The organism is Anabaena sp. UHCC 0399 (assembly GCF_034931465.1).
In the GTDB taxonomy this organism is placed as follows: Bacteria; Cyanobacteriota; Cyanobacteriia; order Cyanobacteriales; family Nostocaceae; genus Trichormus; species Trichormus minutissimus.
In genome coordinates, this window is the sequence record NZ_JAYGGZ010000060.1 from 1 (window position 1) to 41611 (window position 41611).

The 41611-nt window shown below is 41.4% G+C and carries 34 protein-coding genes and 1 tRNA gene; 18 read left to right on the forward strand and 17 right to left on the reverse strand.

Going from position 1 to position 41611, the window contains the following annotated elements; all coding sequences use genetic code 11:
- Positions 1-46 precede the first annotated feature (46 nt).
- From VB693_RS24760 to VB693_RS24775, 4 genes are all read right to left on the reverse strand, one after another.
- Positions 47-970 (reverse strand): ABC transporter substrate-binding protein, encoded by a 924-nt coding sequence (locus tag VB693_RS24760; protein WP_323268573.1) that lies wholly within the window; start codon positions 968-970, stop codon positions 47-49.
- 286 nt (positions 971-1256) lie between these two features.
- Positions 1257-1847, reverse strand: coding sequence for a molybdenum cofactor guanylyltransferase (locus VB693_RS24765; RefSeq protein ID WP_323268574.1), 591 nt, complete (start codon positions 1845-1847; stop codon positions 1257-1259).
- A 110-nt stretch (positions 1848-1957) separates the two neighbouring features.
- Positions 1958-4024: a thioredoxin domain-containing protein gene (locus VB693_RS24770; protein WP_323268575.1), complete on the reverse strand. Its 2067-nt coding sequence runs from the start codon at positions 4022-4024 to the stop codon at positions 1958-1960.
- A 160-nt stretch (positions 4025-4184) separates the two neighbouring features.
- A complete protein-coding gene (locus VB693_RS24775) occupies positions 4185-4340 on the reverse strand; it encodes a hypothetical protein (protein WP_190702475.1) in 156 nt (51 codons plus the stop codon).
- Positions 4341-4716: 376 nt separating this feature from the next.
- Between VB693_RS24775 and VB693_RS24780 the strand changes: the two genes are divergently transcribed.
- Positions 4717-6402: a serine/threonine-protein kinase gene (locus VB693_RS24780; protein WP_323268576.1), complete on the forward strand. Its 1686-nt coding sequence runs from the start codon at positions 4717-4719 to the stop codon at positions 6400-6402.
- A gap of 33 nt (positions 6403-6435) precedes the next feature.
- On the opposite strand, the gene VB693_RS24785 is transcribed toward VB693_RS24780, so the two are convergent.
- Positions 6436-7071: a hypothetical protein gene (locus VB693_RS24785; RefSeq protein WP_323268577.1), complete on the reverse strand. Its 636-nt coding sequence runs from the start codon at positions 7069-7071 to the stop codon at positions 6436-6438.
- Positions 7072-7522: 451 nt separating this feature from the next.
- Here VB693_RS24785 and VB693_RS24790 point away from each other — a divergent pair, with 451 nt between their 5' ends.
- Positions 7523-8827 (forward strand): Tudor-knot domain-containing protein, encoded by a 1305-nt coding sequence (locus VB693_RS24790; protein WP_323268578.1) that lies wholly within the window; start codon positions 7523-7525, stop codon positions 8825-8827.
- 197 nt (positions 8828-9024) lie between these two features.
- Here the strand turns inward: VB693_RS24790 and VB693_RS24795 are convergent, their stop codons facing one another.
- The 5 genes from VB693_RS24795 to VB693_RS24815 all read right to left on the reverse strand — a co-directional run bounded on the left by VB693_RS24795 (position 9025) and on the right by VB693_RS24815 (position 13680).
- On the reverse strand, positions 9025-9639 hold the full coding sequence (locus VB693_RS24795) for a heme-copper oxidase subunit III (protein WP_323268579.1): 615 nt from the start codon (positions 9637-9639) through the stop codon (positions 9025-9027).
- Between the two features lie 102 nt (positions 9640-9741).
- Positions 9742-11412, reverse strand: a complete 1671-nt coding sequence (gene ctaD / locus VB693_RS24800) for a cytochrome c oxidase subunit I (protein ID WP_323268580.1) — start codon at positions 11410-11412, stop codon at positions 9742-9744.
- A 122-nt stretch (positions 11413-11534) separates the two neighbouring features.
- A complete protein-coding gene (locus VB693_RS24805) occupies positions 11535-12461 on the reverse strand; it encodes a cytochrome c oxidase subunit II (protein ID WP_323268581.1) in 927 nt (308 codons plus the stop codon).
- A 116-nt stretch (positions 12462-12577) separates the two neighbouring features.
- On the reverse strand, positions 12578-13183 hold the full coding sequence (locus VB693_RS24810; protein ID WP_190702492.1) for a DUF2231 domain-containing protein: 606 nt from the start codon (positions 13181-13183) through the stop codon (positions 12578-12580).
- A complete protein-coding gene (locus VB693_RS24815; protein ID WP_323268582.1) occupies positions 13180-13680 on the reverse strand; it encodes a DUF2231 domain-containing protein in 501 nt (166 codons plus the stop codon). The genes VB693_RS24810 and VB693_RS24815 overlap by 4 nt, the downstream gene beginning before the upstream one ends.
- Positions 13681-14878: 1198 nt before the next feature.
- On the opposite strand from VB693_RS24815, the gene VB693_RS24820 reads away from it, so the two are divergent.
- Positions 14879-16750 (forward strand): ABC transporter ATP-binding protein, encoded by a 1872-nt coding sequence (locus VB693_RS24820; protein WP_323268583.1) that lies wholly within the window; start codon positions 14879-14881, stop codon positions 16748-16750.
- A gap of 174 nt (positions 16751-16924) precedes the next feature.
- The gene (locus VB693_RS24825; protein WP_323268584.1) at positions 16925-17701 is read left to right on the forward strand and encodes a class II aldolase/adducin family protein; all 777 of its coding nucleotides are present in this window, start codon (positions 16925-16927) and stop codon (positions 17699-17701) included.
- Positions 17702-17755: 54 nt separating this feature from the next.
- Here VB693_RS24825 and VB693_RS24830 read toward each other — a convergent pair whose 3' ends face one another.
- Both VB693_RS24830 and VB693_RS24835 read right to left on the reverse strand, forming a co-directional pair.
- Positions 17756-18901 (reverse strand): glycosyltransferase family 4 protein, encoded by a 1146-nt coding sequence (locus VB693_RS24830; protein WP_323268585.1) that lies wholly within the window; start codon positions 18899-18901, stop codon positions 17756-17758.
- 109 nt (positions 18902-19010) lie between these two features.
- Entirely contained in the window at positions 19011-20180 is a 1170-nt protein-coding gene (locus VB693_RS24835; RefSeq protein ID WP_323268586.1) for a glycosyltransferase family 4 protein, read from the reverse strand.
- Between the two features lie 277 nt (positions 20181-20457).
- Between VB693_RS24835 and VB693_RS24840 the strand changes: the two genes are divergently transcribed.
- From VB693_RS24840 to VB693_RS24855, 4 genes are all read left to right on the forward strand, one after another.
- Positions 20458-20949 (forward strand): hypothetical protein, encoded by a 492-nt coding sequence (locus VB693_RS24840; protein WP_323268587.1) that lies wholly within the window; start codon positions 20458-20460, stop codon positions 20947-20949.
- Positions 20950-20975: 26 nt separating this feature from the next.
- Complete coding sequence (locus VB693_RS24845; RefSeq protein WP_323268588.1) at positions 20976-21395, forward strand: hypothetical protein; 420 nt, start codon at positions 20976-20978, stop codon at positions 21393-21395.
- A 269-nt stretch (positions 21396-21664) separates the two neighbouring features.
- On the forward strand, positions 21665-22831 hold the full coding sequence (locus tag VB693_RS24850; RefSeq protein ID WP_323268589.1) for an AGE family epimerase/isomerase: 1167 nt from the start codon (positions 21665-21667) through the stop codon (positions 22829-22831).
- A 103-nt stretch (positions 22832-22934) separates the two neighbouring features.
- Positions 22935-23522 (forward strand): Uma2 family endonuclease, encoded by a 588-nt coding sequence (locus tag VB693_RS24855; RefSeq protein ID WP_323268590.1) that lies wholly within the window; start codon positions 22935-22937, stop codon positions 23520-23522.
- Positions 23523-23582: 60 nt separating this feature from the next.
- Here VB693_RS24855 and VB693_RS24860 read toward each other — a convergent pair whose 3' ends face one another.
- Positions 23583-23948, reverse strand: coding sequence for a zinc ribbon domain-containing protein (locus VB693_RS24860; protein WP_323268591.1), 366 nt, complete (start codon positions 23946-23948; stop codon positions 23583-23585).
- Positions 23949-24083: 135 nt separating this feature from the next.
- Here VB693_RS24860 and dprA point away from each other — a divergent pair, with 135 nt between their 5' ends.
- The gene (dprA, locus tag VB693_RS24865) at positions 24084-25202 is read left to right on the forward strand and encodes a DNA-processing protein DprA (RefSeq protein ID WP_323268592.1); all 1119 of its coding nucleotides are present in this window, start codon (positions 24084-24086) and stop codon (positions 25200-25202) included.
- 69 nt (positions 25203-25271) lie between these two features.
- Here dprA and psb28 read toward each other — a convergent pair whose 3' ends face one another.
- The 4 genes from psb28 to VB693_RS24885 all read right to left on the reverse strand — a co-directional run bounded on the left by psb28 (position 25272) and on the right by VB693_RS24885 (position 28385).
- A complete protein-coding gene (psb28, locus tag VB693_RS24870) occupies positions 25272-25643 on the reverse strand; it encodes a photosystem II reaction center protein Psb28 (protein WP_190702527.1) in 372 nt (123 codons plus the stop codon).
- Between the two features lie 100 nt (positions 25644-25743).
- Positions 25744-27234 carry a serine hydrolase gene (locus tag VB693_RS24875; protein WP_323268593.1) on the reverse strand — a complete coding sequence of 497 codons (1491 nt, stop codon included), beginning with the start codon at positions 27232-27234 and terminating at the stop codon, positions 25744-25746.
- Positions 27235-27550: 316 nt separating this feature from the next.
- Positions 27551-28288 carry an RNA methyltransferase gene (locus VB693_RS24880; protein WP_323268594.1) on the reverse strand — a complete coding sequence of 246 codons (738 nt, stop codon included), beginning with the start codon at positions 28286-28288 and terminating at the stop codon, positions 27551-27553.
- 25 nt (positions 28289-28313) lie between these two features.
- Positions 28314-28385, reverse strand: a tRNA-Thr gene (locus VB693_RS24885).
- 246 nt (positions 28386-28631) lie between these two features.
- On the opposite strand from VB693_RS24885, the gene argF reads away from it, so the two are divergent.
- The 9 genes from argF to VB693_RS24930 form a co-directional block, all read left to right on the forward strand.
- Entirely contained in the window at positions 28632-29552 is a 921-nt protein-coding gene (argF, locus tag VB693_RS24890; RefSeq protein ID WP_323268595.1) for an ornithine carbamoyltransferase, read from the forward strand.
- A 364-nt stretch (positions 29553-29916) separates the two neighbouring features.
- Positions 29917-30522 (forward strand): transcriptional repressor LexA, encoded by a 606-nt coding sequence (gene lexA / locus VB693_RS24895; RefSeq protein ID WP_323268596.1) that lies wholly within the window; start codon positions 29917-29919, stop codon positions 30520-30522.
- Between the two features lie 117 nt (positions 30523-30639).
- Complete coding sequence (locus VB693_RS24900; protein WP_323268597.1) at positions 30640-32118, forward strand: DNA phosphorothioation system restriction enzyme; 1479 nt, start codon at positions 30640-30642, stop codon at positions 32116-32118.
- A 269-nt stretch (positions 32119-32387) separates the two neighbouring features.
- Positions 32388-35357 (forward strand): CBS domain-containing protein, encoded by a 2970-nt coding sequence (locus tag VB693_RS24905; RefSeq protein ID WP_323268598.1) that lies wholly within the window; start codon positions 32388-32390, stop codon positions 35355-35357.
- Positions 35358-35744: 387 nt separating this feature from the next.
- On the forward strand, positions 35745-35918 hold the full coding sequence (locus VB693_RS24910) for a hypothetical protein (protein WP_323268599.1): 174 nt from the start codon (positions 35745-35747) through the stop codon (positions 35916-35918).
- On the forward strand, positions 35915-37987 hold the full coding sequence (locus VB693_RS24915; RefSeq protein ID WP_323268600.1) for an AAA family ATPase: 2073 nt from the start codon (positions 35915-35917) through the stop codon (positions 37985-37987). The genes VB693_RS24910 and VB693_RS24915 overlap by 4 nt, the downstream gene beginning before the upstream one ends.
- Positions 37988-38034: 47 nt before the next feature.
- Positions 38035-38973, forward strand: a complete 939-nt coding sequence (locus VB693_RS24920; RefSeq protein ID WP_323268601.1) for a nucleotidyl transferase AbiEii/AbiGii toxin family protein — start codon at positions 38035-38037, stop codon at positions 38971-38973.
- A 104-nt stretch (positions 38974-39077) separates the two neighbouring features.
- Positions 39078-40976, forward strand: a complete 1899-nt coding sequence (locus VB693_RS24925) for a DUF3370 family protein (protein WP_323268602.1) — start codon at positions 39078-39080, stop codon at positions 40974-40976.
- 83 nt (positions 40977-41059) lie between these two features.
- A partial coding sequence (locus VB693_RS24930) for a Uma2 family endonuclease (protein WP_323268603.1) occupies positions 41060-41611 on the forward strand: 552 nt, incomplete at its 3' end.

Below are 41611 nucleotides of genomic sequence, written 5' to 3' on the forward strand. Positions count from 1 at the left end.
CTTACTTATAAACTAGGTACGATTAGAATCGTAAGTTTTAAAGCAATTATGAATTATTAAATAAGTCTTTTTTAAGCTGACCACAAGCTTGTTCAATAGCATCTATACTACCTGGATTGACTAATCCGTAATAATTAAAGACATAGACGCGATTATTTTTAGTCGCCTGTAATTTTTGCCAAAAAGCTTCTTTTTTAAAAGCATCTAACACAGATGTTGGAGAAATTCCCGGCGGACTAACTACAAGAATTACTTCGGGATTTGCTTCGATAACTTTCTCAGCCGAGAGTGTTACATAACCAGCAATGGGGCTTTTTCCCTGTAGTGTTGTCGCCAAGTTTTTAGCTTGGAATTTTTCTAGCAAATCACCAGCCCAACTGTTTTTATTTGGTGATAAAATTGGTTGAATACTTACCAGCAATAAAGTAGTAGGACTCTGATTAACTTTATCTGGTAGAAAACCTTGATAACGGTCTAACAAAGGCTGAGGATTGACATCAATTAATTGGGCAAGTTTTTTAGTTAGTTCTTCTAAAGATTCCCAACTATTCACTTGTGTCAACAAAGTGCGAATTCCTAATTGTTCAAGTCGTTGAATTACTTGGTTAGAAAAGCCTGCTGTACCAATGACTAAATCTGGCTTGAGAGCCACAATTTTTTCTAAATTTGGCGGACTTTGACCCTCACTCACACGAGGAAAATTTTGGAAGCTTGGGTCATTTTTAAATAGAGTGCTACCAGTAATACCGACAAGTTTAGTTTTATCGAGTTGATAGATAATATCAGTGGTCAAAGAGGAAAGAGTAACAACTCTTTTGGCTCTGACTGTTGCTAAGTGTGGAGAATTATTAGATATTGCAGTATTATTTGTGATCTGTGCTTGTGGTTGTTGATTAGTTGCAGTGGTACAAGCACTTAGAGTGATGCTCAATAGAATTGCTAAAACAGATGATATCCAAGGACGAAGCATATTAAAAAGGGAAGGAAGTAACTAAATCATCCCACGGTTCATTATTCAGAATAACTTAAATGCAAAAAAAGGGCGAGATACACATCAGCTAAAATCCCCTAAAATGTTCAGATGATTGTGCTACTCGCCTGGAGGTATACAAGGTTTTTGAGAAAAGCTGTACTTAATATACAGGAATAAACCGAGAAAGTAATGTTGTATAGATCACAAATAATAACTTGCCCAACGATTATTGAAAACGGTGCAAGATAGCAGTATATTCAATAATTAATTAAGACCTTGAGCCTCAACCTTTCAGCAAAGCCCAATCTTCTGGTGTATTGCAGTTAAAAAATATATCTGGATTTGGTAAGGGTAAAATTTCTACGGGATAATTTTGCAGCCACTGTTGGAACGATCGCCCGCCTTGATTGATAAACTCTGATAGTTGCGGTAAACAACGACGGCGGTAAAAACCACACAACACTTCCCAGCCTTTTGAGTGATGAGCTAAAGCTGCGATCGCATCATCATCCACACTATCAAGTCTTGCTATCCAATCTTGCAATACCTGAAGCTGCAACTTTGGTAAATCACAAGCAAGTAACAAAACCCACTCGGTTTGTACTTGTTTCAAACCTTGAGCAAAACCTACTAAAGGCCCTTGGGTATGGGGGGATTCTCTAATAAACTGGCAATGAGGTAAATCTAAATGTTGATAGCGTTCTGGCCAAGGAGTCACCACGTAAACAGTATCAGCACAACTTGCAGCAATACCACAAACTTTTTGCAACAATGGCACACCTTGAACGGGAATCAAAGCTTTGTCCTCACCCATCCGAGAACTTTGACCACCAGCTAAGACAATAGTAGTGATGAGTGATGAGTGATGAGTCATGAGTCATGAGTAGTGAGTGCTGAGTGCTGAGTGTTGAGTGCTGAGTGCTGAGTTGTGAGTGTTGAGTTTTGAGTGCTGAGAAAATTCTAGTTTGTCTACTTTGTCACCTCTTACGCCCTAATCTGACTTTGCTGTACTTGCTGTAATAACTGTTCAAAATTCCCGGCTGAGGGGAGACATTTTAAACCTTGGCAAACTAAACCAACACTATCTGCGGGTAAATTAGATACGACAGTCAAGACAGCAGTGGGTAAGTATCTGGGCAGCAATAAGTTAATTTTATCACTAGTGCTGCGAATCAAGGTGCAGTTACGATACCAATCGAAAGCGATAAATAAACTGGGACAAGCTTGGGGTGCTTGCTGCATCACACTATTAAAAGCTTGTAAACCTTGCTCAGCTAAATCTAGATAATGGAGATCATCGGTGAGTAATGTTAGACGGACTAAGTTAGCGATCGCAATTCCGTTAGCTGATGGTGTAGCATTATCAGCATAACTGCGTTCACGCACAATTAAATCTTGACTAGCATCACTGGCTGTATTGAAGTAGCCACCTAATTCTACACTCCAGAGAAACTCATTAAATTCTTTTTGGAGAGCGATCGCTTTTTCTAACCACAAAGATTGCTGTGGGTTCTGAGTTTGGTGTAAGTCCAGCAATGCTTTAATAAACAAAGCATAATCTTCAGACTGCGCCATTACAGTCGCTTCACCTTCATAGTTCAGTCTGTGAAAACGCCCGTCTACAAACTGATGCTCCAAAATGAAGTTTGCTGCTTGTGCTGCTATTTCCCAATACTCCGGTTCATGGAATGCAGCCGCAGCCCTGGCTAAACCAGAAATCATCAGGCTATTCCAAGCCACAATCATCTTTGTATCTGTGACTGGAGGAATGCGTCCTGGCCAATTTACAGTTCTGGCTTCCTGGTTGTCCCGTGCTGGGAGAAAAGTCTGGAGTGCATCAGCCGGAGTCCCATAACGAGCCGTAAACAGTTTACCTAATGCCACTTCTAAACTTATACTCAACTGCCCTGCATTGCGCCTTTGTAATACATTTTTACCTTCAAAGTTGCCGTTAGGGGTGACTGTAAACTGTTGTTGTAACTCTGTTAGTTCTGTTGGTGTTAACAATTGTGCTAGTTCAGCATCACTCCAAACGTAAAAAGCCCCTTCCTCTGGTTCTTTTTCTCCAGGATTGATAAAATTATCAGCATCTTGAGCCGCGTAGAAATAACCAGTCGGTGCAGTCATTTCTCTTTGCAGCCATTCAATAGTACCAGATACAGCCCTAGCAAACGCTGGCTCTTGGCTACCTGCACTCCATAAATTAGCTAGATACTCCACAATTTGACCATTGTCATAGAGCATCTTTTCAAAGTGGGGTACTGTCCACGTGGGATCAACAGTGTAGCGATGAAAGCCGCCAGCCACATGGTCATAAATCCCACCCAAAGCTAAATCTAGTCCTCGCTGAAGACAAACTTTTTGACCATCATAGCGAGACTCAAAATTAAATCGAGTTCCCTGCAATGCTAATTCTGCATAGGGAATCATCGGGAAACTATTACCGTTACCATGCTGATTTGGCGTAATAATGCCTGTGCTAGTTTCGCACCCTCGCCGCAGCAATTCCTGTGCTTCAGCTTCCTGTGTAACCTCCCCTTGTAAAACCGCAGAGGTTAAAAGCGATTCTACAATTAAAGCTTTACGTTGGCGCAAATCCTCTTTTTCTGTATCATAGTAGCGGCGAAGTGCTTGCAGAACTTGCAAAAAACCAGGACGGTTATAGCGCGGTTCTAAAGGAAAGTAAGTTCCAGCATAAAACGGGACTAAATCTTCTGGTGACAAAAATACATTTAAAGGCCAACCTCCTTGACCGCTCATCATCTGCAAGGTCTGCATATAAATGCTATCGATGTCTGGTCTTTCTTCCCGGTCTACTTTGATAGGCAAGAAATTAGCATTCATATACTCAGCTACAGCTTGGTCAGAAAAAGCCTCACCTTCCATGACAGTACACCAGTGGCAACTGGAGTAACCAATCGACAGAAAAATTGGTTTATCTTCTGCCCTAGCTGCTGCAAGAGCATCATCACACCAAGACCACCAATCAATAGGGTTTTCGGCGTGTTTGCGGAGGTAAAGACTCTGGGCTTGGGCCAGGCGATTAGTCATGGTTTAGGTGCAGATAGTTGCCTTATTTGCCCAGTCTATCTGCTACTAGTCTTGATCTCAATGCCTAAATATATATCTTTTAAGAAATATAGGGGATAGGTGATAGGTGACAAGAGACAGCTAATCGGTAAATTACCCTAATTAGATTTGTGAAATATTGTTAATGGCGAGAACGCAATAACATACTAATCATTTGCACAGGTGTTTCTGTTGAAGGTAAAATCGTCCTTGATTGAAGTCGAGTATTGGGGCTAAGTCCTGCAATCACATGGAGTAAGAAAGTGATGATGGCGGCTTGCACAAGTCTTTTTGGCATGGCAGGTCTCCCTCAGTTGATAACATTTATTTAGTAAGATTTGCGAGTCTAACTACACCCTGTACTTTTGGTTTACCGGATTGGCTAGAAATAAACGGTATCATTGCTGATACGCTAAATAAATTAACAAATGACTGTCTAGAAATTGGTATACCAGCAGCGTTATCTTTCTAGACGTACTCCCACTATAAAAAGTGCCTGTAGGGATTTTTGCCATCTGTCTCAACACAGAAGAAATCAATTCGTCTTGGATTTAGGAGAAGCATTGGACTACTGATGATAAAATCTATGCCCTACTGATTTATATTGAAGTCATTCCGGAAACACTAGGCAAGTAAGAGAAACTTAATATAATGACTAACTCAGTAACCAGCTCATGAGCCACCACATGATCGGTAAAGTACTGCAAGCACGCTACCAAATTATCCAAAGCCTGGGTGCAGGGGTATTCGGACAAACATACCTAGCTGTAGATATCAACTACCCACACACACCTAAATGTGTAGTTAAACAACTTAAGGTTAACAGTTTGCACCCTAGCTACCTCGACACCATCAGATTACGTTTTCTGACGGAAACCTCAACCCTCAAACGCCTAGGAACTAACGCCCAAATTCCCGAATTTATCGCTTGTTTTGAGGAAAATGAGCGGTTTTATTTGGTACAAGAATATATTGCAGGTCATTCCTTAACGGCGGAACTCCCCATTAGTCAACAGTGGGGATGTCTGTGGAGTGAGGAGGAAGTCAGGGCATTTTTAGAGGATGCTTTAGGAATTTTAGAATTTGTTCACTCTCAAGGTGTCATCCATTGCGATATTAAACCAGAAAATATTATTAGGCGTGCTATTAACGGCAAGTTAGTCCTGATTGACTTTGGTTCTATCCAATCAATCAATTTTGGCATGGATGGCGACTTATCGATTTATCAAGCTCCTACTACTTCCTTGGGTTACATCCCGCCTGAGCAATTTATCGGTCAAACTCAGCCCAATAGTGATATTTATGCTTTGGGGATGATTGCAATTCAAGCTTTAACTGGCTTAGAACCACTGCAATTAAAAGTAGATGCTCAAACTAATGAGATGATTTGGCGTTCTCCTCATACGCCAGTTAGTGATTATCTAGCGGCTATCCTGAGCCAGATGATCCGCTATAATCATCAAGAGCGTTTCGAGTCTGCGGCTGACGTGTTGCGTGTGCTGAGACAAATGGTGTGGGAAAATACACTTGCACATTGTCCTCCAACACCAGAGAGTGAAGAGACTCAAGCAGAACCAACTTCAGCATCATCGCCACTATTGACAGGAATTAAAGTCGGATTGGCGGTAAATTCCTTATTAATGGGAGTTGGCACTTATTCTTTATTACATAGTGCGCCGACCCATAGCGAAACAGATATTTTATATAAAGCCACAAAACAATATCAAGCTGGGGATTTACAAGAGGCGATCGCACTTGCTAAATCGATTCCATCTTATAGTAATGTTTATCCAGACGCTCAAGCCACTATCGAAACCTGGCAACAGCAATGGCGAGTAGCAGCACAACAATATTCTGTAGCTGAACAGGCTTTGGTTGATGGGAAATGGTCGGATGTGATCAAAGTAGCTAACGAAGTCCCTGATATTTTATATTGGCAAGTCAAAGTTAATCAGTTAACACAACAAGCCAAGGGTAATATCGAAGCGCAAACACAAAAATTATTAGCTAAAGCCTACGCCAAAGCTGAAGCCAGAGATTTTTCCACCGCATTAGAATATCTGCGCCAAATTCCCCAGGAAAGTACAGCTGGGGCCTTGGTACAAAAAAAATTAGTCGAATACAATCAAAAACGCCAAGTTAGAGCCGCCTACTTTTTACATCAAGCTCGTAAACAAGCATTAGCTGGTAACTTTGATCATGCGGTGAATTTTCTCCGTAAAATTCCCAAAGATACACCTGTATATGCTCAAGCTCAAGTCAAGCTGAATGAGTACAGCCAAAAGCTACGTCCTCAAAACCAAAACCAAAGCCAAAACTTAGCCTACAGCGTGTTTTCTTCGACTCAAAACAATCAATAATATGGTGAGTGAACACCACTTAACCCTTACTCATTACTCAGCACTCATCATTAATCCTTGTTTATAAGCTTTTCGGAGAGCGATCGCTTCTGCTACTATTTGTTGAGCAGTTAATCCTTCTTCATCCATCATTGCTTGCAAGGTAGTACCAGTTTGCTCTGATTCTTCGTGAATTGGGGGAATTTGGCAATACCTCCCACCATTCTTTAACCGCCGCCAAATACTGAGTTTTTCAGCTTTTTTAGCTTTTGGGGTACACTGTTTTTTAATCAGCGATCGCACAGTCTCTTGGTTAATTATACTTAAATCTAGCAGTCTATCTATAACTTCTTGATACTTTTTGCTTCGTTCTGCTAGTTGATAGATAGTTCTTGGCTCAACTTGAGCAAAATCTTGCGGTTCAAACTTTCCAAAGGCGGCAGCAATTTTGAGATACTTCTTTTCTTCACCTTGCCAACCTTGATCTAGAAGTAGCTTTCTATACTCTCTCAGCGATAAATGACGTTTTTGCTCCGCCAACCAAAAAGCATGATGCAAAATCGCCTTTGTGACATCAGTAAGAGTTTGAAAAGAAAAATTTTCAGTCGCATCAGGCTGTTCTGGAGTGTATTGCTCAAACTTGTGTGACTTAACTGGGGTTGCAGTTACACCTTGCCTTGATGTCATCATAGTCATGATCTCACAGTAGGGTTTTTCTTTTAGGCAATACAACTTGGGTTGGTAGATGTGATCCTCCACCAACTAGATGTCATCGCCAAGAATAAAAATCTCTTTGGTACAATTGTACTATAATTTTCCAGAAAAAACCATTACTCTCAACAAACCCCTTGCTAAAGTAGAGCGGCCATAATTATCTTTGTTGGGCAAGCGTCAAAAATCTCAAAGTAACTTTGCTGTCAATGGACTAGAGGTAGTTCGGAGTTACTTTTTTACTAGTTTAGGGAACTCTATTAACACGGTTCAGTTACCAATAGTCTCAGTAGTATGTTGTTGCTGCCAGTGCATAGGAATCAATGCAGTTAATGTATTGGTTTAACAAGTGTTGTCATAACTACCAACTTTAGTCTATGGACTTGTCTGAACTGGATTGTCATCCCATTTCTGGTTTTGAGGATTACTTATGGAGAAATCAATTATTCAGTTGGTTGACGAGTTATCAACTGATAACATTACCGTTAAAGTTTTAAAGGCTATCGATTATATAGCTCCAAGTCAATGGAACAATTTGGTGGGCTTTGACAATAGTATCCGTGCCATTACAGGAGAAACTGATACCAAAGTAATCCAGAAAATTCGGGAGCGTGCTGTTGCTTTATATCAAGATCCTCAACAGGGCTATCAGAGTGTAATCAAACTTTATCAAACAATTGATAAAGCAGACACAGCTATGGCGGCGGCGGCTTTAGCTAACAAAGTCGGGGAAAAAATTGCTTTTCTTTCTTTTCTCAGCAATATTACACCCAAAGCAGACCTTACCCAGACAATTGATTTGGTGTTGAAAATTGCTATTGAAATCATCGCTTTTTGCAAACTCAATGGCATTCCTCAACCGAACCCCCAAGAGTTTGCCAAGTCTTTAACCAACAACTATCAAGATGCCTCCCTCATGCGGATGGTAGCTCTAGTTTGCCTAGACGGCATTCTGCCATTAGGCCCCGACTTCCTCAACAAAATCAACGAACTTATTAGTGGCACTGATGCTAGTCAAATAGCTCAAAACCCAGTTTTTTCAGCCATTAACAGCTCTCTACCAGGCAATAATCCCACTGAGAAACTTGGTTTTCTTACTCAAGGTTTCAACTCTGTGCAAGGCTGGATTGGTAACTTAGTATCCAAGACAGGTGTAACTCCGCAATCAATTTTTAGTAGTTTGGGTAATTTTATTCAGATTGCTGACGATAATCTAGACTTTGTAGCTGCATTTCTCGATCAAAGTACCAATTACTATGAGCATACAGGGATTCAAACTGTGGCTTGCAGTTTGATCAAGCAAGCCCATATTTTAGTTAAACAGGAAATTCAACAAGAAGAACAATCATCAGTCCAAGATATCTCATTTGCTGTCAAGGTTGATAACGATCAGTATGCACTAGGCAAAACAGTAGAAGTATGGGATGGAGAGGAAGAGGATTGGTATTCTGGAACTATTGAGAAAGTCAAAGAGAACGAATACTTTATTCATTACGCTGGTTACGGTTCATCCCATGATGAGTGGATTGGCTCAGATGACATTCGTACCCGCGATAAAGCCTCATCCGATGATAATGGATATGCCGTAGGTCTAAAGGTCAAAGTTTGGGATGAGGACAATGAGGGTTGGTATTCTGCAACTATCGATAAAATCCAGGGACAACAATACTTCGTACATTACCTTGATTATGACTCATCCTATGATGAATGGGTTGATCTAGAAGAGATTTCCTAACTACCAAGATGAAAAAGACGTAGCAATACTACGTCTCTACAAGGTTTCTGGGTAACGCATATTTCATTTCCAAAGTGCGATCGCCTACGGTGGGTGGGTACGCCATCCCTCCAAAGTTATCTCAAAATAACTGGCTAATAGCCAAATTCCTAGCTATTAGCCACATAATTTATATTCTGCTGGAAGATTGGTCAGTTCTACTGCCAGACGTAGAGCATGAGAAACAAAACAATCCAAATAATATCGACAAAGTGCCAGAACAAAGAAGTGGCATTTACACCGAAGTGACCTGTATCGTAATTGCCAGGAATAAACGATCGCACGAGAACCATCAACTGTAATAAAATACCAGTGAAAACGTGCAAACCGTGAAAACCTGTTAACAGGTAGAACATTCCGCCAAAAGTGCCAGAAGTAAAACCAAATTCTAGGTTGCTCCATTCAATGGCCTGTCCTACCAAAAAGTAGCCACCCATAACTATTGTTGTGGACAAAAAGATTCGGAATAACCGTAAATCGTGGCGTTTGAGGGCGACTTCTGCCAAATAAATCACAAAGCTACTAGCAACCAACACAACAGTATTAATTGTTGGCTCTTTAACTTCTAAACCAGAAATACCAGGCGGTAACCAGTTAGGTGTTGTAATTTTGTAGACAATATAACCAGCGAAAAAGCTTAAGAAAATTACACTTTCAGAAAGTAAGAAGACAATAAAACCAAACATCTTATTGCCTTCTTCATCGTGGACGTGTTCGCCACCTGCGTGATGCAACGGTTGTTGCAGTTCATCTGAAACAATAGAGCTATCCATTGGTGCAATTATTAGTTGTGTACTGTAAGTTCTCTTAGGGAAACACCAGACAAAAAGAAACTCGTTCTTCTCGTCTGGAAACTCTTCCTTAATTGCATCTCCCTAATCTTGATGGCTATGCGCTTCTGCAATTAACGGCTCAGATTTACCGTATCCGTAGGGTTCAGAAATGACTACGGGAATTTCTTCAAAGTTTTCTACTGGTGGGGGTGAAGATACCAACCACTCCAAACCAATGGCGCGCCAAGGATTATCAGGTGCTTTCTCACCTTGCATCCAAGAAACCAGCATATTGAAGATGAAGGGCAATGTAGACATACCTAGTAAGAATGCACCTAAGCTAGCAACAATATTCCAGCCTTGATACTCTGGTGCGTAGGAAGCAACTCGGCGTAACATCCCTTGCAATCCTAGGGGGTGCATGGGGAAGAAGTTGAGGTTAGTACCGATAAATGCCAACCAAAAATGGATTTTACCCCAACCTTCGTTGTACATCCGTCCGGTCATTTTGGGAAACCAGTGATAGATGGCTGCATACATCCCCATCGTCACTGTCCCGTAGAGGACATAGTGGAAGTGTCCAACAATAAAGTAGGTGTTGTTAACGTGAATATCAACGGGTACGGAGGAAAGCATAATCCCGACGATACCCGCGAAGACGAACATAATTAAACCACCCAAAGCAAATAACATGGGTGTACTCAGGCGGATTTTCCCACCCCAGATAGTTGCTACCCAAGCAAATACTTTAATCCCCGTGGGTACAGACACCAACATAGTAGTCATCATGAACACCATCCGCATCCAAGCGGGTGTACTACTGGCGTACATATGGTGTACCCAAACAATGGCACTGACTACAGCAATCAGCATCGAAGAAATCGCCACTACTTTGTAGCCAAATAGCGGCTTACGGGCGTAGACAGGGAAAATTTCTGAGAATACGCCGAAAATGGGCAGAATAATCACATAAACGGCAGGGTGGGAGTAGAACCAGAAATAATGCTGGAACATCACCGGATTACCGCCATTGCTGGGGTTAAAAAAGCCAGTCCCAACGGTGATGTCAAGTAACAGCATGACTGCACCGGCTGTTAAGGCAGGTAAGCCAAACAATTGAATAATCTGTGCGCTAAATACTGCCCAAACAAACAGAGGCATCCGAAAGAAGCCCATCCCTGGCGCACGCATCTTAACGATGGTAGTAACAAAATTGACTGCCCCCATAATTGAGGACACACCAGAGATAGCAACTGCCAATAGCCAAATTACTTGCCCATTAAATAAGCGACCTGTGGGATTTTGGATACTCACAGGGGGATAAGCCCACCAACCAGATTGGGCTGGGCCACCGGGAACAAAAAAGCTGGCCATTAAGAGAATCCCGACGACAGGGACCATCCAAAAGGCGGCGGCGTTGAGGCGGGGGAAAGCCATATCCCGCGCCCCAATCATTAGGGGGACTAAGTAGTTAGCTAAACCAACTAAGGAGGGGAAAGTCCACAAAAACAGCATCACAGTGCCGTGCATGGTGAACATCCCGTTATAGACGGTGCGGTCAACCAAGTCTGATTCGGGGGTAACTAGTTCTCCCCGCAGAATCATCGCAAAGATACCGCCGACGAGAAAGAAAATGAAGGAAGTAACGAGGTATTGAATACCTATAACTTTATGATCGGTGCTAAAGCTGAAATATTCCTTCCAGCCACCGCCAGATCCGTGGTGCGGCTTCTCCACAGGGAGATCAAGCCTTTCAATAGGGATATTTGTCATCGCTGAAATTCCTTTGAACCAAGTTTAGGGGTTTAAATCCCCTGTTGTGATGCCTAATCAAAATCCCCACTACAAAACGTAATTACGAATTACGAATTACGAATTACGAATTACGAATTGTTTTATCCGGGATAATTAACCAAAGGTGCGGGGGCTGGTACAACGGTTTCCCAACCTGTTTTGACTGACTGACTAGCTGTTTGAGCGTATTCAGCAGCAGCTTGGTTGTAGGCTGGCATGGGTTTGTGTGAGGCGGCTTTGGTTAACCATTTTTGATAATCTTCTGGAGATTCCACAACCACGTTTGCTTCCATCGTGGCGAAGTATGTACCGCTATATTGGGAATCGGTCAGACGATATTGACCTTCGCGGATGGGGGTAAATTCAAAGTTGATGGTGTGGTTAGGAACGATGTCTTGTTTGAGGCGGAATGCAGGGATGTAGAAGCCGTGGAGTACATCTTGGGAATGTAGAGCCAAATGCACACGGCGATCGCTTGGTAAATGTAACTCGGTACTGGTAACATCTTTTTCGGGATAGTGGAAAACCCATGCCCATTGTTTCGCCAGAACGTCAATGTTTTCACTGGGTTCGGCTAAAGCTGCATTATCTTCCTCGCCAGTAGCCGCATAGGCCGAGTTCATGGCAATGGGGTTGTGTAGGTGTACCAAAGCTGTAGAACCTTGAATCCCCATTTGCTCATAAATTTGGTAGCTATAGCCAGCAATCCAAAACACCAAGAAAATGGGAATAGCTGTCCAAACTACTTCTAGGGTGACATTACCCTCAATGTGGGGGCCATCACTCAAGTCATCTTTAGCTGCCCGATGGAACAGCAAAGAGTAAACAAGAACAGCAGTTACTCCTAGGAAGATGAACGCGCCCAGAGTCACCAAGAAGCTAAATAAATCATCAATCAAGTGAGATTCAGCCGCCGCTTGGGGGGGCAACCAGGAATAGGCTAGTTTACCTATCCAGAGACTGATAGTAGAAATTGCGATCGCTCCTACTACCAATATCAAAATATTGAGAAATTGGCTGAGTTTCATAGTCCAATAGTCATTAGTCAGTAGTCATTAGTCATTAGGAATTGGGAATTGGGAATTAGTAAAAAATTCTCCCTTGTCTTCTTCCCTGTCACCTGTCCCCTGTCCCCTATCACCTATTACTTAAGTACGGTGTTGAGATTTTCGCCCAAGCGCAGCAAGTTATCGGCGGTGTTGTGTACGCCAAACTCAGCAGCTAATTGCGCTCCTAAAGTCCCGTGGAGATACATGATAAACATGATGAATACGCCTGCGGCCAAATAGCTCCACTGCACTTGTTGCTCTGATTCCACAGACCAGACATAACGCTGCCACGCTCTCCACAAGGTCATGACGGCAATCAAACCTAGAAGAAATACACCACCTACCCCATGCCAAAGCATGGTTTGCATTGCTTGTAATCCCCAGGTACTTTTGAGATCACTGGATGGTGTGGCTAGGAACATTTCGTAAAAGCCTGCGGCCACTGTGAAAAAGGTGATGACGGTTGAACCCACCATGTTGTACCAACCAACATCAAAGAGGCTTTCCCGTTCTACAGTTAGCCCCAAAAAATTGAATACCCATTTTTGGGAAGGGAAGAGAACACCAACGATATCGAAGGTAATACCAATGATGAATAAGCCCAAAGTCAAATGGACTAGGTTGGGATGAATCGGAATGGTGTAAGGTAATCCGTTAGCTCCTAATTGGATATTTAATTGGTCAATTAGTTCTGAGTTCATGGCAGCATTCCATCCTTGACAGCTTCAACAACTGGGACTGTGTGCAGCCCATAGACCCAAACGAGTTCATCTCCGAGATAGACTTGCATACCAACAATTAAGACTAAAATTAACCCTGCTCCCAAGTAGTGAACAGGGATTCTTTGGGGGTCACGCGTCCGTAGAACATAACGCCAAGCTGTCATTGCGGCGAGAATACCAGACAGTGACCAACCAATTAGTGTATGTAGGTTCAGTACAGACTTAACCACTTCATAGGGTTTTGCCAAGCCAGCTTCAAACTGACCCAAGATAATGGCAACAAAAATGGCAATGGTAGCAACAAACAGATTCCACCAACCCACTTCATAAAAGCGAGTTTTACCTGTAAAAAACCCAATGGCATCACAGGCAAAAGCAAACAAAACCATCGCAATTACAAAGTGAACAACGATAGGATGGAGCGTGTCCGGGTAGGGTAAATTGTGGTCGTTCAAAGATGTAAGATAATCAAGCATTCTACTCTCCTAAGCATATTGCCTCACCTCAGTTCAATCTCAATAATTGACATTTACTCACATCAAGATAGGCATTCATCCATGACTAAGATTTTTTGATGAGATAGTCGTAGCGAAATCTTGTCACAGTGTGATTAGCCAGTTTGTTGTCAAATTATGTGAGGCTATTATTTATAGTCAGGGATTGAGTTTAATTCATTTGTTCATACTGATAAGCTACTACAGCGATTTCTACTTTACCTAACAAAATTGCTGTCGTTTATTGATTTAGTGAGTCCTATTTATTAGCTTAAGGATTTTCTCAATACTTGTCAAAAGTTATTCAAAGTTTTTTTAAATTTCTTTGATTAGCAAAAACAAGTCCTTTATAATGTATCTTTACTTGCCATTTAGTATATTGCATATACAAAATATTTAAATGTGCGATCGCAACATTCATTGAATATTAATTTGTACTTACAATCACAATTGATATTCAGTAAATATTAAATATAATCAGCAACAACTAATTAGTAATTTAAATACTAATGGAAGTTTCTATAAAAGTCTGATTTGATTTATAAAAAAATACAGGTATCGTATAGCATGAAGCACCATTCTAGAATTTCAAATATCAAATATGAGTCCTATATTTATAAGTGTCAGTGCTGATTAATTTCATCGAGTTAATAGTCAGGACTTTATTCCTTCTTTTAGGGCTAAAGCTAAACGCAAACCCTCCCCTAAAAAGCTATCCATTACCCGGATGTTTATAAAGCAGTAGTTTGAAGAACTCGGAGAAACAGCAATGCAGTTGCGTCCAAAGTGCTTCTCCCTTGACGCTAGCCTCTCCCTTTGGGAGAAGGGGAGACGCTGCGCGAATAGACCGGGGATGTAAACCACTGGAAGGGCTTTAGCTCTCAGCGACACTTGATTTTTTAGTGAAAATATAATCTTTTTGTTGAGGTGATGCGGCCTGGCTACTCTGATTGCTAAGGCGATCGCCACTCAACCCCAAGCTAAAAGCTAGTAAGTGTGAGAAACGCCGGTGGGAGTGCGATCGCTATTGCTAACATAGTGCTAACTACAGTCACACCATCAAATTCCCTAACTCCTTCCCGCCTGATTCTTAAGACAAATATTTACGCTCTTCTACTTAAATGCAAAACTACTGTTAAAATCCAAATAATTTTTACTCAATATTCATACTGGTACTCCTATGAGAGAAACTGTCCTAGAAGTTCGCAATCTCCAAGTAGAATTTTCCAGTGATGGGGATACTATCAAAGCCGTGGATGGTATTTCGTTTGAGCTAAGGCGAGGTGAAACTCTAGGAATCGTAGGAGAATCTGGTAGTGGTAAATCAGTCACATCCTTAGCGGTAATGGGTTTGTTGCAGCATCCTGGGAGGGTGAGCGGTGGAGAGATTTTGTTTCGTCACCAAGAGAATGCTAATCCTCTAAATTTGGTGGAGTTATCGCCAAAGGAAATGCAGCTATATAGAGGTGGTGACATCGCCATGATTTTTCAAGAACCGATGAGTTCCCTAAACCCGGTTTATAATGTTGGGTTTCAGTTAACGGAAGCGATTCAGCGTCACCAGGATGTAACTAAAGATGAAGCCAAACAAATTGCGATCGCAGGTCTGCAAGAGGTTAAACTTTTACCTAGTGATGAGCAACTGACACAGCAATACATCGACACCTGGCCGCAAACAAATCCTGACTCTCCCCTCGATGAATATAAGGTGGTGCAGTTAGTTAAGCAGCATAAAGAATCTATGCTGGAACGCTACCCTCATGAACTTTCTGGGGGACAACTGCAACGGGTAATGATTGCAATGGCTATTTCTTGCAACCCTTTGCTACTAATTGCAGATGAACCAACCACAGCTTTAGATGTCACAGTCCAAGCCACAATTATTGATCTCCTCAGAGAATTGCAGCAAGTCCGTGACATGGCCTTGATTTTCATCACCCATGACTTGGGGTTAATTTCCGAAATTGCTGACAAAGTCGCGGTGATGTACAAAGGTAAAGTCGTGGAATACGGCGCATCGGAGCAAATTTTTAAGCATCCCCAACACCCCTATACTAAGGGTTTAGTTGCTTGTCGTCCCACACTCACCCACCATCCCCACAAACTGCTGACGGTTTCTGATTATATGACTGTGGCGGAAACAGAAAGCGGACAGTTAATTATTGAAGAGAAACAACCCTCACCACCACCAGAAATTTCCTCGGAAGAAATCCATACTAGATTGACAAAGTTAGAAGAAAAGCCACCACTGTTAAAAATCCAGAATTTGCAAGTTGGTTTTCCTGTGCGGGGTGTGTTTGGTACTAAGAAACGCTACAACATGGCGGTTAACGGCGTTTCCTTTGATGTCAAACCAGGGGAAACGGTGGGATTAGTGGGAGAATCTGGTTGTGGTAAGACAACCTTGGGTAGAACTCTGTTAAGGCTAATTGAGCCGATGGGTGGACAGATTATCTTTGAGGGACAAGATATTACAAATCTCAAAGGCGAAGCATTGCAAAAACTGCGGCGGGAAATGCAAATCGTCTTTCAAAATCCCTTTAGCGCACTCGACCCCCGGATGAAAGTTGGGGAAGCAATTGCAGAACCTTTGTTAATTCACTCTGTAGGTAAAACCAAAAAACAACGCCTACAAAGGGTAGCAGAACTTTTAGAAAGAGTTGGTTTAAGTGCAGATGCAATCAACCGCTATCCACATCAGTTTTCTGGTGGTCAACGCCAGAGGATTTGTATTGCGCGTTCTTTGGCATTAAATCCTAAATTTATTATCTGTGATGAGTCAGTATCGGCGTTAGATGTATCGGTACAGGCGCAGGTATTGAATTTACTCAAAGAATTGCAAGAAGAGTTTCAGCTAACTTATATTTTCATTTCCCATGATTTAAGCGTCGTCAAATTTATGAGCGATCGCATTTTAGTCATGAATCGTGGTGAAATTGTCGAACAAGGTACAGCCGAAAGTATCTACCGCGAACCCAAGGAAGCATATACACAAAAGTTAATTGCGTCTATTCCTACTGGTAGCCCGGAACGGATACGCTCTAAATTGTGAGTGCTGAGTGCTGAGTGCTGTTAGCGGTAGCGCGGCGTTTAGCCGATGGGGAGTGCTGAGTGCTGTTAGCGGTAGCGCGGCGTTTAGCCAGTGCTGAGTGGTAATCTGTAACAAAAATCGATTAACGTTATCGTGTTTTTAGTATCAACTTACGCTTACATAAAAGATTTGGAAATGCAACTTACAACTAGAGAAAAACCCAACGCACCTCAACCGCCAACTTTTAATTCTATTACCGAAGCAAGATTACATCGCCAACAACGTTTAGCTGCTGCTTTTCGCCTATTTTCTCGGTTTGGGTTTGATGAAGGCGTAGCAGGCCATATTACTGTTCGTGATCCAGAAAACTTGAATCATTTTTGGGTTAATCCCTTCGGAATGCACTTTGGCTTAATTAAAGTTAGTGACCTCATTTTAGTTAATCATGAAGGGGAAGTAATTTTTGGCAATCGCCCCGTTAATCGAGCTGCTTTTGCTATCCATTCCCAAATCCATGCAGCTCGTCCCGATGTGGTGGCGGCTGCTCATGCTCATTCGCTTTACGGCAAAAGCTGGTCTAGCCTGGGTCGTCTACTTGACCCCCTGACTCAAGATGCTTGCTCTTTTTACGAAGACCATAGTATTTTTGAAGAATATACTGGCGTAGTTCTCGACCCACAAGAAGGTCAACGCATTGCTCAAACTTTAGGTCAGAATAAAGCCATGATTTTGCAGAATCATGGTTTGTTAACAGTTGGACAAACAGTTGACGAGGCGGCTTGGTGGTTCATTGCAATGGAACGTTCTTGTCAAGCCCAATTATTAGCTGAGTCTGCTGGTAAACCCAAATTAATCAACCCAGAATTTGCTAGTGTGGCTCACAGTCAAGTAGGTTCATCACAAATGGGTTGGTTTAGTTTTCAGCCATTATTTGACATGATTATTCACCAAGAACCTGACCTATTAGATTGAACTGTTCAACAAAACACATCTGACTATCACCTGTCACCTGTCACCTGTCACCTGTCACCTATCCCCTATCCCCTTAAGACACTTGGCTATTTGCTGATTCACATTAGCCACATCAAAACGCTGACTAGCAATATTCCTCGCCTGATTAGCAATGGTTGCAGTCATTTCTGTCTCTTGCACACAAGTATTAATGGCTTGTGCTAGTTCTTGGGGTTCTCCTGGTGTCACCAGAAAACCATTCACCCCATGTTCTACTAATTCCATTGCACCCCCGGCTTTAGCTGCAATTACAGGTGTTCCGCACAGCATCGCCTCAACAATCACTCTCCCAAAGGGTTCGGGTGCAGTGGAAGTATGGGTAACTAAATCACACGCTGCCATTAATTGGGGAATATCTGCCCGAAATCCTAAAAATTTCACACGATTTTCTAGTCCTAATTGGGCAATTTGTTGGTGTAATTGTTTAACATAATCTTGCTCACCAAATAAGGCATCACCCACTAAAATAGCTGTTACTTGAGGCGGACATTTAGCTATAGCTTCAATCAGGATGTGCTGACCCTTCCAAGGTGAAAGTCTGCTGAAGTGTCCGACAACGAATTTATTTTCTAACCCTAATTGTTGCCGCAGTTTTTGGATATCTTCATCACAAGTTTGATAAATTCTGGGGTCGAAACCGTTATAGACAATTGTAGTGAGTTCTGGCTTTCCTCCCGCCTGCACAAAAGCCTTTTGACTAGCTTGGGAATTAGCTATAACTAAAGATGCAAAACGATTAGCTAAGGTAATAGCAACCCGTAAGTTAGTTTTACTAAAGTGTTCTAAAGAAAGAATATCGTGTAAATGATACACTAATGGACGACGAGTTACGAAGCTAGCGATCGCCCCTACAACCAAGGCTTTTTGAGTATTGGCGTAGATTACATCATATTTATAAGCCTTTTCTACTACCTTAGCGATTAACGGTGCTAGTTGCCCTAAACTAGCGAAAGCTTGGAGTAAATTGCTTTCTTTACGAACTGCGATCGCTTGATTTGTCAAAACTTCTACCGGGATATGATTTTGTTCTAATAAAGTTCTAAAATCACCATCAGCGAATAAACCCACCAAAGCGCGATCGCAGTAGGGTTTAGCAATATCAATTAAACACAGTTCTGCACCGCCTGGTTTACCACTTTGGTCTAAAAATAATATTTTCATATGATGTATTGTTTAATAAACATGAGTCTTAACTCTGTGTCTCTGTGTCTCTGTGGTGAAAAATAATTTATTTAACCACAGAGTCACAGAGGCACAGAGAAAATGATATTTAGGCTAAAATTACTTGTCGCACGCGTTGACCAATTTTTTGCCAATCAAAGTTATTAATAGTATATTCACGGCAATCTTTTCGTGACGGGATAGGAAGTTTTTCTAGTAATATTTGTGATAATTTTTCTGCAATCGCTGAGGTTTCGGTGGAATTAGTAATTAGTTCCGGGGAGAATGGTTGTAAAATTTCTGGCATTCCCCCAATTGGTGTACATAAAACTGGAGTACCACAAGCTAGCGATTCTATAATTGCTAATCCAAATCCTTCAAAAGATTGGCTAGGCATCACAGTTAAGTTAGCAGCTTGATAAGCTAAAGGTAATTGCTCATCAGGAAGAAAACCTAAGAATTTCACGTTATTTTCTAGACCTAATTCTTTAGCTTGCTGTTCTAAACTAGCTTGCAGATGACCACGACCTGCGATCGCTAGCCAAACATCAGGTATTCTGGGTTTAATTATGGCTATGGCGGCTAATAGTTTATCTAGTCCCATGCGTTGTACTAAACGCCGGGATGTAAATAAAACGGGACGATGTTCTGGCCAGCCTAGTTGCTGACGCGCCGCTTGGGGTGATAAGTTAGGCTGGAAGCGATGAAGATTCACCCCACCAGGGATAACATGAATTTTGCTCCAGGGTATTTGATATTTTTGGTGTAAAATATTACCAAAAGCCTTGCTTAAAACCACAAAGCGATCGCAGTAATTATAAGTAGTTTGTTCTATCAGCCGACGCTTGAGAAAAATTCTAAATTGATTATTTCCTGTTTCCTGTTTGCTTTCAAATGCCCAAGGCCCATGAAAATTAAATGTAATTGGTACTCCTTTGGGTAAAATGTCTAAAATAGGAAAACTATATAAAGCAAAATGTAAATTAATCGCATCTGGTTTGCTGACTCTAGTTTTCTGAAAATTAGTCCGAATCGACCAAAATCTTTGGCAAATTGAACTCTCTGGGGATGCTAAGTTAGTCAACTTGATGGATGTATTCAGTTCGGTTTCTGGTAGACCAACTCCGCATAATTCTACTTTGTCTTGATTAGATACTAAGGTATGAATTAAGTCATAAACATATCTTTCTAATCCTCCCGGAGTTTGAGGAAACCAACCTGTACCGATGGTAAGAATAGACGCAGATATTGAATTAAAATTTTCTTTTTTATCTTCCACAACAAATCTCCAGAGTTAAATTTTGCATTAATTATAAGTTGACTTTTATACCAAGCTAAATTATTTGTTTGTATACAATCCTAAATTAATACTGTTTAATATTTATCTTCTGCTATTCTCTAATATGATCAGTCAAATTTACGTCTGACTAGATAGAGATTTTATTAAACTTGTTTGTTGCGAAGAATAATTTTTGAGTAATTACGTAAATGTCTCCAGGTGTTACTGGCAAAATTCTGTTATTCTTGCGTCAATTAATACCAACTAAACGCGATCAATGAGACAGTTAAAGCAACTTGACCCCGTATTTGAGGAACTTTTTACTCAAATTCAACCAGAGATTAAAGATACCTTGACTACAGAGCAAATAATAGCTATAAGAAAAGCTTTCAGCTCTAATACTTGGACTCGTCGCCATTCTTTAGACTTACGAGTTAAACCCCCCATACCAGGACTAAGGTTTTATATGGTATTGCTGGGTGGTGTAGAACAACGTTCCAAACAGCGATCGCAATATGGAAAAGTTTTATACCCTCTGTGGACTCCAAGCAATATCATATTTCTAATCCTATTTCTCATGATCTTATCGGGTTGTAGCTTGGTTATCTTTTCTTCTCTCTTATCTTCCTTTAGTTCCATCTCCCATTCCAGTTCTTCAGTGTCGCCGACATCTATTCCCTGGATTTTCGATAAATCTGAATGTGAACACACTGGCAGAACTTGGGAGGATAGCAAGTGTTGGGATAGTGAACACAATCCTATGTTTTAAAATATACTTCTATTCACAGCAAACAGATGACTAACAAAGATTTGCAACAAAATATTTCCACAACTGATCCTTTTGTCCAAAAATTTTTTGCGCGTATTCCTCCATACACAGCAGCTACCTTTACTAATCCCCAATTGGCAGAGCTAAAAAGAGTATTTCAGGCTCGCGTTGAACAAAAGCATTCTGTAGATATTAGGCTTTCTTTGCCAATGTTTAAATGGCGTTTTTATCTGGTTTATTTGCTGGGTAAAGAAAATCGCCAATTAAAACGCGTACAAGCTCCTGTTTTAAAACCTGCAAACAGAATTTTAGTGACAATATCAAGTTTTGTACTGATAACATCTTTATTGGGTACACTCCACATGGTTAATAAAATGTGGGGAATTAATACCGTTCCAGAGCAAGCAATTAAAGAATCTATCCGAGTTTTGCTCAACAAAGATTAGATTTATCAGGGACGTATCTACCAATCATCTACCTTTTGATCAGTTTTGCAATTATTGCTCTTCATTTTAATTGCGATCGCAGCATTCTAGACTTCTTGCATAAATGCTTAACCTATCATGTTGAGCAAAGCGAAACATCTCAAAGATTCTACATTTCATTCAAAATAACACATCTCATTTTCGGACTTTTACAAGAGGTCTTCTCTACTACTTGTAGTCTATCCCCAGCAAAGCGATAATTAACCCTGTTGGTTTTGAACAGGGGCAACATGGGATACGACTTGACAACACTGGCAGCACTTTACAAAAACGCTCTCCTCAATGATGTCCTGCCATTTTGGGAACAGCATTCTCTCGACCCGGAAGGCGGCTACTTCACCTGCTTAAATCGTGAAGGTCAAGTTTATGACACCGACAAATTTATCTGGTTGCAAAACCGCCAAGTCTGGACTTTCTCCATGCTTTGCAACCAACTAGAAAAACGCGAAAACTGGTTGAAAATTGCTAGCAACGGGGCGAAATTTCTAGCTCAACATGGTAAAGATAGCGAAGGTAATTGGTATTTTGCCTTAAACCGTGAAGGCCAACCCCTAATTCAGCCCTACAATATATTTTCTGACTGCTTTGCCGCGATGGCATTTAGCCAATATGCCTTAGCCTCTGGTGAAGAATGGGCGAAAGATGTAGCCATGCAAGCATACAAAAATGTTTTACGTCGCAAAGACAACCCCAAAGGCAAGTATACCAAAGCCTACCCCGGCACACGCCCAATGAAAGCCTTAGCAGTGCCGATGATTTTAGCCAATCTCACCCTAGAAATGGCTTGGCTACTTCCTAGTGAAACCTTGGAAAGTGTCTTAGCTAGCACAGTACAGGAAGTAATGACGGATTTTCTCGACCAAGAACGGGGACTAATGTATGAAAATGTTACCCCTGATGGTTCTCATATTGATTGTTTTGACGGTAGGTTAATTAACCCTGGTCATGGTATCGAAGCCATGTGGTTCATTATGGATATTGCCAACCGTAACAACGAAAGTAAAACTATTAACCAAGCTGTTGACGTGGTGTTGAATATCTTGAATTTTGCTTGGGATAGTGAATATGGTGGGTTGTATTACTTCATGGATGCAGACGGACATCCCCCGCAGCAATTGGAATGGGATCAAAAACTTTGGTGGGTGCATTTAGAGTCTTTAGTGGCTTTAGCAATGGGTTATCGCCTGACGGGACGTGCAGAGTGTTGGGAATGGTATCAAAAAATGCACGATTATGCTTGGTCACACTTTGCGGATGCAGAATACGGTGAATGGTTTGGCTATCTGAATCGTCGTGGAGAAGTGTTGTTAAATCTCAAAGGCGGTAAGTGGAAGGGATGTTTTCATGTTTCCCGTGCTATGTACCTATGCTGGCAACAGTTTGAGCTATTACGATGACCTCCGGCCGGTCATAGACTAACAGCTACGCTGGGCAGAATGCGATTCGCCATCAGTTTAACCTTTGCTACCCTACAAGTAAAACTGACAGGAGTAATATCCTATGAATATTGTCACACCAAAACGATTCACTATTGATGAGTATCATCAATTGATTAAATTGGGATTTTTAAAGGAGGGCGATCGTATAGAATTAATCCGGGGAGAATTGATGCAAATGGTAGCTAAAGGAACACATCATACAGTCTGCGGTTCTATTCTGTGCCGCCAACTAGATAAAATTTTAGGTGATAGAGTAGTTATTCGTAGTCAAGATCCTATCACCCTCTTTAACCAAAGTGAACCTGAACCAGATGTTGTCATTGCAGAGGGTACAGATGAAGATTATCTCACTCATCATCCTTATCCCGAAGATATTCTACTAGTTGTAGAAATTTCTGATTCTACATTGATTTATGACCAAACCAAGAAGCTAGAACTGTACGCAGAAGCTGGAATTTCTCACTATTGGATCGTTAACTTAAATATTAGCCAACTTGAGCGTTACAGTCAGCCTTATCAAAATACTCAAGGTACATTTAACTATCTCAGCAAGCTAATTTCTTTACCCAATCAGTCAGTTGCAATTCCTGGTTTTGAAGATATGCTATTAAACTTGAGTCGGATTTTTCCTATGGGTACTGTTGGTTAGTGATTTGTCGCGTAACTTACCATTGTCATCTACAAATATTTACAGACCTATTTAATTTTCTTAGTTCATAGCAATCAGTAAACAAATAAATAGCAACCCCAGCAATAGTAACAAAGCCTGATGGCGTTTGATCCAGTTATTAATTGTGGTTGTCAAACTACTAGCACTACGCTGTTGTTCTAAAATGGATTGCCTTTCAGCAATATTTTGGTAAAGAGTACAGTCTTTAGCATAGGGACGTTGGGGAAAGTTGCAAGTATCATCAGCATGGTAGGTGCAGCTGTTACATAGATATTCATTTTTATTAGCACGGTGTACAGTAATGCCGGGATGTCCGTAGGCTTTGAGTGTTGTCCGACAATAGGGACAAGTTAAAGCCTGACTATCAATGAGTTGGTGACAGTGGGGACAAGATACAGTAGCCACAATTTAAGCTCAAATTACTAAACATTCTGATTTTAACTATTTTAAAAGTGCTGAGTAATCTTCTTGTTACTCAGCACTTTTCATCCAATACCCAAATTTGGGAACAATTAACTAAGTGGGTGCGAGGAGATAAAAGTGTTAGAAGAACGCGCATATTGGCTAGCTTGGGCGCAAATTTCGGGGATTGGGCCAGTGTTGCTGCAACGACTACAGCAGCATTTTGGGACGTTAGCGACAGCATGGAACGCTACTAAAGCTCAATTGGGAGAAGTTGAGGGGTTTGGTTTACAAACATTAGCAAAAGTGGTAGAACAGCGATCGCGTCTCAATCCACAACAATTACTCATCCAGCACCAACAAGAAAATCCCCATTTCTGGACACCAGCCGATGCAGAGTATCCTCGGTTGCTACTAGAAACCCCCAGTCCACCGCCGATTTTGTACTATCGGGGTGAGGTAGAATTATCAGAAAATCTGGGACAAAAACCCCTAGTGGGGATTGTGGGAACTAGACAACCATCAGATTATGGCATTCGTTGGACTCGCCAAATTAGTACAGCTTTGGCGAAAAATGGCTTTACGGTAGTGTCTGGGATGGCGGAGGGAATCGACACGGAAGGTCATAGTGCAGCAATGAAAGCTGGCGGACGAACAATTGCCGTTGTTGGTACTGGTGTAGATGTGATTTATCCTCACAAAAATCGGGACTTATACAAACAGATTTTGACGGCTGGATTAGTTGTCAGTGAATACCCAGCTAAAACTCCACCCGATCGCACTCATTTTCCCCGTCGTAATAGAATTATTGCAGGTTTGAGTCGCGCCATATTAGTCATAGAAGCACCGTTAAAATCAGGTGCTTTAATTACAGCCACCTACGCGAATGATTTTGGCAGAGATGTCTATGCACTCCCTGGCAGAATAGATGATTATCCATCCCAAGGCTGTTTAAAATTAATCAGTCAAGGAGCATCTTTAATTCTCAAAGAACTAGATGAATTACTCAAAATGCTGGGAGCAATACCACAAATTGACACTGTTAACACATCGCCAGCACCAGAACAGTTAATGTTGCCCATCCTATCACCAGAACTGCAACAAGTGATGGATGCAATTGCAGTGGATACGATACCTTTTGATTCACTTGTGCAGAAAACAGCTATGAATACTAGTTCAGTTTCTAGTGCTTTATTACAGTTAGAACTAATGGGTTTAGTTTCACAGTTACCAGGAATGCGGTATCAGAAAGCGTAGGAGGGGAGGTGACAGAGGACAAGAAAGCAGGGGAAGCAGGGGGAGAAAAATACAATGCCTAATGCCCAATTACGATTTTTCCCCATATTCCATACCATTAGCATCAGCATAACGGTGCATAAAGCGCATGAATCGTTCCCAATGATCATCGCGCTCAATTTCAACTTTGCATTCTACTCCCCTTAGTTCATCGCCTTCATCACCCCCAAAAATGAATCGAGTCGAAGATGGGGTAAGACTAATTTCACCTTCTTCATCAGTTAAAAGTAAGGCATTTAAGGATTGTTTTGTAAAACTGTTGAATCTCTCCAATGCTTGCAATTGCTCAAACGTCATCATCACAATGCGTTTACCAGTGCGGACTTCGCGCCGTAAACTGACGTTACTCAGTTCTTCATAAATACCGGCAAAAAACTGAATTGAGGGGGTTGTTGAAGACATAATTAATTCAAAATTTAAAATTGGGCATTGGAAATTGGGCTTAGGAGTAAAATTTCTACCCTGTCTACCTTGTATCCCACTACACACTTACTTTACTGTCCTATCTAGGAGGGTAATATTGTTGTTGTGGATTCACTACAGGCGGTTGATAGCCACTAATAGGGGTGCTGGATACAGGTGCATTGATGATGGGAGATTGATAGCTTGTTGGGGGTATGCTACTGGTGGTGTTGCTAGGTGTGGGAGGACTTTGGCTAAACTCTTGGTAAGCGGCGCGAGAAATTGAGCTAATGAGTTTTTCTGCACGGGGGTCATTGTTGGGGCGTTGTACCATGACGGCAGCTATGTAACGCTTACCAGTAGGGGTATCAATGATACCAGCATCTGCTAATACAGTGCCAATATCGCCTGTTTTATGATATATGCGCGCGCCTTGATCTAAGCCGGAAGGTAGGAGATGATTTCGTTCTGTGCGTCGCATTATATCAAGTATTTGATCACGCGATCGCATACTAACTAATTTGCCCTGACTTACCATAGACAGCAGATTCCCCAATTCTTTAGGGCTGGTGGTGTTTGTGCCTTGCAAATCTGGCAATGGGTTGCGAATGGCTGTGCTGGTGAGTCCCCAACTCTGAAAACGCTGATTAACTGCTTCTATCCCTCCTAATCGGGCAATCAGCATATTGGTGGCGGTGTTGTCGCTGACGGTGATCATTTTAGTTGCGACTTCTAAAGCAGAATACTGCGTTCCAGCAGGGTTGGATTGTAGATTTCCCGAACCACCAACCATCATCTCCTTTTGCATGGTCAGCATTTCATCGAGGCGAATTTTACCAGTGTCTACATCCTGGAAAAAGGCAATTAAAACTGGGACTTTAATGGTGCTGGCCGCAGGTAAGCTGTTATCAGCATTAATATTTACGTATCCCCCTGTATCTAAATCAACTAGGAAAACCCCAGGAGTAAGATTGGGATTGGCTGCTGCCAACTCTTGGACAGCATTTTTTAAAGTTGGGATTTCTTGGGAGAGGTACAAGCCAGCAGCTGAGTTAGTTGGGGCGGGTTTTGGTTGCACTTGTCCACTATTGTTAGATGTAGTTGAAGTTGTAGGAGTGGTGTGGTTTGCGGGATCTAAGACTGATAAGACAGTACCAACAATAGCACCAATGCCAACGCCGACAATTAATAACCGGATGGCGTACAAAATCGCTCTAGCCATTGGCTTTAACCGCGTTTTTTTTGATACTCGTCTACCCATTTTTGGTAACGGCTGTCTCTGAACTCGTACTGTTTTTACCTTCACATTCCTCGACGGCGTTGGCATCTGCCTAGTTGCTGTAGGAATGGGTTTGACGACAGTCGGCATCATTAATCCTTGTTTGGACTTTCTCGTCCCAAGAGCAATGGGGGGAGGTAAAATATTGTTGTTATCCAAACGTGTGACGACCGCCGCACCTGTGGCTGCACGCTGCTGATTAGGAACTTTAACTTTTTTCGGTTCGCCTTTTGAAACTTTATGCGATCGCTGGCGACGGGTTACAGGTTGTCGCTGCGAAAAATTTCTTAGTTTGTCACCTGACTCTGACACTGCCACTCCTTGTAACTTACTCAATTTGTTGTTTAAGGCAGGAGGCAGGAGGCAGAAGGAAACTTTACTCGCCTCTAGTCCCTAGTCCCTAGACCTTTTTCCTTATATCCTGGTGTACCCAGTTTCATGACGGCTACTTAGTAGCATTTTTGTGTTTAGTTTATGTCATATTAAATAATTTGGGAAATAATTGCGTCAATCTTAAACTTTTGATAGAGGATTGGGAACTAATCAATTCAAAATTCAAAATTCAAAATTATTCGCGTTAGCGTCACGCAGTGAAGAACCTCTGAGGACTGGGGACTAATTCCCAAGTTCATGACGACTTATCTGTTTGGTTGTTAATTGCCCATTCTACCTGTCGCAGCAGGCCGCGCAACATTGCTACTTCGTTTGTTTGCAGATGAGCGCGATTATATAGTTGGCGGAATTTTTCCATGCGGCTGGTTGCTGTATGGGGATACAGGTAACCAATGCTTAGGAGTAACGATTCTAATTGCTGATAGTATGTCTCGACTAATTCTAATGGAGCTAGTTCCGTGACTGTGATGGTTGGCGTTTCGTTTAATTCTGCTTGTTGTGCCAGTTCGTAACAGCAGATACCCACCGCACTAGCTAAGTTCAAAGATGAATAATTGGGACTACTAGGAATGCGAACGAACCTGTGGGCATAATTTAATTCTTCATTGCTTAATCCCCTATCTTCCCTGCCAAAAATCAGGGCTGCGGGTTGGTGGGGTGGTTCTAATAACCAAGGTAGTGCCGTTCTAGGATTTTCTAAGGGGACTGAAAAATCGCGATCGCGTCCCGTGGTGGCGATCGCACTTACACATCCTTGCAAGGCTTCTGGTAGCGTGTCCACCACTACCGCCGACTCTAAAATATCTTTGGCATGAACAGCCATTCTCATCGCTTCTGTCGATAGGCGATCGCATTGGGGATTAACTAATACTAAATGCTCTAACCCGAAATTCTTCATCACACGGGCAATTGAGCCTACATTTAAAGGGCCGGCTGGTTCTACCAAAACAATTCGTATCCCAGCCAATCCCATTATTCACACTCCTAGCTTCTCTCAAAGCCAGCAGTCGGATTTGAACCGACGACCTTCCGATTACAAGTCGGATGCACTACCACTGTGCTATGCTGGCAGGTTTTTTGCTTACTCTCAAGCACTCACCGATTTTAAATTATATCACAACATAATTATTTGTCCAGTATTTAGTTGTGAGTAATGAGTGGAGAGTGAGGAGTGCTGAAATGATGAAATCATCAGCAAAGTTGATAAATTGATAAATGTAGCAAAAGCTTTCCCCCCCTTCTGCCTTCTGCCTTTCTTTTTGACATAGCAGGGGAAAGAAACAGAAGCATATAATTGTTCTTTACAGATCAAAAGCATGGCAGCATTGTTTGGACGAGATTTGTTAAGTCTGGCAGACTTGAATTCTACGGAACTTCAAGAACTGCTGCAATTGGCAACGCAGTTGAAATCACAACAGTTGCAGTTGCGATGTAACAAAGTTTTGGGGTTGTTGTTTTCTAAAGCCTCAACTCGCACACGAGTTAGTTTTACTGTGGCAATGTATCAATTGGGTGGACAAGTCATTGATCTAAATCCTAATGTCACCCAAGTTAGTCGGGGAGAACCCATACAAGATACGGCGCGAGTATTAGATCGATATCTGGATATTCTGGCAATTCGCACCTTTGAACAACAGGAGTTAGAAACTTTTGCTAACTATGCCAAGATTCCGGTAATTAATGCACTCACTGATTTAGAACATCCTTGCCAGATATTAGCTGATTTATTGACAGTACAAGAATGCTTTGGCACTCTTGCCGGGTTAACTTTAACCTATGTTGGTGATGGTAATAATGTTGCTAATTCTTTGATGCTAGGCTGTGCTTTAGCTGGGATGAATGTCAGAATTGCCACTCCTCAAGGCTATGAGCCAGATTCTACCATTGTGGAAAAAACACGCGCGATCGCTGCTAATAAAACAGAAGTTTTAATTACTAATGATCCACAGTTAGCAACTAAGGGGGCAGCCGTACTCTACACTGACGTTTGGGCAAGTATGGGGCAAGAAGCTCAAGCAGACGATCGCTTTCCGATTTTCCAACCTTATCAAATTTCTGAGCAGTTATTGAGCTTTGCAGAGCCAAATGCCATTGTTTTACATTGCTTACCTGCCCATCGCGGCGAAGAAATTACCGCAGAAGTGATTGAAGGTTCACAATCACGCGTTTGGGATCAGGCAGAAAATCGATTGCACGCCCAAAAGGCTTTATTAGTCAGTCTCTTAGGTGCAGATTGAGTTTTGAGTGCTGTTAGCGGAGCGGGGCGTTAGCCCGTGCTGTTAGCGGTAGCGCGGCGTTTAGCCGGTGCTGAGGTAAGAGTCATTAGTCATTAGTTTTAACCTCTGTCACCTGTGTTTCTCAGAAGCAGTTTGAAAAGTCAAAAGGTAAAAGAACACAAACTTCTTTCTTTTACCTTTAAAAACTAATCAGACAAAATTAATTACCTGTTGTTTTACTGTCACCTGTCCCCTGTACCCTGTCACCTCTCCCCTATCCCTTATCTCTTTTCTCAACTACTTATTTTTATTTTTATCTTGTGATTAATGATTTTTTATAGTACTAATGTTCTAGGGACATTTATATTTACCTCCCTCATATTTTATGGAAAGGCTAACAGAAGCGCAACAAGAACTTTATGAATGGTTGGCAGAATATATCAGAACGCATCAGCATTCTCCTTCGATTCGCCAAATGATGCAAGCGATGAATTTAAAATCGCCCGCACCAATTCAAAGTCGTCTAGAACATTTACGCAATAAAGGATACATAGAATGGACTGAAGGGAAAGCGCGAACTATTAGAGTTTTACAATCTATCAAGCAAGGTGTGCCGGTTTTAGGCACAATTGCGGCTGGTGGTTTAATAGAACCTTTTACTGATGCTGTAGACCATATCGATTTTTCTAATTTTACCTTACCACCCCAAACCTATGCTTTACGGGTAGCTGGGGATAGCATGATTGAAGATTTAATTAGTGACGGTGATTTAGTCTTTCTGCGTCCAGTTCCCGAACCTGAACATTTAAAAAATGGCACAATTGTTGCAGCCAGAGTAGATGGCTACGGTACTACATTAAAACGTTTTTATCGAAATGGCGATCGCGTCACCCTCAAACCCGCCAACCCCAAATACAACCCCATCGAAGTTTCAGCTATGCAAGTCCAGGTACAAGGTTCTCTCGTCGGCGTTTGGCGCGGTTACGTCTGAATAAAAAATAGGGACTGGGACAAGGAAGCATTTCTACCTTGTCTCTTTCCAACACTTCATACCAAATCTGCAAGATTTCTTTAATTTTGAATTTTGAATTTTGAATTTTGAATTTTTATGTACCTGACGCTAAATCCAGTGCAGCAACTACCCTCTTTCCGCCTGAAATTACCCTTTGTTAAGGAAGGTGGGGGGAGTTACCAAACTCAACCATTACCAGGATGCCCTAAAATGCCGACATCTCTGCAATTACGCCAGTATCAGCAACAAGCTATTACTAACTGGTTTGCAAATAACGGCAGAGGTACGTTGAAAATGGCTACTGGTAGTGGTAAAACTATCACTGCACTGGCTGTAGCTTGTGAACTGTACAAACAAATTAACTTGCAAGTGTTATTGGTGGTGTGTCCCTACCGCCATCTTGTCACCCAATGGGCGAGAGAATGCGAAAAGTTTAATTTACAACCAATTTTAGCTTTTGAGAACGTCCGCAATTGGCAAAGTCAACTTTCTACCCAACTTTACAATCTACGTTCTAGTTCTCAAAGTTTTGTCACGGTGATTACTACTAACTCGACATTAATTGGTGATGGGTTTCAATCGCAACTCAAGTATTTTCCGGTCAAAACTTTAATTATTGGTGATGAAGCTCATAATTTAGGCGCACCTAAATTAGAAGAAAGTTTACCCCGCAGTGTGGGTTTAAGACTAGCTTTGTCTGCTACACCAGAAAGATATTTTGATGATAATGGTACACAATCTCTATTTGATTATTTTGGCACAGTTTTGCAGCCGGAGTTTACTTTGAGAGATGCAATTTCTCAGGGTGCTTTGGTTCATTACTTGTATTATCCCATACTTGTAGAATTAACTGAAGCTGAAAGTATTGCCTATTTAAAACTAACTAAAAAAATCGGTAGGTCTCTACTCTACCGTGATCGAGAAAATGGGCAATCATCTAATTTTGAGGATAACGAAGATTTAAAGCCATTATTAATGCAAAGAGCGAGATTAATTGGTGCAGCAGCCAATAAATTAAATGCCCTACGGGAATTAATGGCAACTCGTCGGGAAACTACCCATACACTTTTTTATTGTAGTGATGGTTCTCTAGAAACAGGGCAGCGTTCATCTTTACAACAACTCAAAGCTGTTGCTAAAATTCTAGGGGTAGAATTAGGTTATAAAGTCAGTACCTACACAGCCCGAACACCTTTAATAGAAAGAGAAATTTTACGAAATCAATTTGAAAATGGTGAATTACAAGGTTTAGTTGCAATTCGCTGTTTAGATGAAGGGGTGGATATTCCAGCTATTAAAACGGCGGTAATTTTGTCAAGTTCTGGCAATCCTCGCCAATTCATTCAGCGACGGGGAAGAGTGTTACGCCCCCACCCACATAAGGAGCGAGCTACTATATTTGATATGATTGTTTTGCCACCAGATTTAGATCGAGAAACCATAGAAGTAGAACGCAATCTGTTAAGAAAAGAACTAAGACGCTTTGTTGAGTTTGCTGACTTAGCTGATAACGCAGGTGAAGCTAGGATAAAACTACTTACTTTACAAAAACGATATGGCTTGTTAGATATTTGACAAAAAATACAAATTACTCACGGTAGCGATCGCTAGGAAATTATTGTAAATACTTATATCATTGATAAGAAAATCTGTATTATCAATAGTACATTACAAAATGTTGCTTTCAGAGCATAGTCAAAATAACATCACAATTTTCTTTGATAGAAACGCAAACTATAGCCTATGTGGTGAAATACTCGTAATCTTCCAGCTTTTTTACTATTTAGACTTTTAACGATAACTCCTTTGTAAAATTAAGTCTCTATTGAACAGGCGGTTGAAGAATGAATTCACCGTATGCTATTGATTTGCCGACTCTAGACTTAGTAATTCAATATTCGCCTTGGACTGTAACACCAGATACGCTGGTGATTGATGTAATTGGTTTAATGAATCGGGTAAGAGGTGGTGATAGTAGTCTATTCAATGCCATATCGCCCCAGCACGACAGTTGTGCTTTGATCGTCGAGGGAACGAGGTTAGTAGGAATATTCACGCTGCAAGATGTAGTACATTTGACTGCTTTAGGGAGGAATTTATCTGAGGTAAGAATCGCTGAGGTGATGACACAACCAGTTATTAACCTCACACTTACTGAGAGTGAAAATGCCCTGGCGGCTTTATTATTCATGCGTCAGCACCAGATTCGTCACTTACCTGTAGTAGATACAAAGGGAGAATTAATCGGGCTGATTACTCAAGACAGGATTCGTCAGGTGGTTGAGCCAGCACACTTGTTGAAATTTCGCACCGTGGCGGAGGTGATGGTAACTACATTAGTTCACGCGCCACCAACTGCATCAGTGTTAGAATTAGCCCAATTGATGAGCGATCGCCGCATCAGTTGTATAGTGATTGTGGCAGGAGAGCAGGAGAAAAAAAAGAGCAGCCCTCTATTACCAGTGGGGATTATAACTGAGCGAGACATCGTAAATTTTCAGTTGCAAAGACTGGATATCGCCCAAACTCCGGCGGAAGCAGTAATGAGTCAGCCGGTATGCAGCGTCAGTTCAACTGCGTCCTTGTGGACGGTGAAGCAGTTGATGCAGGAGCAAGGGGTGCGGCGAGTCATCGTAGTGGGGGAGCAAGGAGAACTCCAAGGGCTAGTAACACAAACTAATCTGCTACAAATCTTTGACCCCGCAGAAATCCTAGGAGTCATGGAAGCCTTACAAAAAACAGTAGAAGAGCAGACAGTGCAATTGAGGGAAGCCAACGAACAGTTACAGCAACACGTAAGACAACGCCAACAGGTAGAAGCATCACTCCAGCAAACCGAAGCAGAATTAGAATTGCGAGTAGCAGAAAGGACTGCTGAACTGGTGCAGGCAAATACACGCTTACGAGGAGAAATAGCAGAGCGCGAAAAAGTTGAGGTAGCTTGCCAAGAAAGCGAGCAACGCTTGCAACTTGCACTCTCAGCTAGCAGCACAGGTATTTGGGACTGGAATCTCAAAACTAATGAGGTGATCTGGTCTGAGAGTATGTTCCCTTTATTTGATGTCAATCCTGATAAATTCGAGGGTAAGTTTGAATCATCATTTTTGAATTTCGTTCATCCAGAAGACCGTGAATTCGTAGCGCAGTCAATGGCGCGGGCTATTGATGAGCAAGCTATCTGTGATATTGAGTTTCGAGTAGTTTGGGCTGATGGTAGAGTACACTGGGCCAATGGCAAAGGGAAAGTCTTCTACGATAAAAATAGTCAGCCGGTACGTATGATTGGGGCGCATCAGGATATCACTGCTCGCAAACAGGCAGAACACATAATCCGAGAGCAAGCAGCTTTAATTGATATCGCCACCGATGCTATTTTTGTTCGAGATTTAGAAAAACGCATCCTATTCTGGAGTCGAGGTGCTGAAAACTTATACGGTTGGACAGCAGAGGAAAGCTTGGGAAAGAAAGCTGATGAGTTATTTTGTCGAGGATTATCATCACAACTTGCAATAGGTATGCAAGAAACGATTGAGGAAGGTTCTTGGCAAAGTGAGTTAGAGCAAATCACCAAAACTGGGAAAAAAATTATCGTTGCGAGTCGGTGGACGCTGGTACGCGATGAATCGGGAAAACCTCAATCCATCCTAGTAGTAAACACCGATATTACAGAGAAAAAACAACTAGAGCAACAATTTTACCGCGCTCAAAGGCTTGAGAGTGTAGGAACTCTCGCAAGTGGCATTGCTCACGACCTCAACAATGTCTTTGCTCCCATTATGATGATTGCTCAATTACTGCCTTCCAGATGCAAAAATGTTGATGCGCGGACTCAAGAACTATTCCAAACACTGGAAAATAGTTCTCAGCGTGGAGCTAACTTAGTCAAACAAATTCTCACCTTTGCCCGTGGGACAGAAGGGAAACCGATTCTATTACAACCTGGACATCTGCTCAAAGAACTAGTCAAAGTTATCAAACAGACATTTCCCAAATCTATAGAAATTCAGACTCATATCCCCACTAACACACTGTGGATGGTTAAAGCCGATCCTACCCAACTGGAGCAGGTGTTTATGAATCTCGCAGTCAACGCCCGTGATGCTATGCCCAATGGTGGGATATTGACCATCTTTGCGGAAAATCGCTTCCTTGATCAAACCTATGCCCGGATGAACCTTGATGCTCATCTGGGAGACTACATCGTTGTTACAGTCTCTGATACAGGAACAGGCATTCCTCCAGAGTTATTGGAGCATATTTTTGAGCCATTTTTTACAACTAAAGAACTTGGGACAGGTACAGGACTAGGACTAGCAACAGTTTTAGGTATTGTCAAAAACCACGCTGGTTTTGTGGAGGTATCGAGTCAAGTAGGCAAAGGTACGCAATTTCAGGTGTACTTGCCAATAGGAGAAGGAACATTGGCCGAGTCGAGAATAGAAGGAGAACTGCCCAGAGGTAACGGCGAGTTAATTTTGATAGTAGACGATGAATTAGTAATTCAAGAAACAACCAAGGAAACCTTAGAAAATTATAACTACAAGACCCTTGTAGCTAACGATGGTATTGAGGCGATCGCACTTTATGCACAATACCAGCAAGAAATCAGCGCAGTCTTACTAGATATGCTCATGCCCAACATGGACGGATTAACCACCATCCGCACCCTGAAAACCCTAGACCCCGAAGTTAAGATTATTGCCACCAGTGGTTTACCCGCCAACTGCCAAAAAGCCCTTTTCGTAGGTGCGACAGCCTTCTTATCCAAACCCTACACAGCAAGAGATTTATTGACTACTTTCTCTCATAAGTAAGTAGTTAATAAATCTCTCTTCTCTCTGCGGGAAGCTCCGCGAATGCGCGAGTAAATCATCCCCCATTCAGCAACGCCAACATATTCTGTGTAAATTTTTTCTAAAAGCTGTAGTCAATTGTACGTTATGTGAGAAAATAGATAAATAATAGTATAATGGGGCATTCGCAAAAATTTTAAAATCACAAAAGTCCGATTATAAAAAACTTCAGCATCATTCAAATATATCAGCAACCGCAACAAAAATAAAGACCATTTTGTCAAAAAATTTTAAAATTTAACAGCGATAATTTGCCGAATTAAAAAATAGCCATAATAGTGGCTTTACGGATGTAAAAACAGCAATTGCGGCAGTTAAAATAGAGAAACCCGATCTGCAAAAAATAAGATGTCGCCAGAGCAAAATATAGATGATGTGCAAGAGCCAATTATGAATGCTCCGCCAGAGGTGCGACAAATTATAGAACGAGTATGGCATTTAGAAAAAAATAGACTAGATAAGAAAAGTAATAGCCCCATCAATGATGATATTTTAGACATTGTGAAGGGATCAGTGCAATGAAGCTCACTTCCATTAAATTGTGTAACTTCCGCTCCTTTTATGGCAAAACCCCAGAGATGATAATTTCTGGGGGAGATGTTCTCAACACCACAATTATTCATGGCAATAACGGCTCAGGTAAAACCAGTTTACTAAATGCCTTTACGTGGGTATTATATGAGAAGTTTAGTGCTGCCTTTGCCTCCACAGAACAATTAGTCAATAAAAGAGCGATCGCCCAAGCACAACCAGGACAAGCTGTAGAATGTTGGGTAGAAATTAACTGGGAACACGAAGGTAAACGCTATAACGTCAAACGCCAATGTCGCGGTTATAAAAATAAAACTGACTTTGCAGTCGGTAAAACCGAATTACTCATGCAAGTAGCTGGAGATGATGGTAGGTGGTATTTTCCACTCCAGCAACCAGAAGAAATTATCGGGCAGATTTTACCAGTCAGTTTACACCAATACTTCTTCTTTGACGGCGAACGCATCGAAGAAATAGTACGTTCTGATAAGAAATCAGAAATTGCGGAAGCCACAAAAATTTTCTTAGGTGTAGAAGTAATTAACCGTTCCATCAAACATCTTGGAGAAGCCAAAAAAAGTTTAGAGAATGAACTAAAAGCCATTGGTGACTCAGAAATCAAACAGCTTTTAAGAGAACAAGCCAAACTCGAACAAGAAATTGAGCAAATCAACACCCGGCAAACAGAAATAAAGCAAGAATTAGAATATCAACAAACCTTTAAAAAAGAAACAGGTAATCGCCTGCAAGAACTCAGCGCAGCCAAAGAATTGCAAGAGAGACGACAAGAATTAGAAAATCAAAAGAAATTAAATCAAGATAATTGGCGACAAACAAAAGAAGCTCTAAAAAAAATTATTTCCTCACGGGGTTATACTGTCTTACTATCAGACACAACAGCCCAATTTCGCGCCATTCTCCATGACCTAAAGCAGCGAGGTGAGTTAACCTCTGGAATTTCGCGGGAATTTGTTACAGAATTACTCAACTCTCAAAGTTGTATTTGTGGTGCAGAATTACATCCAGAGAATCATGCCCATGCTAATGTAAGTATGTGGTTAGATAAAGCAGGTTCTTCATCAGTAGAAGAAACCGCAATTCGCATGAGCGCACAAGTAGACGAAATTGACAAACAAGCCGCAGCTTTTTGGGAAGAAGTAGACAGAGAACAAACCAGAATCAATCAATTACGTCAAAACATTTCCCAAATCGAAAGCGAATTAGATAACATTCAAGAACGTTTGAGAAAAGACCCCAACGAAGAAATCAGCAACTTGCAAAAACGCATCGATGAAATTGAAAGCAAAATTGATGAATCTAACCGAGAACAAGGTGCAAATCAACAAAAAATTACTCAGCTAAAAACAGAAATCGATGCTTTAATTAAACAAATTGCCAAACAAAAGCTGAACGAAGATAAACAATTATTAGCACAAAAACGCATCAACGCTACTCAAGATGCCATTGAACGCCTAACCGAAGTCAGAAACCGCCAAGAAAAGCAATTTCGCTTACAATTAGAAAAAAGATTACAAGAAATATTTACTACTATTTCTTTCACCCCTTACGTTCCCACAATTAGCGATAAATATGAATTAACACTAATAGAAAATACCTCTGGTATAGAAGCAGCCGTAGCGGCTTCCACAGGTGAAAATCAAATTCTCAGTTTATCATTTATCGCCAGTATTATTGATAAAGTCAGAGAATGGAGTGCCAAGCGTAAAATCCTCACCATACCCGATAGTAGCACCTTCCCAATTGTCATGGATTCACCCTTTGGTAGTTTAGACGAAACCTATCGCCGCCGCATTGCTCAAACATTACCAAAATTAGCAAATCAGTTAATCGTCTTAGTCACAAAAACTCAATGGCGGGGTGAAGTAGAAGCCGAAATGTCAGACAGAATTGGTAGAGAATACGTCTTAATTTATTATTCCTCTAAACCAGACTGTGAACAAGACTATATCGAAATAGCCGGAGAAAGATATCCTTTAGTAAAGCAAAGTCCCAATGAGTTTGAATATACCGAAGTAATTGAAGTAGAAAGAGATTGGTAATCTGATAATTCCTAAGTTTTTATTCAGGAATTTAGTTCTTTTGACCTATGTTCATTAAACCTCAAATTCAAATACCAAAACAATTACCATTTTTAGAAAAATTATGTTGGCAAAGAGAAGATATAAAAAATCTTACTCTTTTAGAAATGCTGAAAATATATGAGCGAGGATGGCATTATCGAGGAGTTTTAGGTGATTTGAGCCAAACAGAAACTTTATTTGTGCAACAATTAGCTCAATATTATAAATCCTGGTTAGGAGTGCAAATGTTTGAGAGGGAATTGCATCAAATAATTTTAAATGTTCTTAATCAATTAAATGCTAATTTTTTACTAGAATCTGAAGCATACTTTGGTGGCGGAACTCTGGTGAGTTTAAAACATGGCGAATATAGATTAAGCAAAGATATAGATTTTCTCTGTTCTTCTGGTACTGGCTATCGATGGCTACGACAAAACATAGCCGAAAATCAATATAATGCCCTATTTAATACACAAAACAATCTCAAATTTCCGAGAGAAATCAAATCTGACCAGTACGGGGTAAGATTTGCCATTATGGTTGATGAAACTCTGCTAAAATTTGAAATTATTAGGGAAGGACGTATCGAATTGGGAGAACCAGATTATCCCACTTGGTCGCCCGTACCATGCTTAAATGAAATTGATAGCTTTGCTGAAAAACTTTTAGCCAACTCCGACAGATGGAACGATTCTTCAGTAGATTCGAGAGATTTAATCGATTTGGCTATCCAAAGGCTCAAGTCTCCAATTCCGATAGAAGCTATTAAGAAAGCAGAGACAGCCTATCCCGTAATTGAACCTTTAAAAAAAGCGATATCTTCTTTTCAAAATAACCCTGCTTATCGAGACAAATGTTTTACTGCTTTGCGAATCATCAACCCCAGTAAAGTTATTGATGGGATTGATTTAATGGCGGCGGATTTATCATTAGAAAAAACAGTTAGAACACTCAGCGAAAGTTAATTACTGCAACCCCCAAAAAACAAAGATATATTTTTTTGTAACGAACTACAGATCAACCCAGAAGAATAAAGATAATTTATCGGTGTTTATATGTACTGATAAAAATGAACTTTAGAAATATTTCTCTAGCAATTGGCTTAATTCTCAGCTTATCAAACTCCCCCGTTCTAGCCTTCCCTGATACCCAAAAAGATTGGGCAAAAAATTGCATCCAACAACTAGGAGAACGCAAACTAATCACAGGCTATCCTGATGGCAGTTTTCGCCCCAACGCTACAGTAACACGGGCAGAAGCAGCCGTACTAATGCTCAATGCCTTCCCTAATGCACCCATCAAGCGCAGTGCTATTACATTTAAAGATGTACCCGTTAATTATTGGGCAAATAAAGCCATTATCACAGCTTACCAAAAAGGATTTTTTTCTGGTTATCCCAACGAAATTTTTCAACCTAACCAACCAATTCCTAGGGCGCAAATTATCGGTGTTATGGCTGGGGCGAAAAATTATAACTCCCTACCTAACCCAATGCAGACATTAAAACAATATTTTGATGATGCTGCACAAATACCTAACTATGCCCAAAGTGCGATCGCATCTGCGACAATTAACAGTATTGTGGTTAACTACCCCAATGTCAAACAGCTAAAACCCCTTCAAAGTAGCACTAGAGGCGAGGTTGCGGCTTTGATGTGTCGGGCGTTGAATATCTACACAGTTCCCCCGCAATATATCGCAGGTGTCACCGTCCAACCCCAAGAAGTGCGTTCCTTACCGGGAAAACTAGATACAATTCCCACCTTTAACAGCAACAGTCCTGAACTAGTGACAACTGAAGGAATTTTACTTTCCACCTTCCCCCCAGAAGGTAAGCAGGTACAGGATGCACATTTAAATTATGCTTTTCAAGGCAGATTTGATATCTTCACCCATCATATCGCCCGCGCAGAGACAGCAAATCAAAATCGCATTGTCTACCAAGGGATAATCGTACATAATCCCGGTAATCAACCTGTCACATTGCAAGTATTACAAGCCGCCAGCTACTTAACCAGAGAAGCACCGTTTATCAACTTACCTGATATGGCGGATAATGCCCAAAGTACAGTCTATTCCGGCCCTGGTAGTCGGACAATGACCGATGTTTTACAGGGTAAAAGACAAGCTATTTTTCCGGAACAAATAGTTATAGCACCGGGAAAAACTGAAATATTAACTAGTTTACCCATCCCTGTCCAAGCACCTGGTTCTAATGGTCGCACTGTGATGATGCGTTTGGTGAGTAGTGCGCCAGTGTATTTGGCTAATTTAGCCAAGAATAGTAATGTCTCTCCTAACTTAACCGAGTGGCAAACAATCCTCAATACAGGTAGTTTAGCAGGGAAGCGCGACCCCATACCTACACCCCTTGACCCTCCTAGAGAACCGACAGTATTTAGCCGTGTGGCTGGTGTCTCTGAGGGTACGCGATGGCTAGCGGTAATTACAGACAGCCCAAGTATATCTGGGTTGACAATACCCCAACCAGGAAAAGCATTCTCTTACCCCTTGGGAACTGTGCATTTAATTACCCTCAGTACAGGACAAATTCAAAGTGCGCCGATGTTGAAACGTTATCCTGATACGGCTTACTTTGCTCACAGTAACTATGGTGTAGAATACAATCTCAGTTTGCCTCTATTTAACTCCAGCAATCAAACTCGGACTGTAACTGTAGCAATTCAAACACCATTAAAAGATGAGGGTGGTACAGATAGACTGCTGTTTTTAAATCCGCAAGTAGAACAGGTATTTTTTCGGGGAACGGTGCGGGTAGGTTACACCGATGATAATGCTAGGGAACAGACGCGTTATCTGCATCTAGTACAGCGACGGGGACAACCAGGGGAAGCTTTGGTACGGTTGAAGATGGTAGCCGGGGAGAAGCGGCAAGTTCGGGTAGACTTTTTGTATCCTCCTGATTCTACTCCGCCGCAGGTTTTGACTGTGAGAACTGAGGGGTGATTTTACTCACGCAGAGGCGCAGAGACGCAGAGAGGAGGAGAGATTGTTAGATTTAAATTATCTCCAATTTGTATAGGTGGTTTATGAGTATTAAGACTGAGGCGACAATTGAAGATTTATACCGCTTGCCTGACAATTGTAAGGCGGAAATTGTGAATGGGAAATTGGTGCTGATGTCTCCAACTGGATTTTTACCAGGACGTGCTGGGGGTGAAATTTATGCTAGTCTGCGTGAATATGAACGCTTGACTAAAAGTGGCTATGCTTTGCCAGATAATGTGGGTTTTTTGGTGAATCTTCCTCACTGTCGTTCTTTGAGTCCTGATGCTGCGTTCTATACTGGTAAACCTACTGGTGGAAAGTTTCTCAATGGTGCGCCTGTGTTTGCGGCTGAGGTCAGAAGTGAAAATGATTATGGGGATAAGGCTGAGGAAGATATGGCAAATAAGCGGTGTGATTATTTTGCGGCTGGTACTTTGGTAGTCTGGGATGTGGATGTACTCAAAGAGGAAGTGATTAGGGTATACCATGCAAGCAATCCCGAACAACCGCAAGTTTATCGTCGTGGTGAGATGGCGGAAGCTGCACCCGCATTACCAGGATGGTCATTTCCGGTAGATGATTTGTTTTTTTCT

Bases quoted from the DNA above. Each gene is read 5' to 3' on its own strand.
- argF (WP_323268595.1), top strand. From the start codon at position 28,632: ATGGCAGCATTGTTTGGACGAGATTTGTTAAGTCTGGCAGACTTGAAT.
- ctaD (WP_323268580.1), bottom strand. From the start codon at position 11,412: ATGACAAATATCCCTATTGAAAGGCTTGATCTCCCTGTGGAGAAGCCG.
- VB693_RS24850 (WP_323268589.1), top strand. From the start codon at position 21,665: ATGGGATACGACTTGACAACACTGGCAGCACTTTACAAAAACGCTCTC.
- VB693_RS24920 (WP_323268601.1), top strand. From the start codon at position 38,035: ATGTTCATTAAACCTCAAATTCAAATACCAAAACAATTACCATTTTTA.
- VB693_RS24810 (WP_190702492.1), bottom strand. From the start codon at position 13,183: ATGAACTCAGAACTAATTGACCAATTAAATATCCAATTAGGAGCTAAC.
- VB693_RS24880 (WP_323268594.1), bottom strand. From the start codon at position 28,288: ATGGGATTGGCTGGGATACGAATTGTTTTGGTAGAACCAGCCGGCCCT.
- VB693_RS24765 (WP_323268574.1), bottom strand. From the start codon at position 1,847: ATGACTCATCACTCATCACTCATCACTACTATTGTCTTAGCTGGTGGT.
- VB693_RS24805 (WP_323268581.1), bottom strand. From the start codon at position 12,461: ATGAAACTCAGCCAATTTCTCAATATTTTGATATTGGTAGTAGGAGCG.
- lexA (WP_323268596.1), top strand. From the start codon at position 29,917: ATGGAAAGGCTAACAGAAGCGCAACAAGAACTTTATGAATGGTTGGCA.
- VB693_RS24775 (WP_190702475.1), bottom strand. From the start codon at position 4,340: ATGCCAAAAAGACTTGTGCAAGCCGCCATCATCACTTTCTTACTCCAT.
- VB693_RS24905 (WP_323268598.1), top strand. From the start codon at position 32,388: ATGAATTCACCGTATGCTATTGATTTGCCGACTCTAGACTTAGTAATT.
- VB693_RS24845 (WP_323268588.1), top strand. From the start codon at position 20,976: ATGACTAACAAAGATTTGCAACAAAATATTTCCACAACTGATCCTTTT.
- VB693_RS24760 (WP_323268573.1), bottom strand. From the start codon at position 970: ATGCTTCGTCCTTGGATATCATCTGTTTTAGCAATTCTATTGAGCATC.
- VB693_RS24925 (WP_323268602.1), top strand. From the start codon at position 39,078: ATGAACTTTAGAAATATTTCTCTAGCAATTGGCTTAATTCTCAGCTTA.
- VB693_RS24780 (WP_323268576.1), top strand. From the start codon at position 4,717: ATGAGCCACCACATGATCGGTAAAGTACTGCAAGCACGCTACCAAATT.
- VB693_RS24795 (WP_323268579.1), bottom strand. From the start codon at position 9,639: ATGGATAGCTCTATTGTTTCAGATGAACTGCAACAACCGTTGCATCAC.
- psb28 (WP_190702527.1), bottom strand. From the start codon at position 25,643: ATGTCTTCAACAACCCCCTCAATTCAGTTTTTTGCCGGTATTTATGAA.
- VB693_RS24790 (WP_323268578.1), top strand. From the start codon at position 7,523: ATGGAGAAATCAATTATTCAGTTGGTTGACGAGTTATCAACTGATAAC.
- VB693_RS24770 (WP_323268575.1), bottom strand. From the start codon at position 4,024: ATGACTAATCGCCTGGCCCAAGCCCAGAGTCTTTACCTCCGCAAACAC.
- VB693_RS24820 (WP_323268583.1), top strand. From the start codon at position 14,879: ATGAGAGAAACTGTCCTAGAAGTTCGCAATCTCCAAGTAGAATTTTCC.
- VB693_RS24830 (WP_323268585.1), bottom strand. From the start codon at position 18,901: ATGAAAATATTATTTTTAGACCAAAGTGGTAAACCAGGCGGTGCAGAA.
- VB693_RS24915 (WP_323268600.1), top strand. From the start codon at position 35,915: ATGAAGCTCACTTCCATTAAATTGTGTAACTTCCGCTCCTTTTATGGC.
- VB693_RS24900 (WP_323268597.1), top strand. From the start codon at position 30,640: ATGTACCTGACGCTAAATCCAGTGCAGCAACTACCCTCTTTCCGCCTG.
- VB693_RS24855 (WP_323268590.1), top strand. From the start codon at position 22,935: ATGAATATTGTCACACCAAAACGATTCACTATTGATGAGTATCATCAA.
- VB693_RS24785 (WP_323268577.1), bottom strand. From the start codon at position 7,071: ATGATGACATCAAGGCAAGGTGTAACTGCAACCCCAGTTAAGTCACAC.
- VB693_RS24825 (WP_323268584.1), top strand. From the start codon at position 16,925: ATGCAACTTACAACTAGAGAAAAACCCAACGCACCTCAACCGCCAACT.
- VB693_RS24840 (WP_323268587.1), top strand. From the start codon at position 20,458: ATGAGACAGTTAAAGCAACTTGACCCCGTATTTGAGGAACTTTTTACT.
- VB693_RS24910 (WP_323268599.1), top strand. From the start codon at position 35,745: ATGTCGCCAGAGCAAAATATAGATGATGTGCAAGAGCCAATTATGAAT.
- VB693_RS24815 (WP_323268582.1), bottom strand. From the start codon at position 13,680: ATGCTTGATTATCTTACATCTTTGAACGACCACAATTTACCCTACCCG.